Annotated in this window: 57 protein-coding genes and 1 pseudogene (2 of these 58 running past the window's edge); 36 read left to right on the forward strand and 22 right to left on the reverse strand. The window is 35.3% G+C overall.

Going from position 1 to position 57,671, the window contains the following annotated elements; translation table 11 throughout:
• The 15 genes from cyoE to tsaB all read left to right on the forward strand — a co-directional run.
• Window positions 1-327, forward strand: partial view of a heme o synthase gene (cyoE, locus tag ACTF54_RS05595; protein WP_347196811.1) — the end only. The gene continues 567 nt to the left of window position 1, outside the view; only the last 327 of its 894 coding nucleotides appear in the window; its start codon lies off the left edge, out of view; its stop codon occupies window positions 325-327.
• 2 nt (window positions 328-329) lie between these two features.
• The gene (locus ACTF54_RS05600) at window positions 330-920 is read left to right on the forward strand and encodes a cytochrome c oxidase subunit 3 (protein ID WP_438968911.1); all 591 of its coding nucleotides are present in this window, start codon (window positions 330-332) and stop codon (window positions 918-920) included.
• Between the two features lie 36 nt (window positions 921-956).
• The gene (locus ACTF54_RS05605; RefSeq protein WP_347196809.1) at window positions 957-1,961 is read left to right on the forward strand and encodes a cytochrome c oxidase subunit 3; all 1,005 of its coding nucleotides are present in this window, start codon (window positions 957-959) and stop codon (window positions 1,959-1,961) included.
• A 17-nt stretch (window positions 1,962-1,978) separates the two neighbouring features.
• The gene (locus ACTF54_RS05610) at window positions 1,979-2,386 is read left to right on the forward strand and encodes a cytochrome C oxidase subunit IV family protein (RefSeq protein WP_347196808.1); all 408 of its coding nucleotides are present in this window, start codon (window positions 1,979-1,981) and stop codon (window positions 2,384-2,386) included.
• An 80-nt stretch (window positions 2,387-2,466) separates the two neighbouring features.
• Window positions 2,467-3,168, forward strand: coding sequence for a membrane or secreted protein (locus tag ACTF54_RS05615; RefSeq protein WP_347196807.1), 702 nt, complete (start codon window positions 2,467-2,469; stop codon window positions 3,166-3,168).
• Window positions 3,158-3,868, forward strand: coding sequence for an SCO family protein (locus tag ACTF54_RS05620; RefSeq protein ID WP_347196806.1), 711 nt, complete (start codon window positions 3,158-3,160; stop codon window positions 3,866-3,868). The genes ACTF54_RS05615 and ACTF54_RS05620 overlap by 11 nt, the downstream gene beginning before the upstream one ends.
• A gap of 2 nt (window positions 3,869-3,870) precedes the next feature.
• Window positions 3,871-4,392: a DUF420 domain-containing protein gene (locus ACTF54_RS05625; RefSeq protein ID WP_347196805.1), complete on the forward strand. Its 522-nt coding sequence runs from the start codon at window positions 3,871-3,873 to the stop codon at window positions 4,390-4,392.
• A gap of 9 nt (window positions 4,393-4,401) precedes the next feature.
• Window positions 4,402-4,629 (forward strand): hypothetical protein, encoded by a 228-nt coding sequence (locus ACTF54_RS05630; protein WP_347196804.1) that lies wholly within the window; start codon window positions 4,402-4,404, stop codon window positions 4,627-4,629.
• Between the two features lie 148 nt (window positions 4,630-4,777).
• Entirely contained in the window at window positions 4,778-5,479 is a 702-nt protein-coding gene (locus ACTF54_RS05635) for an ABC transporter ATP-binding protein (RefSeq protein WP_347196803.1), read from the forward strand.
• On the forward strand, window positions 5,472-6,719 hold the full coding sequence (locus ACTF54_RS05640) for an ABC transporter permease (protein WP_438968912.1): 1,248 nt from the start codon (window positions 5,472-5,474) through the stop codon (window positions 6,717-6,719). Before ACTF54_RS05635 ends, ACTF54_RS05640 begins: the two co-directional genes overlap by 8 nt.
• Before the next feature lies 1 nt (window position 6,720).
• Window positions 6,721-7,980 carry an ABC transporter permease gene (locus ACTF54_RS05645; RefSeq protein ID WP_347196801.1) on the forward strand — a complete coding sequence of 420 codons (1,260 nt, stop codon included), beginning with the start codon at window positions 6,721-6,723 and terminating at the stop codon, window positions 7,978-7,980.
• A 16-nt stretch (window positions 7,981-7,996) separates the two neighbouring features.
• The gene (locus ACTF54_RS05650; RefSeq protein WP_347196800.1) at window positions 7,997-9,166 is read left to right on the forward strand and encodes an efflux RND transporter periplasmic adaptor subunit; all 1,170 of its coding nucleotides are present in this window, start codon (window positions 7,997-7,999) and stop codon (window positions 9,164-9,166) included.
• A 54-nt stretch (window positions 9,167-9,220) separates the two neighbouring features.
• Entirely contained in the window at window positions 9,221-10,672 is a 1,452-nt protein-coding gene (locus ACTF54_RS05655) for a TolC family protein (RefSeq protein ID WP_347196799.1), read from the forward strand.
• A gap of 4 nt (window positions 10,673-10,676) precedes the next feature.
• Window positions 10,677-11,954: an efflux RND transporter periplasmic adaptor subunit gene (locus ACTF54_RS05660; protein ID WP_438968913.1), complete on the forward strand. Its 1,278-nt coding sequence runs from the start codon at window positions 10,677-10,679 to the stop codon at window positions 11,952-11,954.
• Between the two features lie 8 nt (window positions 11,955-11,962).
• Complete coding sequence (tsaB, locus tag ACTF54_RS05665; protein ID WP_347196797.1) at window positions 11,963-12,643, forward strand: tRNA (adenosine(37)-N6)-threonylcarbamoyltransferase complex dimerization subunit type 1 TsaB; 681 nt, start codon at window positions 11,963-11,965, stop codon at window positions 12,641-12,643.
• 2 nt (window positions 12,644-12,645) lie between these two features.
• Here tsaB and ACTF54_RS05670 read toward each other — a convergent pair whose 3' ends face one another.
• Together ACTF54_RS05670 and ACTF54_RS05675 are read right to left on the reverse strand one after the other, a co-directional pair.
• Window positions 12,646-12,849, reverse strand: a complete 204-nt coding sequence (locus ACTF54_RS05670; protein WP_347196813.1) for a dodecin family protein — start codon at window positions 12,847-12,849, stop codon at window positions 12,646-12,648.
• A gap of 33 nt (window positions 12,850-12,882) precedes the next feature.
• Entirely contained in the window at window positions 12,883-13,794 is a 912-nt protein-coding gene (locus ACTF54_RS05675; RefSeq protein WP_438968914.1) for a NifU family protein, read from the reverse strand.
• Window positions 13,795-14,139: 345 nt separating this feature from the next.
• Here ACTF54_RS05675 and ACTF54_RS05680 point away from each other — a divergent pair, with 345 nt between their 5' ends.
• Window positions 14,140-15,141 carry a PorP/SprF family type IX secretion system membrane protein gene (locus tag ACTF54_RS05680; protein WP_347196795.1) on the forward strand — a complete coding sequence of 334 codons (1,002 nt, stop codon included), beginning with the start codon at window positions 14,140-14,142 and terminating at the stop codon, window positions 15,139-15,141.
• A gap of 146 nt (window positions 15,142-15,287) precedes the next feature.
• Window positions 15,288-15,827, forward strand: coding sequence for an RNA methyltransferase (locus ACTF54_RS05685; protein ID WP_347196794.1), 540 nt, complete (start codon window positions 15,288-15,290; stop codon window positions 15,825-15,827).
• Between the two features lie 30 nt (window positions 15,828-15,857).
• On the opposite strand, the gene ACTF54_RS05690 is transcribed toward ACTF54_RS05685, so the two are convergent.
• The 5 genes from ACTF54_RS05690 to ACTF54_RS05710 all read right to left on the reverse strand — a co-directional run bounded on the left by ACTF54_RS05690 (window position 15,858) and on the right by ACTF54_RS05710 (window position 22,473).
• Window positions 15,858-17,636: a MutS-related protein gene (locus tag ACTF54_RS05690; RefSeq protein ID WP_438968915.1), complete on the reverse strand. Its 1,779-nt coding sequence runs from the start codon at window positions 17,634-17,636 to the stop codon at window positions 15,858-15,860.
• 66 nt (window positions 17,637-17,702) lie between these two features.
• Complete coding sequence (locus ACTF54_RS05695) at window positions 17,703-18,071, reverse strand: MmcQ/YjbR family DNA-binding protein (RefSeq protein WP_347196792.1); 369 nt, start codon at window positions 18,069-18,071, stop codon at window positions 17,703-17,705.
• The gene (locus tag ACTF54_RS05700) at window positions 18,071-18,691 is read right to left on the reverse strand and encodes a DUF4230 domain-containing protein (RefSeq protein ID WP_438968916.1); all 621 of its coding nucleotides are present in this window, start codon (window positions 18,689-18,691) and stop codon (window positions 18,071-18,073) included. Before ACTF54_RS05700 ends, ACTF54_RS05695 begins: the two co-directional genes overlap by 1 nt.
• Window positions 18,692-18,700: 9 nt before the next feature.
• Complete coding sequence (locus ACTF54_RS05705; protein WP_438968917.1) at window positions 18,701-19,519, reverse strand: cyclase family protein; 819 nt, start codon at window positions 19,517-19,519, stop codon at window positions 18,701-18,703.
• An 80-nt stretch (window positions 19,520-19,599) separates the two neighbouring features.
• The gene (locus tag ACTF54_RS05710) at window positions 19,600-22,473 is read right to left on the reverse strand and encodes a WD40/YVTN/BNR-like repeat-containing protein (protein WP_347196789.1); all 2,874 of its coding nucleotides are present in this window, start codon (window positions 22,471-22,473) and stop codon (window positions 19,600-19,602) included.
• Window positions 22,474-22,601: 128 nt separating this feature from the next.
• Here ACTF54_RS05710 and ACTF54_RS05715 point away from each other — a divergent pair, with 128 nt between their 5' ends.
• From ACTF54_RS05715 to ACTF54_RS05735, 5 genes are all read left to right on the forward strand, one after another.
• Window positions 22,602-23,396, forward strand: a complete 795-nt coding sequence (locus ACTF54_RS05715; protein ID WP_347196788.1) for a DUF6503 family protein — start codon at window positions 22,602-22,604, stop codon at window positions 23,394-23,396.
• A gap of 105 nt (window positions 23,397-23,501) precedes the next feature.
• Window positions 23,502-23,603, forward strand: a complete 102-nt coding sequence (locus ACTF54_RS05720) for a GGIII-like transmembrane region-containing protein (protein ID WP_438968918.1) — start codon at window positions 23,502-23,504, stop codon at window positions 23,601-23,603.
• A gap of 176 nt (window positions 23,604-23,779) precedes the next feature.
• Window positions 23,780-23,974, forward strand: a complete 195-nt coding sequence (locus ACTF54_RS05725) for a hypothetical protein (RefSeq protein ID WP_438968919.1) — start codon at window positions 23,780-23,782, stop codon at window positions 23,972-23,974.
• 127 nt (window positions 23,975-24,101) lie between these two features.
• Complete coding sequence (locus ACTF54_RS05730; protein WP_347196787.1) at window positions 24,102-25,394, forward strand: aminopeptidase P family protein; 1,293 nt, start codon at window positions 24,102-24,104, stop codon at window positions 25,392-25,394.
• Between the two features lie 103 nt (window positions 25,395-25,497).
• Window positions 25,498-26,274, forward strand: a complete 777-nt coding sequence (locus ACTF54_RS05735) for a nitrilase family protein (protein ID WP_347196786.1) — start codon at window positions 25,498-25,500, stop codon at window positions 26,272-26,274.
• Here ACTF54_RS05735 and ACTF54_RS05740 read toward each other — a convergent pair.
• From ACTF54_RS05740 to ACTF54_RS05780, 9 genes are all read right to left on the reverse strand, one after another.
• Window positions 26,261-27,865, reverse strand: coding sequence for an Ig-like domain-containing protein (locus ACTF54_RS05740; protein ID WP_347196785.1), 1,605 nt, complete (start codon window positions 27,863-27,865; stop codon window positions 26,261-26,263). The genes ACTF54_RS05735 and ACTF54_RS05740 overlap by 14 nt on opposite strands.
• 101 nt (window positions 27,866-27,966) lie before the next feature.
• Complete coding sequence (clpX, locus tag ACTF54_RS05745) at window positions 27,967-29,202, reverse strand: ATP-dependent Clp protease ATP-binding subunit ClpX (protein WP_438968920.1); 1,236 nt, start codon at window positions 29,200-29,202, stop codon at window positions 27,967-27,969.
• A 157-nt stretch (window positions 29,203-29,359) separates the two neighbouring features.
• Entirely contained in the window at window positions 29,360-30,034 is a 675-nt protein-coding gene (locus ACTF54_RS05750; RefSeq protein ID WP_347196783.1) for a ClpP family protease, read from the reverse strand.
• Between the two features lie 92 nt (window positions 30,035-30,126).
• Window positions 30,127-31,458 (reverse strand): trigger factor, encoded by a 1,332-nt coding sequence (gene tig / locus ACTF54_RS05755; RefSeq protein WP_438968921.1) that lies wholly within the window; start codon window positions 31,456-31,458, stop codon window positions 30,127-30,129.
• Between the two features lie 151 nt (window positions 31,459-31,609).
• The gene (locus ACTF54_RS05760) at window positions 31,610-31,957 is read right to left on the reverse strand and encodes a phage holin family protein (RefSeq protein WP_438968922.1); all 348 of its coding nucleotides are present in this window, start codon (window positions 31,955-31,957) and stop codon (window positions 31,610-31,612) included.
• 82 nt (window positions 31,958-32,039) lie between these two features.
• A complete protein-coding gene (locus tag ACTF54_RS05765; protein ID WP_347196780.1) occupies window positions 32,040-33,722 on the reverse strand; it encodes an SGNH/GDSL hydrolase family protein in 1,683 nt (560 codons plus the stop codon).
• An 11-nt stretch (window positions 33,723-33,733) separates the two neighbouring features.
• Complete coding sequence (locus tag ACTF54_RS05770) at window positions 33,734-34,990, reverse strand: OmpP1/FadL family transporter (protein WP_347196779.1); 1,257 nt, start codon at window positions 34,988-34,990, stop codon at window positions 33,734-33,736.
• Between the two features lie 103 nt (window positions 34,991-35,093).
• Window positions 35,094-35,855 (reverse strand): alpha/beta fold hydrolase, encoded by a 762-nt coding sequence (locus ACTF54_RS05775; RefSeq protein ID WP_347196778.1) that lies wholly within the window; start codon window positions 35,853-35,855, stop codon window positions 35,094-35,096.
• Window positions 35,855-36,568, reverse strand: a complete 714-nt coding sequence (locus ACTF54_RS05780; protein WP_347196777.1) for a pyridoxine 5'-phosphate synthase — start codon at window positions 36,566-36,568, stop codon at window positions 35,855-35,857. Before ACTF54_RS05780 ends, ACTF54_RS05775 begins: the two co-directional genes overlap by 1 nt.
• Window positions 36,569-36,652: 84 nt before the next feature.
• On the opposite strand from ACTF54_RS05780, the gene ACTF54_RS05785 reads away from it, so the two are divergent.
• The 8 genes and pseudogenes from ACTF54_RS05785 to ACTF54_RS05820 form a co-directional block, all read left to right on the forward strand.
• On the forward strand, window positions 36,653-37,309 hold the full coding sequence (locus ACTF54_RS05785; RefSeq protein WP_438968923.1) for a CBS domain-containing protein: 657 nt from the start codon (window positions 36,653-36,655) through the stop codon (window positions 37,307-37,309).
• Window positions 37,310-38,185: an NAD kinase gene (locus ACTF54_RS05790; RefSeq protein WP_438968924.1), complete on the forward strand. Its 876-nt coding sequence runs from the start codon at window positions 37,310-37,312 to the stop codon at window positions 38,183-38,185.
• Between the two features lie 101 nt (window positions 38,186-38,286).
• Window positions 38,287-38,973, forward strand: coding sequence for a DUF6089 family protein (locus ACTF54_RS05795; protein ID WP_347196774.1), 687 nt, complete (start codon window positions 38,287-38,289; stop codon window positions 38,971-38,973).
• 2 nt (window positions 38,974-38,975) lie between these two features.
• Window positions 38,976-39,710, forward strand: coding sequence for an isoprenyl transferase (locus ACTF54_RS05800; protein WP_347196773.1), 735 nt, complete (start codon window positions 38,976-38,978; stop codon window positions 39,708-39,710).
• Between the two features lies 1 nt (window position 39,711).
• The gene (gene bamA, locus ACTF54_RS05805) at window positions 39,712-42,291 is read left to right on the forward strand and encodes an outer membrane protein assembly factor BamA (RefSeq protein ID WP_438968925.1); all 2,580 of its coding nucleotides are present in this window, start codon (window positions 39,712-39,714) and stop codon (window positions 42,289-42,291) included.
• Window positions 42,292-42,326: 35 nt separating this feature from the next.
• Entirely contained in the window at window positions 42,327-43,223 is an 897-nt protein-coding gene (locus tag ACTF54_RS05810) for an OmpH family outer membrane protein (RefSeq protein WP_438968926.1), read from the forward strand.
• A 75-nt stretch (window positions 43,224-43,298) separates the two neighbouring features.
• Window positions 43,299-43,820, forward strand: coding sequence for an OmpH family outer membrane protein (locus ACTF54_RS05815; RefSeq protein ID WP_347196770.1), 522 nt, complete (start codon window positions 43,299-43,301; stop codon window positions 43,818-43,820).
• A gap of 244 nt (window positions 43,821-44,064) precedes the next feature.
• A pseudogene (locus ACTF54_RS05820) lies at window positions 44,065-45,200 on the forward strand (IS256 family transposase); the annotation flags it as partial.
• Between the two features lie 218 nt (window positions 45,201-45,418).
• On the opposite strand, the gene ACTF54_RS05825 reads toward ACTF54_RS05820, so the two are convergent.
• Complete coding sequence (locus ACTF54_RS05825; RefSeq protein WP_347196769.1) at window positions 45,419-46,009, reverse strand: carboxymuconolactone decarboxylase family protein; 591 nt, start codon at window positions 46,007-46,009, stop codon at window positions 45,419-45,421.
• Window positions 46,010-46,130: 121 nt separating this feature from the next.
• Between ACTF54_RS05825 and recJ the strand changes: the two genes are divergently transcribed.
• Window positions 46,131-47,828 (forward strand): single-stranded-DNA-specific exonuclease RecJ, encoded by a 1,698-nt coding sequence (recJ, locus tag ACTF54_RS05830; protein WP_438968927.1) that lies wholly within the window; start codon window positions 46,131-46,133, stop codon window positions 47,826-47,828.
• 3 nt (window positions 47,829-47,831) lie between these two features.
• On the opposite strand, the gene ACTF54_RS05835 is transcribed toward recJ, so the two are convergent.
• Together ACTF54_RS05835 and ACTF54_RS05840 are read right to left on the reverse strand one after the other, a co-directional pair.
• Window positions 47,832-48,191, reverse strand: a complete 360-nt coding sequence (locus tag ACTF54_RS05835; protein ID WP_347196767.1) for a hypothetical protein — start codon at window positions 48,189-48,191, stop codon at window positions 47,832-47,834.
• Between the two features lie 137 nt (window positions 48,192-48,328).
• Window positions 48,329-49,081 (reverse strand): UDP-2,3-diacylglucosamine diphosphatase, encoded by a 753-nt coding sequence (locus tag ACTF54_RS05840; RefSeq protein WP_347196766.1) that lies wholly within the window; start codon window positions 49,079-49,081, stop codon window positions 48,329-48,331.
• A gap of 200 nt (window positions 49,082-49,281) precedes the next feature.
• Between ACTF54_RS05840 and ACTF54_RS05845 the strand changes: the two genes are divergently transcribed.
• From ACTF54_RS05845 to ACTF54_RS05860, 4 genes are all read left to right on the forward strand, one after another.
• A complete protein-coding gene (locus ACTF54_RS05845; RefSeq protein ID WP_347196765.1) occupies window positions 49,282-50,418 on the forward strand; it encodes an ATP-binding protein in 1,137 nt (378 codons plus the stop codon).
• Window positions 50,419-50,421: 3 nt separating this feature from the next.
• Entirely contained in the window at window positions 50,422-51,165 is a 744-nt protein-coding gene (locus ACTF54_RS05850) for a metallophosphoesterase family protein (RefSeq protein WP_347196764.1), read from the forward strand.
• Between the two features lie 119 nt (window positions 51,166-51,284).
• Window positions 51,285-52,436 (forward strand): SPFH domain-containing protein, encoded by a 1,152-nt coding sequence (locus ACTF54_RS05855; protein WP_347203171.1) that lies wholly within the window; start codon window positions 51,285-51,287, stop codon window positions 52,434-52,436.
• Window positions 52,437-52,529: 93 nt separating this feature from the next.
• A complete protein-coding gene (locus ACTF54_RS05860) occupies window positions 52,530-53,627 on the forward strand; it encodes a DNA helicase PriA (RefSeq protein ID WP_347196762.1) in 1,098 nt (365 codons plus the stop codon).
• 52 nt (window positions 53,628-53,679) lie between these two features.
• Here the strand turns inward: ACTF54_RS05860 and ACTF54_RS05865 are convergent, their stop codons facing one another.
• Both ACTF54_RS05865 and ACTF54_RS05870 read right to left on the reverse strand, forming a co-directional pair.
• Window positions 53,680-54,126, reverse strand: a complete 447-nt coding sequence (locus ACTF54_RS05865) for a thioredoxin family protein (RefSeq protein WP_347196761.1) — start codon at window positions 54,124-54,126, stop codon at window positions 53,680-53,682.
• 33 nt (window positions 54,127-54,159) lie between these two features.
• The gene (locus tag ACTF54_RS05870) at window positions 54,160-56,514 is read right to left on the reverse strand and encodes a TonB-dependent receptor (protein WP_438968928.1); all 2,355 of its coding nucleotides are present in this window, start codon (window positions 56,512-56,514) and stop codon (window positions 54,160-54,162) included.
• Between the two features lie 98 nt (window positions 56,515-56,612).
• Here ACTF54_RS05870 and ACTF54_RS05875 point away from each other — a divergent pair, with 98 nt between their 5' ends.
• Window positions 56,613-57,269 carry a metal-dependent transcriptional regulator gene (locus ACTF54_RS05875; protein ID WP_438968929.1) on the forward strand — a complete coding sequence of 219 codons (657 nt, stop codon included), beginning with the start codon at window positions 56,613-56,615 and terminating at the stop codon, window positions 57,267-57,269.
• Window positions 57,270-57,378: 109 nt separating this feature from the next.
• On the opposite strand, the gene hemF is transcribed toward ACTF54_RS05875, so the two are convergent.
• Window positions 57,379-57,671, reverse strand: the final stretch of a protein-coding gene (hemF, locus tag ACTF54_RS05880) for an oxygen-dependent coproporphyrinogen oxidase (RefSeq protein WP_438968930.1). It continues 613 nt past the right edge of the window; the window shows 293 of its 906 coding nt (coding positions 614-906); its start codon lies beyond the right edge, outside the window; it ends in the stop codon at window positions 57,379-57,381.

The raw sequence follows: 57,671 nt of genomic DNA on the forward strand, positions 1-57,671 counted from the left end.
TGGATGCTAGAAGACGACTATAAAGCCGGTGGTTTTAAGATGCTTCCTACAGGATCTGCAGATAAAGGAACAGCAGTTCAAATTATTTTATATACCATATGGACCGTAATGGTATCATTGATTCCAGTTTTTGGCATTACTGGAGAGCTTTATATGACCGTATGGAGTGCTGTTATTGTTGGGTTGCTAGGAGTTTGGTTTTTATATTATGCGGTAAAATTGTACCAAGAACGTAGTAACGCCATCGCAAAGAAGTTAATGTTGGTAAGTGTGAGTTACATTACGCTTATTCAAATCATCTACGTGGTAGATAAATTTTTAAGATAGAAATGATAGATATAACGCAATTACCTGTTAAAGAAAAAATAGCTAGATCAAAAAAGCAAATGATGTGGTTTGCCATTATGAGTTTATTGATGATGTTTGCTGGACTGACTAGCGCCTACATTATCAGTAGCAGTCGTAGAGATTGGGTAGAGGTAGAACTTCCATCAGAGTTTTTTTACAGTACTGGCGTGATAGTACTGAGCTCGCTAACTTTATTTTTAGCTAAAAAAAGTTTAAAGAATAATAATTTATCTGGAGCATCTTTAATGACAGCTATCACCTTTTTATTAGGGACTATTTTTGTTGTTATGCAGTTTTATGGATTTAATTCATTAACAGATGCTGGTATTTTCTTTACAGGAAAAGGTAGTAGTGTGGCTGGATCTTTTATTTATATCATAGTAATGGCGCATCTTGCTCATATTGTAGCAGGTCTTATATCGCTGACTATCATCACATTTAAAGCGGTGACGAAAAGATATTCTAGAAATAACATGCTAGGTTTTGAGTTAGGAGCTATTTTCTGGCACTTTGTAGATGTGTTATGGATTTTTCTTCTTCTGTTTTTAGCATTTGGAAAGTACATTTTTTAACTTATTTTTGCAACAACTTACAACTAATCTAATGTTATGGATACAACAGTAGCTTCTACTGGTACCGAAGGCCAAAAATGGGGTGGTGGAGATAGCAAACCTCTAAACGCCAGTTACGGAAAAATGATGATGTGGTTTTTCATCCTGTCGGACGCACTGACTTTCACAGGTTTTCTTGCCGCATACGGTTTCTCGAGATTTAAATTTATTGAAGAATGGCCTATTGCAGATGAGGTTTTTAATCACTTTCCATTTATGCATGGAACTGATGCTCCTATGTTTTATGTTGCATTAATGACTTTTATTCTTATCGGTTCTTCTGTTACCATGGTACTTGCTGTAGATGCAGGTCATAGGATGGATAGAAAGAAAGTAGCTTTCTATATGTTATTAACAGTAATCGGTGGATTTGTGTTTGTAGGTTCACAAGCATGGGAATGGAAAAATTTCATCAATGGTGAATATGGCGCAGTAAAAACTAAAGGTGGTAAAATACTTCAATTTCTCGATGTAGAAACAGGTAAAAGAGTCGCATTAGAGGATTTTGCGCAAGTAGGACCTAGAGACGTTGCTCCTTATGGAAATAATGAAGGCATCTGGTTTCAATCATCTGGTGAGTATAATGCTTCTTTCACATTAGAAGAGGTGATGACAGGTTTTGAAGCAAATCCTAATGTAACTATCAGAACACAACAGTTAATTCTTAATGAAGAAACTGGTGCAAGTGAAAAATTAGTTCTTTCAAGAGAAGATGCACTAGTGAAATTAAAGAAAGATGCTGTAGGTGTTGTAGAAGGAGCAAACCTTACTGAGAATGAATATGGAGCACCGCTTTTTGCAGACTTCTTTTTCTTTATCACAGGTTTTCATGGATTTCATGTATTTTCTGGGGTAATGTTCAATCTGCTTATTTTCTTTAATGTGCTATTAGGAACTTATGAGAGAAGAGGTAGTTATGAAATGGTAGAGAAAGTTGGTCTTTACTGGCACTTTGTAGATTTAGTTTGGGTATTTGTATTTACATTCTTCTACCTAGTATAATTTTTTAAGATATTAAAATGGCAGATCACGCAGCACATAGCGACGGACACGCAGAGCATAAATTAGAGATCTTTAGAGGTCTTGTAAAATTTAAATCAAACACGCAAAAAATTTGGGGTGTATTGATATTCCTATCGATACTTACTATTATAGAAGTAGTTCTAGGATACATCAAACCAGATTTTTTAAATGGAACTTTTCTAGCTCTTAAATATTTGAACTGGATATTCATTATCCTTACATTGGTAAAAGCTTATTACATCACTTGGGATTTTATGCACATGAGAGATGAGACAAGTGGCTTAAGAAGAGCAGTGGTCTGGACTGGTGTATTTCTTGTTATCTATCTAATAGCTATTTTATTAGTAGAAGGAGATTACATCTATGAAGTTTACAAGAGTGCAGCTGTAAGTAGAGACTTCTAATGACGACTTTATAAACATATAAAAAGGACGGTTTTACCGTCCTTTTTTATACCTCATTTTGAAAATAATTATATAAGATTATGTCCAACTTTCCTAAGGCCCAAGGAATTAAACAAACTAGTAGAGTAGCGATAGTTAGCGTACTGCTTATTCTATTTGCCTTGCCATTACTTACGTATTTATTTTTTCTAAATGGAGAGCATCACTTTAAAACACTACCAATCGTTACAGAGAACGTTCTGGAATTAGATGCGTTTAAAACAATTGAAGGTGAACAGATTAGTCTCAAGGATAGTGTTTCGATTATTAATTTTCTAGGAAACAATCCTTACAACCGCATCGGTTATGTATCTAACATAAATGAGAAAATTTACAAAGATTTTCATGAGTTTGATGGTTATCAAATGATCAGTATTCTACCTGCCGAAGGTGTTAAAGATATAGAGGAAATAAAATCTCAGATGTCAGAAACAACAGACCTAAGCGATTGGCATTTTGTTGTTGCAGATGAAGAAGAGATTAAAAACTTTTTCAACTCTTTTAAATCTAACCTTACATTGAATAAGGACCTCTCTTCAGAACATGCCTTTATTGTAGATAAACAGTTATCGCTCAGAGGAAGAACTGATGATGAAGAACTAGGTGTTGTATATGGATATGACACATATTTAATTGCAAATTTGAACAAAAGAATGATGGATGACATGAGAGTTCTTCTAGCAGAATATAGGTTTGCTTTCAAAAAAAATAGAGACGAAAAAATTCAGATGAATGAGCAATAAGAAAGACACTCCTTATTACGTAGGTCTTGGTATCGTTATAATCATATTTGGCTACTTTGCAGTAACAAATGTTATTGATTACGTACAGAAAAACAAAGTCACAGATAGTAATAGGTCAGAAGATCGCATTCCTGTCGCAGATAAATTTTTGAAGAAATTCAATAAAGTCCCTGATTTTGAATTTATCAATCAAGACGGAGATACAATAACTAACAGAGACTTATTAGGTAAGGTTTATGTGATCGATTTCTTTTTCACTACGTGTCCTACCATCTGTACTCCTATGAGTATGAATATGTCAAAAGTCAGTCAGGCCTTAGAAGATCAAAAAGATTTTAGAGCCGTATCCATTACCATAGATCCTGATAATGATCAGCCTGAAGTATTAAAGCAATATGCTCAAAAGTACGATGCTAATGATAATTGGTATTTTTTAACAGGTGATAAAGAAGCTACCTACAGATTAAGTAGAGAAGGCTTCAATGCTTATGTTGCCGAAAGTGAAAATCAAGATATACGCTTTGAACACAGTGGTAATTTTGCATTAGTAGATAGAGATGGTTACATAAGATCGCGTAAAGTAAGAATAGACGATCAAAATGAAAATTGGATTTACCATTATAATGGCGTCCAAGAAAACGATATTCCTGCGCAGATTAAAGAGATTATTGAAGATGCAGAAACACTTTTAAATAAGTAAATATGTTAGAAAAAAGAGGTCCAGCGATTATTATAGCTATTTCTATATTAGTTCCTTTAGTAGTAGTAGTTTTAATTTTTATGCCAGAGAGATACAATTTTTTAGGAGTTGACGCTGGTTTATTGCCATTATTTCATGCGGTGCTTAACGGTATGACCGCCTTGTTGTTAGTTACTGGTGTTACTTTAATTAAAAAGCAAAATCGTATCGCACATCGATATGTGATGACTACAGCTTTTGTTTTGAGCGCTATATTTTTGGTCAGTTATGTGATTTCTAAGATAAGTAACGAGCCTGTTTCTTATCCTGTAGACGCTCCATTTAGGTATTTGTATCTATTTATTTTAGTAAGCCATATCGTCCTTTGTGCTATAATATTGCCGTTAGTGTTGTACACGATGTATTTTGCTTGGACTAAAAAATTTGAAAAACATAAGAAGATTGCCTCTTGGACTTTTCCTATTTGGTTATATGTTGCAATAAGTGGTGTTCTTGTGTATGTTTTTATGCAACCTTACTACTAAAATATTGTTATGAGAAAGCTACTAGTTTTATTAATTGTTTTCAGTTTTCCCGCTTTCGCGAAAGCGCAATGCGCCATGTGCCGTGCCGTTATAGAAAGTTCTGGAGATACCGCAGCTGCTGAAGGTTTAAATAATGGAATTACTTATTTAATGGCATTTCCATATCTTCTTGTGGGAGCAATTATCTACATGATTTACCGCAATACTCAGAAAAAATCTGAAGATATAGAGGTGTAGCCTTCAACCTATTAAAACTCTTTAACACCCATTAAACACAGATGGGTGTGAATTAACATATTATTATAAGGAATTAGTGTAACAAGTACTGAAATTTACGGTCTTGTTAAAATAGATCTGCCCAAGGCAAATCTGATAAACACTAACCATGATTGAAATCACTGATTTACATAAATCTTATAAGACTGGAAACACCTCTTTACACGTATTAAAGGGTATTGATTTTTCAGTTAAAGAAGGCGAACTAGTTTCCATAATGGGTTCTTCTGGTTCTGGTAAATCAACGCTTCTTAATATTTTAGGAATGTTAGATGAAGCTGATAGTGGTTCCTACACATTAGATAACACACCGATAAAGAACCTTAATGAGAAAATTGCAGCTCAATATCGCAATAAATTCCTAGGTTTTATTTTCCAGTCTTTTAATTTGATTAGTTACAAAAACGCTATTGATAATGTTGCATTGCCATTATATTATCAAAAAGTTAATCGTAAGGAAAGAGATGAAAAAGCAATGTATTACTTAGAAAAAGTAGGACTTGCTGATTGGGCAGATCATTTGCCTAATCAACTTTCTGGTGGACAAAAACAACGAGTTGCTATAGCAAGAGCATTAGCTAGTAACCCTAAAGTCCTTCTAGCAGATGAACCTACAGGAGCATTGGATACAAAAACTTCTTATGAGGTAATGGATTTGATTCAAGGAATTAATGAAGAAGGCCGCACTATACTTATTGTTACTCACGAGCCGGATATCGCTCAAATGACTAAGCGCATTGTCAATCTTAAAGATGGTAGAATTATAGATGACACCCTTGTAGATCAAGTAAAAGCTATACCTCATGTTTAATTTAGAGAGCTGGCAAGAAATATTTGATACTATTCGTAAGAATAAGCTACGCACATTTCTAACGAGTTTATCTGTAGCATCTGGTATTTTTATTTTGGTTATTCTTCTAGGTGTTTCCTCAGGAATAGCAAATGGCGTGAAGGAAGAGTTTTCTAGTGATGCTACAAACCGTATTCAAATAAGAACTAGAATCACTACTAAAGAATTTAAAGGGCTCAATCCAGGTCGCAGACTTCAGTTAACTAATAAGGATTATGAGAATCTCAATAGAAAATATGAGGACCAGCTAGAATATAAAACTAGTCTCTATAGTACTTGGGGTGGGCAAGTAAATTATAAAGATAAACAAGGTAGTTATAGAGTAGAAGGTGTGTATCCTGATCAACAATTTATTGAAAATGCAACGCTGTCTGATGGAAGGTTTATCAGTTTATCTGATAATGAAGAATCTCGTAAAGTGGCCATCCTAGGATATCAAATGAAGCAAGATTTATTTCCTGAAACTGATCCAATTGGTAAAATTATCCTTGTCAATAACAATATTAACTTTACTGTTGTAGGCGTTTATACAGATCCAGGTGGGACAAGAGAAGAATCTAGAATGTTTATACCTATAAAAACGGCTCAAAAGGTTTTTAATCAAGGAGAGAATATTAATAGTATTGCTTATACGGTTAATATGGGTAAGAATTTTAATGAAACTGCACAGCTAAGTGCCCAAATGACGCAGTCTATTGAACAAGATTTAAGAACAAGGTTTACGGTTGCTCCTGATGATAGAGTTGCCATAAGAGTCCGAGACACGTTAGAACAAGCAAAACCATTTTTTGATTTGATCGATACCTTAAAAGCGGTTTTTTGGTTTATTGGTTTGGGTACAATTATCGCTGGTATCGTAGGTGTAGGAAATATCATGCTTATTGTAGTTAAGGAACGAACAAAAGAAATAGGAATTAGAAAAGCATTAGGAGCATTACCGAGTGAAATAATTTTGATGATTCTTCAAGAATCTATTTTCATTACCAGTCTTGCTGGACTTATAGGTTTATTTCTAGGTGTTGGTCTTTTAGAACTAGCGGCGCCATATATTGAAAATGATTTTATAAATAATCCCACAGTAGATTTTACCACTTCCATTACAACAGTAATAATCCTTGTTGTTGCTGGTGCAATAGCGGGATTCATTCCGGCTAGGAGAGCAGCAAATATTAAACCTATAGATGCACTAAGAGACGAATAATATGTTTAGTAGAGATAGATGGAATGAAATTTTAGAAGCGCTCAATTCAAATAGAATGAGAACCTTATTAACCGCTTTTGGTGTGTTTTGGGGTATTTTTATTTTAGTCACTTTATTAGCACTTACTAATGGATTAAGAACAGGTGTTAGTGTTCAATTTGCTAATCGAGCCACAAATACAATGTATATATGGGGACAAAGTACTTCTATACCGTACAAAGGCTTGAATAAAGGACGTAGAATACAATTTAAACTGGCAGATGTTGAAGCATTGAAGCGCAAACTTCCAGCTCTTCAATACGTGTCTCCTAGGCAACAATTAGGTGGTTATCGTGGTTCAAATAATGTTACACGCAATGAAAAAACCGGCGCATTTCAAGTTAATGGTGATTATCCAGAGTTTATCAATCAACAGTATATGGATATTTTGAAAGGAAGATGGCTTAGCTATTCTGACATTCAACAAGAAATGAAAAGTGCTGTGATCGGTATTGATGTAGTAAAAGCTCTTTACGATATAGGAGAAGAGCCTATAGGTACTTATATCACACTTCAAGGAGTGAATTTTAAAGTCGTTGGTGTTTTTGATAATCCTAATACTAATGGTGATAGCGAGGAAGAAGCAAACACGATTTTTATTCCATTTACGACTTTTGGAAAGGCATTTAACTCTGCAGATGAGGTAAGGTGGATGACACTCACAGCTTATGATGGCACGAGTATAACTTCCATCAAACAACAAGTAATTGATATAATGAAAGAGCAGCACAGTGTTCACCCTACAGATCAAAGGGCTATCGGGAACAATGATGTTGCAGAAGAATTTGCCAAATTTAATGGGCTATTTGATATCCTAGCTTTTGTAGGATATTTTGTAGGTGCGTTGGTTCTTCTATCAGGAGGAATTGGAATTTCAAACATCATGCTCATAGTGGTAAAAGAGCGAACTAATGAAATAGGAGTGCGTCGTGCATTAGGAGCAACACCATGGAATATAAAAGCCCAAATTCTTCAAGAATCTATCGTATTAACATTAATCTCTGGATTGGCAGGGATTGCTTTTGCAGCAGGGTTGATATGGCTTATGAATTATTTATTAGACCAAAGTGGTCCTGTAGATAATTTTGCAAATCCATCCGTAAATATTGTAGTAGTAGTAATAGCCTTAATCATATTAACTATAGCAGGATTATTAGCTGGATTCATACCAGCATCACGAGCAACTACTATGAAACCAGTAGATGCATTAAGAACAGAATAACAACTAAGCAACAATAATGAAACGTACAGGAACCGTAATCACATTAATTATAATTCTCTTGCTTGCAAGTGCAGGAATTTACTATATCTGGCAAAAAGATAGAGAAGACCCTATTACTTACACAACAGAACAACCTACTAAAGAAACCATCATAAAAGAGACGGTAGCCACTGGTAGTATTGTCCCTAAAGAAGAGGTAAATATTAAGCCTAACATATCAGGCGTTATCGATAAAATCCATGTAGAGGCTGGAGATTTTGTTAACGCTGGAGACCTTATTGCAGATATCAAAGTAGTTCCTAATGTGTCTTCATTAACAAATGCCAAAAATAGTATTGCTGGAGCGCGTACCACTGTAGAAACTGCAAAATTAGCTCGTGATAATCAAAAAGCCATTTATGATAGGCAAAAAGTGCTTTTTGAAAAAGGGGTTATCTCAGAAAATGAATTTGACCTTGCTCAAAACGCATATAACAATGCACAACAACGTTACAAACAAGAGCAAGTAAATCTTACCGGTGCACAACAAAATTATGATATCATCAGAACAGGTACTACCGCAGGTTTAGGTAACCTAGCGCAAACATCAATACGCGCTACGGTTTCTGGAATGGTCTTAGATGTTCCTGTGAAAGAAGGAAATCAAGTTATTGAAGCAAACAACTTTAATGAAGGGACTTCTATAGCAATGATCGCAGACGTCAATAAAATGATTTTTGAAGGTAAAGTAGACGAAAGTGAAGTAGGCAAAATCAAAGAAGGATTAGATTTAGTCATAACAGTTGGAGCCTTTGATAATAAAAAATTTGACGCTGTTTTAGATTATGTAGCACCTAAAGGAATTGCAGAAAATGGTGCAATTCAATTTGCTATCAAAGGAACACTTAAAACATCTGATGATGCTACTTTTATAAGAGCAGGATTAAGCGCAAACGCAAGTATTATATTAGATAGAAGAGATAGTGTGTTGAGTATCAAAGAAGCACTAGTTCAATACGATCCTAAAACACAAAAACCGTTTATAGAAATTTCTTTAGGCGATCAACAGTTTGAACGTCGTGACATAGAGTTGGGACTGAGTAATGGAATAAATGTTGAAGTGATTTCAGGTGTGTCAGAAGGTGATGAAATCAAAGTTTGGAACGCTTTAAAAATACCTGCTGGTAGAGGTAATTTTGGCGGATAATTTATTTTCTGTAACAAATCACATATTAAATCTACATATAGACATTATCATATTATGAAGAAGCTATTAATTTACAGTGTTGTTATTTTGAGTTTCGCTTTCGCGAAAGCACAGTCACAAAAAACATGGACACTACAAGAATGCGTACAGTATGCATTAGACAATAATATTTCTATCCAACAAAGTGAATTAGATCTTAAAGCAGTAGACGCTGAAAAATTAAGTGCTTTAGGAAATATGTTACCTACCTTATCTGCAAATTCAAGTTTAGCTGAAAACACTGGTTTGAGTTTTAACCCATTAACTAATAACGCTCAAACTACTACCTTCTTGTCAGCAACTGGTAGAGTAAATGTTGGCTACACTGTTTTTAACGGCTTAAGAAACTTTAGAAATCTGCAACGCGCAGAAATTTCTAAAATTGCTGGAGAATACAGATTGGACAAAATGAAAGATGATATTGCACTCGCAGTTGCAAACAATTATCTTCAAATTTTAACAAATAAAGCAAATCTAGAAACGTTTATCGGTCAGAACCAGGTAACTAAGGAGCAGGTAAATCAAACACAAGCATTAGTAGATGCTGGTCAATTACCTAAAGGAGATCTCTTAGAAATTAAAGCCACAGATGCGGCAGAACAGCAGCAAATCATCCAGGCAGAAAATGCAGTGACTATAAGCAAGGTAAGCCTGGCACAACTGCTACTTATAAAAGACTACGCTACTTTTGATATTGCAGCAGATGATTATGAAGTTGTAGACACCGGCATATCAGAAAGACCTATCTCTGAAATTATTAACTCGGCCGAAGAAAATAGATCAGAAGTCAAAATAGCAGAACAAAATGTTGAACTTGCAATTAAGGATCTTCAAATAGCAAAAGGAGCTTATTACCCAACGTTAAGTGCTTTCTTTGGTTATGATACTCGATATACAGACGCTACTTCATTCGGTCAGCGCTTAGCAGACCCTAACAACCCAACTATCACTGAACAAATAGGGGTTGTTCAAGGGACAGGACAAGCTGTTGTTAGTGAAGTTTTGAATACAGAAAGTTTTGTAATAGCTGCAGATCCTTTTGTAAACCAATTGTATCAAAACGATGGTATTTCCTACGGATTTCAATTGAACATTCCTATCTTCAATGGATTTAGTGCTCGTAGTAATGTAGAACGCAGTAAAATTAACCTGGAAAGAAGTGAATTGCAATTGAAACAATCACAACTAGACCTAGAGAGTACTGTTTATCAGGCTTATGTTGATGTGAAAGGTGCTCGTAAATCATATGATGCTGCAAAGAAGTCATTGGAGTCTCAAGAATTAGCTTACGAATATGCTAGGGAACGCTATAATGTTGGACTTACTAATGCATTTGATTTTAGTCAGAGCAAATTGAGATATGACAACACTAAGATATCCTTGAATCAAGCAAAATATGATTACATATTTAGGTTGAAGGTTCTTGAATTATTTTTTGGTATTGATCCAAAAGACTTAAAACTATAATACCATGAAAAAAACTATTATTATCCTAGTAATTATAATTGCCTTAGCAATTTTGGGCTTTTTTGGCTACAAAATGGTTGCTGGTAATGGAGAAGAAGGGATAGCCGTAGAAGTGATGGAAGTTACCAACATAGACGTTACTGAAACGGTAAGTGCGACAGGAAAGATCAAACCAGAGGTAGAAGTAAGTATTTCTCCAGAAGTTCCTGGAGAAATTATAGAGTTGCCTATTAGAGAAGGTCAGGCAGTTAAGAAAGGTGATCTTCTTGCTAAAATCAATCCTGATTTGTTGCAATCTAGTGTGAGTAGATCACAAGCGGGACTTGCTAATACCAAAGCTGGATTTGAACAAGCAAAAGCAACCCTTGTAGAGGCCAAAGCAAATTATGAACGTTCTTCTAAGCTTTTTGAAAAAGGAGTGATTTCTAGAGCAGAGTTTGACACATCTACAGCTGCGTATCAAAGAGCAAAAGCTGCAGAACGATCTGCTTATTATTCTGTACAGAGTGCTGGAGCAACGGTAAATGAAGCAAGTGATAACCTAGGTCGTACGAGCATATTTGCGCCTATGACAGGAACTATTTCTTTGTTAGCAGTGGAATTAGGGGAACGAGTTGTAGGTACGCAACAAATGGCTGGTACAGAATTATTGCGTGTTGCAGATCTTTCTCAAATGGAAGTTGAAGTTGATGTTAATGAAAATGATATTGTTAAAATTGAAGTAGGTGACAAAGCAATTGTGGAAGTTGATGCCTATTTAAAGAGAAAGTTTGAAGGAGAAGTAACTGAAATAGCAAACACTGCAACAGGAACTTTAAGTGCAGATCAGGTAACAAATTTTAAAGTGAAAGTTAGAATTGTACCAGAAAGTTATAAAGAGTTAGTTGAAGGTAAAAGCGAAAATTATAGTCCATTTAAACCTGGTATGACGGCAACAGTGGATATTATTACTAGAGAAAAGAAAGATGCGATTGCGATTCCTATAAGCTCTATTGTGATCAAAAATGATACTACAGAAAGCTCAAAAGTATCAAAAGATCTTTCTTTAGTGGATGAGAAGTTTGAATGCGTATATCTGGAAGAGAATGGTAAGGCTAAACTTAGAGTAGTAACTACAGGTATTCAAGACGATAAAAATATTGTTGTACTTACCGGATTAGAGAAAGGCGATAAGGTGATTACTGGTCCATATAGAACGGTTACAAAAACTTTAAAATCTGGAAAACTTGTTTCTTCTAAGAACGATTCAAAGAAAAACGAGGAAGTTCTAGAAGAGAAATAAGAGTAACTATGTCTTTAATCTTATGTGTTGAAACGACTTCTACAAATTGCTCTGTTGCTCTTGCATTAGAAAATGGTGGTTTTGTTAATCAGTTTGGTATTACAGACTGTCTGGACTTATTAGAAGACAATAGCGATGGTTACAGCCATGGTGAACGTTTACATGTTTATATCAAAGAAATCCTTTCTCGCAATAGCCTTTCCGTAAAGGACCTAGATGCCATTGCTGTTAGTGAAGGTCCTGGTTCTTATACTGGTTTGCGTATTGGTGTCGCTTCAGTTAAAGGATTGTGTTATGCTCTTGATATACCTATGATATCTATTAGTACCTTACAATCTTTGAGTAAGCAAAATAGTTCAGCAGATACAACGATTGCCATGTTAGACGCTCGTAGAATGGAAGTTTATGCAGCTGTTTTTGAAAAAGGTGATCAATTACAAGAAGTTACTGCAGTGGTGTTGGATGAGAGTAGTTTTTCTCGCTTTCGCGAAAGCGGAACGACTACATTCATTGGTACAGGAGTACAAAAATTTAAAGATCTGATTTCTGAAGATCAGCACAATTACATTAATTCTAATCCTACAGCGCTTACAATGTGTCATCTGGCTCTTGAAAAACACAAAATAAGCGACACTGTAGATGTCGCTTATTTTGAACCTTTTTACCTTAAGGAGTTTAAGGCAGGATAGAATTAATTCACTTCAAATGTGATTTTCATATTTACGCGGTATTCAGATACTTTACCATCTTTTACTTGTGCGCTTTGCTCGTTTACATAAACTGACCTGATATTCTTTACACTTTTTGAAGCATGTTCAACCGCTTTGTTTGTAGCTTCTTCCCAGCTATTTTCACTATTTGCTAATACTTCAATTACCTTTAAAATTGCCCTAATAATACATTTTTAGTTTGAAAAAATATACAACTATTAACCGTTCAAGGCAACAACTCGATCTATTTTACCAGGGATCATATCTTTAAGCATGGTTTCTATTCCATTACGTAAAGTCATTGTTGAAGATGGACAACCGCTACAAGCGCCTTGGAGAATAACACGTACTTCTCCTGTGCCTTCTTCATATCCTTCAAAAACGATATTTCCACCATCACTAGCGACTGCAGGTTTAATATATTCATCTAATATCTCTACAATTTTTTTAGAAATATCATCTAAGTTTTCAAATTTTGGCAAGTCTACAGTCTCTCCTTTTTCTTTAACTATAGCAGCACTTTCATGTTTAGTCTCGCCTATAGATTTACCACTTTCTAAAGTTTCTCTAATAAAAGATCTTACTTCATGAGTAACTTCATCCCATGAGATGACATCGTGTTTTTGAATAGATATGTAGTTTTCATCTACATAAAGTTCCTTAATAAATGGGAATTTATATAAATCGCGAGCTAGTGTATCTACCTCGGTATCATTGATGCTTTTAAACTCTTTACTGTTTACCGTAAGCTTTTTATTTGCAACAAACTTCATTGCATTGGGATTAGGAGTAGCTTCTGCATATACAGTTACGGGAACCTTCTTTTTTTCATCATCTGTTTTTACAAGAGCTTCTCCACTATTTAAATACGCTTCTATTTGTTCTGAAACTTCTGTTTGCACATCTTCCCATGATACGATGTCATAACGTTCTATGGCAATAAAGTTTTGAGCGATATAAACCGTCTTAACAAAAGGTAGGTAAAACAATTGTTGCGCAAGAGGTGATGGTTTTGCCTCATCAATATTCTTAAACTCGTAACTGTGATTCTTAACTAGGAAATGATTGCTTTCAAATTTAATGATTGCTTCATTGCTAGTAGGAATTATATTTATTTGATGCTTTTCCATAGTTGTATAAATGAGTTGCAAAGATAAGCCAGGACTAAAGAACTAGTGGTTATTCGGACTATCGATAAAAACTATAAACGTTATTTTATAATCGATAATGGTACTAAATAAGAGATAACAGCACGATTAATGGTATTACAGCTCAACATAATTCGTATTAATCATTGTGCTACTTCAAAAATTTATATATTTGAAACTTTTCGCACCTAAGTTAGTGATGATTAATTTTTTGATTTTTCAAATGTTCATAAACACATTTGTTTGATTTTTTGAATATCAATAAAATAGTACAACGGATAAAACATTTTTATCGCTTATTGCGTTAAGAGTTACATAAAACTAAACATGAAGAAACTATTCATTTTACTAGCTGTCGTTTTTAGTGGCCAGCTAGCCATCGCACAAGAAGGTGTTCCAGTTTATTTAGATTATTTAACTGATAACTATTATTTACTTCACCCTTCCATGGCAGGTGCAGCAGCTTGTGGTAAAGTAAGAGGAACAGTTAGACAACAATGGTTTGATCAGGAAGACGCCCCAAATTTACAGACATTAAGTTTCAATACAGGAGTAGGAGAAAATAGTGGTGTAGGTGCGATTTTATTCAATGATAAAAATGGATACCACTCTCAAACTGGTGCATATCTTTCTTATGCATACCATCTTCAAGTAGGTGGTGGTTTTGAAGATTTAAATCGTCTTTCTTTTGGTATCAGTGCAGGTATGGTTCAAAGCAGATTGGACGAATCTGATTTTGATCTTACTGATTTTGATCCAATTATTACAGGTGTTCTTAGAAGTGATAGTTATTTTAATGTAGATATAGGTATGTCTTACTTCTACAAAGAATTCTATGCTCACTTTACTGTAAAGAATGCCATCTTTCAAAATCGCGAGATTTTTTCTGAAGGTTTTGAAAGTGCTAACCAGCGACGTTACATCGCTACTTTAGGTTATTTATTTGCACCACGTAACAGTGACTGGCAATTTGAACCTTCTTTTTTATATCAGCGTACAGATCGTACCGCAGAGCAATTTATGGATATCAATGCAAAAGCTTACTATGATCTTAATGATGATAGTGTTTTGTATATGGGACTTTCTTATCGTCAAAGTTTTGATGGTGCAGAGTTTTTAGATGGTGATAGTGTACAAGAACAAAACTTATCACTTCTTTCTCCTATTTTTGGAATTAAGTATAAAGAATTCACTTTTGGTTATAATTACAGTTATCAATTTGGTGATATACGATTTGCAAACGGTGGCTTTCACCAGATCACCTTAGGAATAGATTTCTTATGTAAAAAGGACAGATGGAGTTGTAATTGTCCTGCAGTGAATTTATAAACTCTAGGTAAAAGATAAAAAAAGGACAACTAACAAAGTTGTCCTTTTTTATTGCTGTTATTTTGTCTCGCTTTCGCGAAAGCGATATGAAACTTTATATATTATTTAAATCAATCAACACTAAGGGATTTTACTAATTAATCATCATGAGAAAATTACTGAACGAAGAACTAGATCGTTTAACTACAAAAGACTTTAAAGAAAGTCAAAAGACACCTTTAACTATAGTTTTAGATAATGTACGCAGTTTAAATAACATAGGTTCCGTTTTTAGAAGTGCAGATGCATATAGAGTAGAAAAAATATATCTTTGTGGGATAACAGCCCAACCACCACATAAAGACATTAGAAAAACAGCATTAGGAGCCACAGAAACCATAGAATGGGAATATGTGGAAGATACAATTGATGTAATTCATAAACTTAATGACGCTGGCTATACAACCTGCGCTATCGAACAAGCAGAACGATCTCAAAACCTTTTCAATTTTAGTCTTCAAAAAGGCCAAAAAACGGCAATCGTTTTAGGTAATGAAGTTAAAGGCGTCCAGCAAGAAGTTGTAGATGCCTGCAAAGAGGTAATTGAATTAGATCAATATGGCACGAAGCACAGTTTAAATATATCAGTTTGTGCAGGTATAGTGATTTATGATGTATTCAATAAGATCAGTCTGTTGCGTAATTGATAATCAATTAGGTACAGTATAAATTATTACCTACTGATCGACAATCCCCATTTTCCTTAATAAGAAACTAGCGTTCATATTAGTGGCAATGCCATCTTTAAATTTATAATCAAAAGTTAGTTCATCATTTGTGATGTCTGCATCAAAGAAATAGTTAGAAATACTATCGTATTCGTTTGCTACCTCTGTAAGACTTAAATCGTGAGTGGCGATAATTCCTGTTGCGTGTTTTCTGGACAGTTTTTCAATCAATTTGCGAGAGCCATTTGCTTTGTCTTGGCTATTAGTTCCTTTAAGAATTTCATCAAGAACTATAAAATACCGATCGGTTTCTATTTTATCTACGATGTATTTTAGTCGTTTCAATTCACTAAAGAAATAGGATTCATCATCTGTTAATGAGTCGCTAGTCCTCATGCTTGTGATCAGTTTTATAGGGCTATACATTACATTTTGCGCGCTAACAGGTAATCCAGCGTTAGAAAGAACAATCTTCATCGACACGGTTCTTAGAAAGGTGCTTTTACCAGCCATATTTGCGCCAGTAATAATGAAGAATTCGCCAGACAAAATTTTAATATCATTACCTATAGATTTGCTAGGGTCCAGTAAAGGATGGTGTGCATCAATAGCTTTTAATTGAAAATCGCCTTCAAGAATAGTAGGATAGTTATATGTAGGGTTGTTGTATGCATAGTTACCTAACGAGCTCATTGCATCAACTTCTGCCACTGCTTTTAACCAGTTCTCGATATGTGATGCGTTTTCTTGAAGCCATTTTTCAATGGTATGTACTTGCTTAAGGTCCCAAAGCCCTAGACCATTTGCAAGCACTCCAAAAAGCATATTATTTCTTTGATCTAGTCTGCCTATTGCTTTAGCAAGATTATGAAACCGATCTGAGGCAGGAGCGCCATTTGTGGTGATTTGTGATTTCAATTGAACAAGTAAATTACTTGTAAAAGTTTCTTTTTCAATAGCAAAAATCAACTGACTGTACTGGCTAAAGAATAACTCTAGACTGCTTATGTTACTAGAAAAAGTTGTGATTTGCTTGATGTATTTTCCAGTAATTCCTAAACCTATAAAAAACACAGCTGCCGGAATGTAACCAGTTACTAGATCATAGAAGTACAATGTAAAGGTTGCTATACTCAATGAAAGCCATAACCAGCATAACCATGAAAAAGCTTTGGGAACAAACGATTCATAGCTCTTTACCCATTTGAGCATCGTATTGGGATCTTTTTCATTATCTAATAAAGTAGCTGCAGCCCAAAACTCTTGTCTGAAATCTACCTTTTCTGCTAGTTCTTTAACGGCTGCTTGCTTTTCTTTAATATTAGAAATATTGTTACTGTTCAGTTTTCGAGCAAGAGAGATTACACCATCTTTTGTAACACTTCTATTTAAATACTGAAATAAAGAACCTACTCCAAAAAGATCAATATCGCGACTGTATTCATGCTCGTCTTCAAGAAATTCTTTACCAGTAGGAAAGCCATGAAAATCTCGATCTAGAATCTGGAGCTCTTTTCCATTAATATCTCTCATCCCGATTTGAAAATCGCGTTTGCGTTTTAAATTCTCATGTCTGGAAACTAGAAAAAGAAAGAAACCAAAAATCAAAAATGCGGCTAAAACAGCATACTGCCAGTAATCAAATAAGAAGTAAACAATCACACAACCACCTATAAAAATTAGAAAACGGAAGGTACTGGATAGTCGCAATTGATTTTGAAGTCTATTGCTAGAATCTGTAAATTGAGCAATACGCTCGTTGTAAAAATCTTGAAGTTGTGATTGCAATATGTTTATTTTTTATCCTAACTAGTGGGAAATAATAACTTTATTTAGAATAAAGCTACATCAAAACTAGAGGTTTTTTAGAGTCTCTTTATCTTTTTTAGTCAATTTAGAAACGACAAGATCATAACTATGATTGATCCAATGTTGTACTTCTTTAGAAGGCATATCCCGATCTGTATAAATCGTATTCCAGTGTTTTTTATTAGAATGAAAACCACCTATCACGGTTCCATCGTATTTTTCACGCAGTCTGATGGCTTGTTCGGGATCACATTTTAAATTTATAGTTTTCTCTCCGCGTTCCCATTTCTCAAGACCAGCCAGGCAAAATATCTTATTCATCACTTTAAAAACCAGCGTTACCTCATCAAAAGGAAATTCTTCTGTCACTCCTTTCTTAGAAAGACAATAGTCTCTTAGCTCGTCTATTTCCATTACGAGTCTATTTTCTTATTATCAGCAGGTTGATCCAGGACCAAAGCATTGTAATCCAGCTTCCATCCTATAGTCGCAGCAAGTCCTTCCATCATTTTAATTGCCATGATGGCTTCTTTTTTGGCTTGTTCCATAAGACCACTTTCTGGAACCTTGTCAATAATATATTGTTTGGCATTACGTGTTACTTCGGTAAGGTCGTCACTTGTAAAATAATTAGTCCAACCTTCAGATTTATCATAATAACTGAAGTCTGTTTCTATACTTAAAATTTGAGGCTGCGGGAAGTTTCTAAGCGTGATCGTTTTGGCATCTGGATCGCTATCCATTTCTATTTTAGTAAGATCAAAGCCTATATGCGCTTTTGCCTTGATCAATATAATGGCTTTCTTTTTTCCTAAGAGAAAGTTGGCAATTTTATCTTTTACATTTTGATAGTGGTAAATTTCAGAAAAATCACCTTCGACCGTAATGAACTTACATACAGAGCGTATTTTCTCCATCAACACAACGCTTTGTTCTTGTCTATTTTCTCTTTTACCACCTTTAAAGAAGTACTTGAAAATAAAAAACGAGGCAATGGCTCCTAAAGCTAGTCCAAGAAAAAATAATACATCCATATTTCAAATTTACAATATCTCGTAGAGAATAGGACGTGATGGCGCAGCATCATTTTCAATAGGCGCTACTTGAAGATCTAGCATATACAAACCATCTTTTACTACCGCAGGCACATAAATAAATTCGGTAATGGTTGCATCCAGCCGTTGCTCTCCATCAAAATTCCAAAAAGCTTTATGTGCCAGCAACGCGCCATTATCTTTCTCTTTATCTACACTGGGAAGATCTATTAAAATGTGTTTGATTCCGCTTTCGCGAAAGCGTAACATCAAGCCAGCATCTACATATGGTGGATTTGTATTAGAATATCTTTTTTGTTTCTTACTCTCAGGATTAGGCATCGTACGTAAAATAACAGCTGTTACACCAGCTTTTAAGTTAGCCGTTACAGATTCATTAATGACTAAATCACCCTTCATTTCTTGTGGCGTAACACTCATCAATTGCGCTTTAAAGAAAGTGCCATCCAGTGCATCGTTAACACTATGAAAGTCTTCCGTAATATGACCTATACATTCTGTGTGCGTCCCATGACTATGCGGATTAAAATTCACGTCATTAAAATTAGTTGAACCGCCCAATTTTACATTCCCAACATAACCGTCTACTTCCACATGTTTAATCACAGGCTGGTCGATATACCACGCGCCCACACCAGCATTATTTTGAACAGCAATACTGATATCATGAGGTTTTGAAAGATCAATAGAAACTTGCTCGTTTTCTAGTTGGATGGTTGTTTTCATAAAGGATAATTCTTCTTGTTGTGATTGTTTTTCACCACAACTCAGTATCAAAAGTGCAAGAACTAAAAAGTAGTGTTTCATATTTATTCTTAGGTTAACAGGACTTTTTGATAAGGGCAGAATTAATTCTGCCCTTATGAAATAAAGAAGTTCAAAAAATGTTACTCCACTACCAACTCCTGCGATGCGGTTCCACCACTTCCTGTTAATTTAACTGTATAAGTTCCTTTAGGTAAGTAGTACTTATCATTGTCAGCTTTCTTAGGTCGGTTTTCTTTGTCAAAGCGTTTTACAGCATACGATCCTACAGATCCATCATAAGTGTAAAAGTTTAACCCAATACTTGCCGTCATTCCATTTTCATAAATGGTTTTTCCTTCTTCATTAAGTACTTCTACTTTAACTTTTCCAGCCATAGGTGTGTAATACGTCAGTTGGACTTCAGGCTCTGGTCCTTTACTCCACATAAAACCTTGTGATCCATATCTAGACGAAGCTCTCATTTTGTCAACCTTTGCCATTTTAAAAGAAGTTCCTGATGAACCGGTGACAAATTCATTTCTATCTTGACCTAACAACTCTAACGCATCCAGATTTGCTGTGTAAATAGAACGACCATGCGTTCCTATCAATAGATCATTTGCCTCTGGCTGTATTTTCATGTCATGAACAGCAACCGGCGGCATGCCATTGTTTAGGAGATCCCAAGTACTTCCTGAATCGGTACTGATATAGCTAGCATTATCTGTTCCTAAGAAAAGTATGTTTCCTTTTTTAGGATGCTCGATAATTACATTTGCCGGCGAGGTAGGAATACTGCTTGCTATATTGCTCCACGTTTTACCATAGTCGTCACTTTTATATACATAAGTAGCGAAGTCATCAAATCGATAACCATTAAGCGTTACATAAACACGTTCCTTTTTATGAGCACTTGCCACTACACGACTTACCCAAAGGTTTGCTGGCCAGTTGCCTTTTATCTCATTCCATGATGCTCCACCATCTTTTGTAATTTGGACTAATCCATCATCAGATCCTGTATAAATCAAACCAAATTGAAATGGAGATTCACTAATAGAAGTAAGCGTTCCATAAGCTACGTTTCCTTCTTTACCACCTTGAGTAAGATCTGGAGAAATGGCTGTCCAGTCGTCTCCTTGATTCATAGATCTGTGCAGTTTATTGCCTCCTAAATAAAGGATGTCCTGATTGTGAGAACTCAATAATATAGGAGTTTGCCAATTGAAACGGTAAGGAGATTCTCCTAATTCATGTTTGGGCTGGATATAAGTGCTTTTTCCGGTGCCACGATCAATTCTGTAATAATTACCAAATTGATATCCTGTATAAACGATATCGCTATTTCTAGAATCTATTTGTATTTGCATTCCATCACCACCCATAATGGATTCCCACGGATACTGTCCTTGTTGATGCCATGATCGATCTTCTCTAGCATTGTGTGCGCCTACCCAAACACCATTATCTTGCAAGCCACCATAAACGTTATATGGTTTTTCCATATCATAATTGATCGCATAAAATTGCCCTACACTAGGCGAGTTGTTTTTGATCCAAGTATCTCCATCATCATAAGAGATGTTCAATCCACCATCGTTTCCATTAATAATATGACCGCGTTTTTTTGGATTGATCCAAAGTGCGTGATGGTCTGCATGGACATTTTCTTTTGAGATGCTTTTCCAATTTTTACCACCATCATCAGATTTGATAATTGGTACACCCATAACGTAAACATGATTTACATCGCTAGGATCAACTCTAACTTGAGCAAAGTAGTAACCGTAGCTGTAGAAAACATTATCTATCTGTCCATCGTGTGTTTTTTTCCATGTTTTTCCACCGTTATTAGAACGGTACAATTCTGCTCCTTTAACTGGTGTATCAAATAATTGCGTATTTGCATTTTCAAGATATTTTGCAACATCCATTGGGGTTGCGTCACCAGCGCGAACCATGTTTTTTACATTTTGCGCTCGGTATTTTTCTTGAAAGCCGTTTTGTTTAAGAAACGTATTGAGTTTTTTATCTTCTAATGCTAAAAACGCTTCTTTGGACATCTTCTGAAAATCATCCTTAGAAAGGTTTTTATTTTCATCTTTTGATGAATCATCTTCTTTTTTAGGTCTCCTAAATTGAGAATCGTGAACAGCATAAACGGTATTTGCATCGTAAACGGCAAGACCTATTCGTCCTACACCACTACCGACAGGAAAGCCACTGGATTTTGTAGTTACTTTAGTCCAACTTTGTCCTGCGTCGGTGCTTTTATAAATGGCACTGGCATCGCCGTCACCATCAAAATTCCACGCTTTACGATCTTTTTCCCAACTCGCCGCATACATTACATTAAAATCTTCTGGTGCTGCAGCGAGATCTATAAACCCAGCTATATTTGTTGCAAAAAGTGTTTTTTTCCAGCTTGCACCACCATCTTTTGTAGTGTAAATTCCTCTAGAATCACTTTGAGAATATAAAGGTCCTGTTACGGCTACCGCTACATGATCTGCGTTTTTAGGATCGATTAAAATACGACCTATATGATGGGAATCGGTTAACATAGGTTTACTCCATGTCTTACCCCAATCGGTAGATTTTAATAATCCGATCCCAGCATAGCTACTACGACTAGAATTATTTTCTCCAGTTCCAGCCCAAATAGTTTTGGATTCCCAGTCTACCGCAATATCACCTAGATTAATGGTGCTTGCGTTATCCATAATAGGTGTGAAACTGGTACCGTTGTTATTAGAATGCCATAATCCACCACTTGCATAAGCAACAAGCATTTCTGTTGGGTCGTTAGGGTTAACATCTACATCTACCACACGACCAGACATCACCGTTGGGCCTATGTTTTTAAACTCTAACTTTTTGAATGGCGATGATTGTGCCATTTGTTCCATTTGTGAAAGCCCATTTTGAACTTCCATAGTTGGAGTTGCCTTTGGGTTTTGGGCAAAAGAAATGAGAAATGAACTGATTAATAGAAAAGATAATATCTGTTTCATAATGCGTTTTTTATTGGACTTTAAAGATAAGGACTTTGAAGACGAATATAGAAATGAAAAGCGCTTTGAAATGCCAACTTTATTATATCTGTAACAAAATCGTGATACTGTTTATTTACTTTTCATTTATGAAAAAAATAATGCTAGCCTTAATTGTAATGACGCTATTGACGTCTTGCAAAACCGAAGAAAAAGAACAATTTTCTACAGACACTAATAAAGCTCTAGAAAAAGTAAACGTAGATCTCACCAAATATCCAGAATCGTTGAGAGAGGTTTTTGCTGCTCATGGTGGTCTTCAAAACTGGTCGGCAATGAGAAGCATGACTTATGTTATGGATGATCAAGAAACTATAACTGATCTTCAAACTAGAGATATAGTAGTAAAAGCACCGACGCATACCATAGGTTCTAAAGATGGAAAAGTATGGATCGCACAGGACAGCACTCATTTTCCAGAAGCAAGAGCTCGTTTTTACCACAACCTCATGTTTTACTTCTATGCGATGCCCTTTTTACTTGCTGACGATGGAATAGTTTATAGTGATGCAGCGTCGTTAGAAAAAGATGGTCTGATATATCCAGGAATAAAAATAGGTTATGAAGCAAACATAGGTGATGCGCCAGACGATAATTACATACTGTATTACCATCCTAAAACAAAGAAAATGGAATGGCTTGCGTATACCGTTACATACGGTAAGGAAGGTAAATCAGATCAATACAGTTATATCAAATACAACAAATGGCAAGAGGTAAACGGTTTGCTACTTCCTGAAGAGTTGACTTGGTATACTGTAGAAGAAGGAAAGCCTGTAGACGCAAGAGACGAGCCTAGAGTTTTTACTAGAGTAGATGTCGATCGGGCAGGACTGGATACAATTACTTTTGCAATACCAGATAATGGTGTTTATGTGGATTAAAGTTTTAAACGACTTACATAATTGAAAAGAGACAGGCAAAAGACTGTCTCTTTTTTAATTGATAGAAATACTTTAAATTAGTAATTCAATCTAAACCTATATATTATGGAAGCTGCTAGGTATTTTATCATCGGTGTGGTATTGCTTATTGTATTACTATTAGTGGTTACGTTTATGAAGAATCGCAAGAAAAAGAAAAGTCATTAATGATTGCGCTTAAAATCGTTTACCTGGCTAATATTATAGTCGCTGGTTGAATCAGTATTACGGCTTTGTTTTTTCCTCGGACAGCTTTGCATTCTGTTTTTCAAAATATGTTTCAATATTCAGAATCATTCAGATTGGTCGGTGCGCTGTGGTTTGCTATATTTTTACTATCAATTATGGGGCTACTGTTTCCTGTAAAAATGAGTCCTGTGTTAATGTTACAATTGATTTATAAAGGCAGCTGGCTACTGGTTGCAGCATTACCTGCAATTTTAAACAAGCAATCGTATCCTTCTGGAATGGCTACTTTTTTCTTGATTTGGGTTTTAGTCCTTCGTTTCGTGATTCCTTGGAAACAATTTTTCAATTAGGAGTGTTAATCAATTCTACATTCCTTTGCCATCTTATTGCCTATTGTTACCTTGCTATCGTTTTGTAATTCTGCTTTCGCGAAAGCGGAATTCCTAACAGATTCCTAACTATTTTACAGATTTTACAATGAAATATCATCCTATAAATGCACAACTTTTTATTAAGAACCGTAAGAACTTTATGGCAAAAATGAAGCCATCCAGTCTTGCTGTTTTTAATTCTAATGATGTGTTTACAACTGGTGCAGATAGCACGTTACCTTTTTCTCAAAACAGGGATTTATTTTACCTGAGTGGTGCAGATCAAGAACACACGATTCTAGTTCTTTTTCCAGAATGTCCAGATCCTGCACATAGAGAAGTTCTTTTTGTAACAGAAACTAATGCGCATATCGCAGTTTGGGAAGGAGAAAAACTAACCAAAGAAAAAGCGACAGAAGTTACCGGTATTAAAACCGTTTACTGGTTAAGCGACTTTGATAAGAAGTTTTTTGAAATGATGACGCAATGCGAAACGATCTATTTTAACACTAATGAACATTACCGCCAGTCAGTAGAATTAGAGTCTCGTGAAGATCGCTTTATTAAGAAAACAAAAGAACAATTTCCTGCTCATAATTATGCAAAGTCGGCGCCGATTCTTCAAAGATTGCGATCCGTAAAAGATCAAATTGAAATTGATTTAATTCAAAAGGCTTGTGATATTACAAATGCAGGTTTCCGCCGTGTATTGAATTTCTTAAAACCTGGTGTAATGGAATATGAGGTAGAGGCAGAGTTTCTACACGAGTTTATAAGAAGACGTAGTGATGGATTTGCCTACACTCCAATTATCGCGAGTGGTAATAATGCAAATGTTCTACATTATATAGAGAATAATCAAGAGTGCAAAAGCGGTGACTTAATGCTAATTGATGCAGGAGCAAAGTATGCAAATTATGCCAGCGATATGTCTCGTACGATTCCTGTTAATGGACGTTATACAGAAAGACAAAAGCAGGTATACAACGCAGTTTTAAGAGTAAAGAATGGTGCGACTAAGATGCTTGTTCCTGGTACATTGTGGAAAGAATATCATGTACAGGTAGGGAAATTAATGACTAAAGAATTATTAGAGCTAGGCTTGCTTGATAAAGCTGATGTTCAAAATGAAGATCCTAACTGGCCTGCTTATAAAAAATATTTCATGCATGGTACTTCCCATCATATGGGATTAGATACTCACGATTATGGGATTCTTTGGGAACCTATGCAAGCTGGTAATGTGTTTACTGTAGAGCCTGGAATTTATATCCCAGAAGAAGGTTTTGGTATTCGATTAGAAGATGATGTTGTGATTAATAATAGTGGTACTCCTTTTAATCTAATGAGAGATATTCCTATTGAAGCAGAGGAAATTGAGGAAATTATGAATGCTTAATTCAGTTCTAAGTCACAGTCGTAGTATTGTGTAAATTATGATTAAGTAAGGTTTTAGCATTATAAACTATTATTGCGATGGTAATTAATGTCACTCAAAGATTATGAATAAAAGCACTTTAAAAGTTTCCTTGATACAAACTGATTTAGTTTGGGAAAACCCTAAAGAAAACCTAGATCGATTTTCAAAAAAGCTAGAATCACTTTACTGTGGTACTGATCTCGTTATTTTACCGGAAATGTTTACTACTGGTTTTTCTATGAAACCTAAGGGTTTAGCTTGTGATTCAGGAATAATAGATTATTTGAAAGGTCATGCTGCAAAAGGGAATTTTGCCATTTATGGTAGTGTTATGTTTCAAAAAGGAGATACGTATGTGAATCGCGGTTTTTTTATGCGACCAGATGGTTCTTCTACTATTTATGATAAAACGCATACGTTTACGCTTGCAGGTGAGCATGAAGTGTATCAAAGAGGTGAAGAACCAGCAATTGCTGAATATTTAGGGTGGAGATTTAATTTGCAGATATGTTATGATCTACGTTTTCCAGTTTTTGCAAGAAACACTCAAGATTATGATGTAATTATTTATGTTGCTAACTGGCCAGTGCCGCGTGTTAATGCTTGGGACGCATTGTTAAAAGCTCGTGCAATAGAAAACATGTGTTATTCTATAGGTGTTAATAGAGTAGGTACTGATGGGACAGGAATGGACTATAATGGTCATTCTCAAGTTTATAATGTGCTAGGTCATGAATTATTAATTCATCCTTGGGAGAAAGAAGGAATTGAAACAGTAGAAATACACAAATCTGAAATAGAGAAATACCGTTCTAAATTACGATTTCTAGAAGATAGAGATGATTTTACTTTAAATTGAGTGTGTACCTTCTGTCCCAGTTTGCTTGCAGTTGTATAAGTTCTGGATTATAAACTACTTCTTCTGGTTGTAAACCTTTCAAGAAATTTCCTGGATCGTATTTACCATTTCCATTTGTGTCATAAACAACCCTTATGTAGTAATCTCCAGGATTTAGATAAAAAATATCATAGGTGCCATTTTCATTAACTGATAGCTCTGCTTCAATAGTCAAGTCTTTTTTAGTGACTTGAATGATAACAGGAAAAGAACTACCTCCTGAAAGTGTTATACTAAAATTACCGTAAGCATTTTCTTTTTTAGTAGTGTAGTTATACGATAGTGTATCTGTGTTCATTTCTCCGTAAAAATCTGTAAATGTGCCAGGTAACATGGTGAGATTGTACTTTTGCTCTTCTTTCTTTTCAAAATCTAAATAAGCTTTGTTTTTAAGACTGTCCAGCCTTGTAGTAAAGGAAATCTCTACACTGTCCTTATCAATGAGCTTCATTAAAGTCATATCGATTTTTTCAATAGGAGTAGATGCGGTGAAACTTGCTGCATTGCGTAATGAGAATTCGCTTCCTTTTTTAATAACCAAACTATCTTTATCAAGTTCTTTCAAACGAACATTGAATTCTTCTACTTTACCTTCTAAAGTAGTTGTAAATATGGCAGAATCTTGCTCAATTTTAGGTCTGTACCAGTATTGTAAAGTATCTTTTTTTTCTAATTGCGTTAGACGACTTTGTTGAATTAGAGATTTTTTTTGAATAGGTTCTATAATTAAGTCTTCTATATTACCGGTATAACCTACGTAAAGTCTTGATTCTGCTTGCTGTGTGATTCTTTTTATGCTAGGATCTAGTTCTTGCTGGTACATTCTTAATTCGTGCACCTTATCGCTAGGAACGCTAACAGTGCCAGAAACAAATCCTATTTTATCTCTTTTAGGATCAAATTTTAAATCGCTATTTTTCTCTTTAAGAGCTACCATTTTGTATGTTCCTTCTTTCAGGTTTTCCATCGTGAAGGTGGTTAAACTGTCTAGCGTATTCAATACATATCGTGGTGATTCTTTGTAAATCACGCTGTCGGTGTAAGTTTCATTAACTTCATAAAGCAGTACGCTTACAAATTCTTCTGCTTTATAATTAAGTGCATCTGTTATTTTACCTTTTAAAGTTAAAGAGTCGATTACGTTACCTGTACTGAAAACATATTTATAAAAGGGATATGGATTTTCTTCATTATTGTCCACAATACTTTCTCCAAAGTTGAGCACATAAGTCGTGTTGTCTTGAAGAGTGTCGGTAATTTCTATGGTAATTTTTTTTGAAGCACTACCTTGAGGTGATATAATCGGTCTAGTCTTTAAAGGTGGTGATATGACTAGCTGTTTTTGTAAATCTTTTAATTTTACAAACTCATCAAACTCGATCTCAATAACCTGATTTTTAAAGTTTCTAGAATAGTTATCTGGAAAGGCTCTTAAAATTACTGGAGGTTGTTCATCTAGTGGTCCACCAGTAGGACGACCTCGTTTAGCACATTGTATGAATGTCAATGCGATTAGTATTACTAGAAATATATTTGAGAGGTGTTTTTTCACTGTGCTATTTAACGTATGCAATTTAAGATGATTGTTCACAAAAAAGAAATATCCTTTGCATTATAAAAACGCAAAGGATATTTCTAAAATTGTATAAGAATTTAACTCACCGCTTTTAATTTCTGTATCGCACTTTTATTGAGTTTTGAATCGGCATATTCTTTAGTGACTACTAGTTTTTTGTCACTACTACCTGGCATGTCAAACATGGCATCAGTAAGGATTGCTTCACAAAGAGATCGTAATCCACGAGCACCTAATTTGTATTCAATCGCCTTTTCTACAATGTAAGTAAGTGCTTCATCTGTAATGGAAAACTCGATATCATCCATTTCAAAAAGCTTCAGATATTGTTTGATAATAGCGTTTTTAGGTTCTGTAAGAATCGCTCTTAATGTTTTAGCATCTAGTGGATTCATATAGGTAAGAACTGGTAAACGACCTATAATCTCTGGTATCATCCCAAAATCTTTGATATCTTTAGGAATAATGTACTGTAATAAATTGTCTTTTTCTACCACACCATCGTTAGACATACTTGCGTTAAAACCTACTGCTTGCATATTCAATCTCTTGCGGATTACTTTTTCTATACCGTCAAAAGCACCACCAGCAATGAATAGAATATTCTCTGTATCAACTTCAATAAATTTTTGGTCTGGATGTTTACGACCACCTTTAGGCGGTACATTAACAACTGTTCCTTCTAGTAATTTCAATAAACCTTGTTGCACGCCTTCTCCAGAAACATCTCTTGTAATCGATGGATTATCGCTCTTGCGAGCAATTTTATCTATCTCATCAATAAAAACGATTCCGGTTTGAGCTTTATCTAGATCATAATCTGCTGCCTGAAGTAACCTAGTTAATATACTTTCTACATCTTCACCTACATAACCAGCTTCAGTTAGTACGGTTGCGTCTACAATGGCAAGTGGTACGTTCAACATTTTTGCAATCGTTTTTGCAATAAGTGTTTTACCGGTTCCTGTCTGTCCTACCATCATAATATTGGACTTCTGTATTTCTACATCGTCATCAGTATCTTTTTGTAACAATCTTTTGTAGTGATTGTAAACAGCTACAGACATTACTTTTTTAGTAAATTCTTGACCGATAATGTACTCGTCAAGAAATGCTTTAATGGCTTTAGGTTTTCTCAGTTCTAACTCTGCGTTAGTAACACCTGGCTTTTCTACTGCGGTATCTTCTAAAACGATTCCATGAGCTTGCTCAATACAACGGTCACAGATATGCGCGTCTAATCCTGCAATAAGCAAATTGGTTTCTGCTTTATTGCGCCCACAAAAGCTACATTCTAATTGTTCTTTACTCATATTTTTATTTTTGACACGATATCCTGTGTCCTTTAAGTGAGACTGTTTTATAATTTTATAGGAATAGTTCTCATTACTTCTATTGGATTAAAGAAGATGTTGATGATACCGCTTTCGCGAAAGCGAAATAAGCACAAACATTTTAACCTAATTTACCTTAGTCTCTCCTTAAAACTTCATCAATCATACCGTATTCCTTAGCCTCATCAGCCTTCATCCAGTAGTCACGATCAGAGTCTGTATACACCTTGTCGTATGACTGCTTAGAATGTTTTGCAATAATAGTGTACAATTCTTCTCTAAGTTTTACAACCTCACGAGCAGTAACAGCAATATCACTAGCCTGACCTTGAACACCACTTGAAACTTGATGAATCATCACACGACTGTGTGGAAGCGCACTTCTTTTACCTTCGGCTCCAGCACAAAGTAAGACTGCGCCCATACTTGCTGCCATACCAGTACAAATAGTTGCCACGTCTGGCTTTATGAATTGCATCGTGTCATAAATACCTAAACCAGCATAAACACTACCTCCAGGAGAGTTGATATAGATCTGGATGTCTTTATTAGCATCTGCACTTTCTAAGAAAAGCAATTGTGCTTGTATGATGTTTGCTACTTGATCGTTTACTCCTTGACCCATAAAAATAATACGGTCCATCATTAAACGTGAAAATACGTCCATGGCAACCACATTCATCTGGCGCTCTTCTATAATGTTAGGAGTAAGATTAGTTGGGTACATTCTACCCATTATTTTATCGTAATACATAGGATTAACTCCTTGATCTTTTACGGCAAATTTTTCAAATTCTTTAGATATATCCATGTTGTAATAATACTAGGTGTAAGATAAAAAAGGCGTTAACTATTTGATAAAAGTCAACGCCTAAAGATATGAATTATTGATAGGTTTGAACTTTATTGTGGCTTGTAAGCTTCTTCAATAAATTGTTCGTATGTCAATTCTTTTTTCTTAAGCTTTGCGTTCTCTTTGAAAAACTTCAACATTTTTTCATTTTGAAGTTGCTCACTCATGCGTTTTACTTCATCTTGATTGCTCATGATACGTGCTACAACTTGATCTACTTCTTCATCAGTAGCATCCATGTGACCGTATTGTGCCATTTGCTGACGTATCATGGTGCGAGAATAATCTTGAAGATCTTCAAACTTTAGTTGTAGTTCTTCATTATTCTTTACAATATTAGATTCAATCAATTGGTATCTTAAACCTTTTTCAGAACGGTTATACTCTTCTGCAGCTTCTTCTTCTGTAAATTGATTCTCACCATTATTTGCGATCCATCTTTTAAGGAAGTCTGCTGGTAGATCAAATTTAGTATTTTCAATTAGAGACTCTGTAATGTCAGTCAATAATTTTTGATCTGTTTGCTGTGCAAATTGCTTTGCAGCATCTTCACGCAGTTTTTCTCTTAATTCGTCTTCACTTTTTACAGTATCTGGACCGAAAAGTTTATCGTAGAATTCTTGATTCAATTCTGCTTTTTCTCTTTCATTCACCTCAGTGATTTCAAAAGTTACATCCACTTTAAGTCCATCAGCTTTTGCAGAATCTAACTTTAAGAAAGTAGCAAGATCTTGATCATTTTCAAAAAGACCTTTTGTCTTCAATTCTAAAGTGTCTCCTACTTTTGCATCGATAAACTTCTTAAGGTTAGTTTTTCCTTTGATTTTTGATGTAGAGAAAGTCGCGTCTGCATTGATTTCTTCTTCATCGTTTCTGAAAACACCAGTTACTTCATTACCTTCTGCAACTTCTTTCTTTGCGATTAATTTTCCGTAGTTTTCACGTATGCGATCGATCTGATTGTTGATAGTTTTATCATCAGTTTTGATCTCGTACTGTGTAATGGCTTTCTTACCTTTTACGTCTACTTCAAATTCTGGTGCAAGTCCTACTTCAAATTCAAAAGTAAACTCTTCATTTTCCCAATTAATGTTGTCCTGACTCTTAGGAAGTGGATTTCCTAGAAGGTTCAAATTTTCACTAGTGATATATTTATTAAGCTCTGCTTGAATCAATTTATTGATCTCTTCCACTAATACTGGTACACGGTACTTTTTATTTATAAGGCTTACAGGTATGTGTCCTTTTCTAAAACCTGGAATATTTGCTGTTTTGCGATAATTTGCAAGAACATTTTCTACTTGATGATGGTAATCTGCTTTTTCAACTTCTAATGTAATTGTTGCGTTAAGCGCGTCTGAGTCAGTACGTTTTATGTTCATTTAAAGACTTTTATATGCTGTTAAATTTGGGGTGCAAAATTAGCGTTTATTTACTTGCTATCAAAGCGTTTAATATCGCTTTGGGAATTAGGTAGTTCAGCTCTTAGAACTACTTATCTGTTTCTTATGCAGCTGTTTGTTGAAGATTCAATTAATTATTCTCTTTATCTAACATTTTAAATAAAATGGAACGTGCTAAAGCTAGAAGTAATGAAAACATAAATGGCCAAAAGAAACCTTCTACTTCAAATCCACCTACTAACCAATCAGCTAGATAAATAATAATTACATTAATGACGAGTAGGAATAACCCTAAGCTTACAATGGTAACAGGTAGTGTAAGTATGACAAGAATAGGTTTTACAATAAAGTTTAAAAAAGATAAGGAAAGTGCCACCAGAATAGCACTTAGATAACCTGTTGTTTCAATACCTGGAAGTATCTCTGATAAGCCCATGACTAGAGCTGCGGTGATAAGTAGTTTAACAATAAATTTCATAAGGGTATTTTTTGTAAAAATAAAAAATCTGCTGTTGATCAAATCAACAGCAGATTATATTTAATTCAAGTAATAAAAAGAGTTACTGAACTTGATCACTTAATTGGATCGTAGAATATGCGCCTATGTCTACTTTTGGCAAGGTAGAACCATATTTAGCATTTATAGCATCGATTATTGTGTTTGCAGTAAATGCATAACCTCTAGCTGTAGGATGTACTCCATCTAAAGAGAATCCACCACCAGTTGCATAAGTAGAAGTTAAAACACCACCGTTAAAAGCAACACCTGTAGAGGCTACTTGAGCAAGTGCAGCACGTGCGTCCACAAAGGCAAGATCGTTTGCTAGAGCAAGTCCTTCTATAGTCGCGTTATATGCAGTTTGTGCAGTTGTTACCGCAGCTTGTTCATCTTCATCTAGTACAAACTGATCACCTAAAGGAAAAGTGACACCATTTGCAGTAAGAGCACCAGCTAATTCTACTGGTAATCCAGCACCTGTTAAGGTTCCAAAGAGTTGCTGATTGTTCCCGCCTAGTAATGGCGCCGCTGTAAAAGTTATTAGATCACTTGGTGTTGCTTGACGGATTTGACCAAATTGAGGAGCCAAAATTTGCGCTAATCCAGTAGCTTGAGCAGCAGTCAGTGTCAAATTGAAAGAGGCACCAATACCTTGAACTAATGGAACTAATGCATTAACAAAATTTGGGTTTTGTGATAAATCAGCTAAGTCCAAATCTCTAACGACAAGTCCACTAGCACCAGTTGTAGAAAAAGAAATTTGACGACCTGGCTGACCGAAGGCTGTAAATATTTGATTCAGGCCGCCGTAAACCTGATTAAGTAATGGTATTTGTGGACCGAAAGTTGGGTCTGCTGGGCTAAGAGCTTGTGATGGCACAGTTGTAAAGAAAGGTATCGAAGTAACATCTGGTATGTTAACTAAAACTCCTTTCGCTCCGTTTGCAGTAAGTCCGGCAACGAGTTGTTGGTACACTCCAGCAAATACATTGTTGTTAGTAATATCACTAGAACTATAACTCGATGGTGTTATATTGTTGGTCACGTTGTGGTCCAATGCTTGAGTTGTTTCTCCAGTCAAAGGGTTAGTAAAAGTCCCACCATTAGTTGCGTAGCCTAAAATGTCATTGTTTCCTATCCATAGAGTGAAGAATGTTCCATTTGCTGCCGCAGCATCTGCTATTATAGTAGACGATTCAGAGCTTGAAAATCTAGCATAGTATGGATTTGCAGTTCCTGTTGCAACACCAGATAGTGCGCCGTAACCTGGAGCTGCAAGATGAAATACTTTTGCCCCTGGCACACCAAAGTTATTTAATGGTCCAGTTACCTTGTTAGTAATGTCAGTTGTAGGAGCTGCGCCAGTAAATACTGCAGGTCCAGCAGGATTACCCATTCCGTCTGATGCAAGCACAAAGCGGTTAGGTAATATTTGAAAACCAGCTGCTAGTAATCCACCAGTATTATCATTTACTAGCGGTTGGTTAAATTCACCACCACCAGCAAATTGCATCTGACCTGCGATTATATTGGGAAATGAATTTTGTTGACCGCTCAAATAAAGTGCTCCATCTGCATAACCAGCGGTTAGAGAGTTACCTACAGTTACGTATTTTGAAAAATCTGCTTCTCCAGATGTGTACGTGCCGCCATCTTCAATAGGATTGTCAAAGTCTTCATCACAACTTACTATTGCTGCACTGGCAATAAAAAGGGCGATTAATTTTATATTTAAGTTTTTCATGATTTTATTTTTTACATGCTATAAGTTATACCTAGACCAGCAATAAAAGCTGATGACTTGTAAGTTCCTTCAAAAGGAGCTGGAACAGGAGAACCTGTATCAAAGTAAAAGTCATAAGATTCTGTTACTTCTCTAAACTTTAAGAAAAGGAAAGAGGTGTCAATAGATAATTTAGGTGTTGCTTGAAAAGAAAGTCCAAAAGTATAACCATCAGAATCATTACGTGGAGTTTCTGGGGCAAAAAATCCAGACTGTACTGGAGACTCATCAAAGTAATATCCAGCTCTTACTGTTAACTTATCAGTCGCTGCATATTGTGCACCAAATCTGTAAGTAGAAGCATCTTTATAGTTTCTAGGATTAATAGAGGTTGCACCGTTACCAAATTCAAGATCTAAACTATTGTACTCACTCCATAGAGCTCTATTGTAATCAAAAGCTAGTAATAACTTATCGTTAAACATCTTATAACTTACACCAAGCGTAAGTTCTGCCGGTAGTGGTAAAGTTGCAGTAAAACTGGTCTCACCGTTTGCTGGTGTTAGTGTACTATTTGGGAAGTTAGAGAATGTTGCTGTTCCTTCTGTACTGTCTATGTTAATTAAAGAGCGATAATTAAAACCCAATGAAAAGCGATCTGTCGGTGTAAACATTAGACCTGCTGTCCATCCCCATGAAGTAACACCAGAATCTTCAATGCCTATATTAGATCTATTTCCTTCTTCATCTGTAAGAGTTCTACTTGCGTTTCTATTAAATGATACGCCACCTATTGCTAGGATAGGACCACCACCTATACTTACACTATCAAATAATTGATAAGATAAAGTAGGTTGAATAAAAATAGCGCTTAATTCAATCTCATTTACTAGGTGAGAACCAGACCAGTCTGTAGGCCAGGTTACATTACTACCATATGGTGTGTAAACTCCTAATCCTACTGAAAAATCTTCAGTAACTTTATAAGTAGCATAAAGATAAAGAGGCGTACCTGTTGGGCTATCGGTTTCAGATGTAGTACCGAATTCTTGGTTTTGAAATTTTACATCAGAAAATACACCGAATCCACCAGCACTGATGTTTAGTTTATTTTCTAAATGAACTATACCAGCTGGGTTAAAGAATAGGATGTCAGCACTATTAACGACGGCAACACCTGTGTGTCCCATTGCTAACTGTTTGTTACTTTGTGTACTAACACGATATCCACCTGCAAAAGCAAATGTAGATATCAAACAAAGTACAACAAAAACTTTTATTTTGTTCATAATCAAAGGTTTGTAGTATATATTGAATTTATATGTGTCAAATTTAATATTTAATTAATATTACGCAAGCGTTTTCGTTGTTATTATGCTTGCATAATAACTTTTATTTTAAGAATTCCATAACAAATGTGAAGAATTCTTGCGGTTTCTCTGCATGCAACCAATGTCCAGCATCACTGATGGTTTTTAATTCCGCTTTCGCGAAAGCGTGATCAATTAACATTTTATCGCTGTCCAAAATATAACCAGATCTTCCACCTCTTATAAATAAAGCAGGAGTTTTAATAGTGTTAGACAAAGGTTGATGAATGCCTACTTTATTTTGAGCAGCTCCTAAAACTTCTAAATTAAACCGCCATCCGTACCTGTTTTTATCTACTCTATAGAGACTCTTTAATAAAAACTGACGCGTGCCAAAGTCGGGAATGACTTTTCCTAGCATTTCATCGGCATCACTGCGTGATTTAATAAGATCAAAATTTAAACTTCTTAATCCATTAATGATATCACTATGATGTGGCGCATATTCTTTAGGAGCAATGTCTGTAATAATTATCTTATTCAAGTAACTTTCATGTAGTTCAGCAAATTTCATTGCTACTTTCCCACCCATACTATGACCTAAAAGGATGATGTCTTGAAGGTTGTGTTTATCGCAATAATCCTTGACATCTTGTGCCATGATTTCATAGTTAAAATCATTGCTATGCAAGCTGCGACCATGATTGCGCTGATCAATTAGATGCACTTGATAGCCGTTTTCACTCCACTGACGACCTAGTGTTTTCCAGTTGTCTGCCATTCCTAAAAATCCATGAAGGATTAAAAACGGTTGTCCTTCTCCTAAAATAATTGAATGTAACATTATGCAAGTCTCGCTTTATACATGTTTACTACATTTTCAAGTCCTAGATAAAGACTTTCTGCAATTAAAGCATGTCCAATGGATACCTCTATTAAATCAGGTAATTGTTCATTAAAAAACTTGATATTCTCTAATGAAAGATCGTGTCCAGCGTTAATGCCAATACCTAACTCTGTAGCCTTATTTGCAGCTTTAATATATGGGGCGATAGCTTTTTCTTTATCTTGTAGATAGAGCCGTGCAAAATCTTCAGTGTATAACTCAATACGGTCGACACCGGTTTGTGCTGCGCCTTCAATCATACTTACCACTGGATCAACAAAAATACTAGTACGTATTCCTTGATCTTTGAAATGCTTTACTATATCTGTAAGAAAATTTTTGTGTTTAATGGTATCCCATCCTGCATTTGAAGTGAGCGCATCTGGTCCATCTGGAACTAAAGTTACTTGTGCTGGTTGTACTTCATCAACTAAATTGATAAAACTCTCAATAGGGTTTCCTTCAATATTAAGTTCTGTTTGCACCACTTTTTTTAAGTCTCTTGCATCTTGATATTTAATATGACGCTCATCTGGTCTAGGATGAATAGTGATCCCTTGTGCACCAAACCTTTCTAGATCTAACGCTACTTTAACTAGATTAGGCACATCGCCGCCTCTAGAGTTGCGTAACGTTGCTATTTTATTGACATTTACACTTAAAATTGCCATAGTTCTTTTTATTTCCAAAAATACGAAGGATTACAACAGACCCATAAGTGAAGAATTGATTAATTTGCAATAAACTTTGTTCTCATGAATATAGATCAATATATTATTAATGATGTAAAGCCTTTAGATAAGCATTCACAAATGTCTAAAGCGCAAGCTATATTCTCTCAATTGACCTATTCTCATCTTCCTATAGTACAGGAAGGCGTCTATTTAGGTTGCTTGTCAGAAAATGATGCGCATTGTTTTGAATCTAATCAGACTCTAGAAGAAGTTAAATACTCTTTTACTGCTTTTCATGTAAAAGAAGATACTCACTGGCTTGATATTTTAGAGGCGTTTGCTCAACACCAGTGCAATATCATGCCAGTTTTAAATCAGGATAATGATTACTTAGGATATTTAGAACTCAAAGATATAATGGAGTTTTTCAACGATACTCCATTTATGTATGAATCAGGTGCTGTTGTGGTTGTGCAAAAAGGATCAACAGATTATAGTTTTAGTGAAATTGCACAAATAGTAGAGTCTAATGATTCTAAAGTATTTGGTTGTTTTGTAAGTTCTTACAAGGATCACATGTCTGAAATTACCCTTAAATTAAGTCCTCAAAACCTTAATCGTGTGCTTCAGACTTTCAGAAGATATAGTTATGAAATAGTAAGCGCGGCAGAAGAGGATTCTTTTCTTGATACTCTTAAAGAGCGTTCAGATTATTTGAACAAATACCTAAATATCTAGATGAAAAAAGTTGCTATATATGGTCGCTACCTGCACGATGATACGGTTTCTACATGTGAGGAATTAATAAGGTTGCTAAAGCAAAAAAACTGTGAAGTTCTTGTAGAATCAGATTTCCATACTTTACTGATAGGTAATGATATTGCTCAAGATCTTCAGTCTTTTGAAATGTTAGACGAGTCTTATGATATATTAATAAGTATAGGAGGTGATGGTACCGTTCTTAGAGCTGTTGCTTATATAGGTAATGTAGATATTCCTGTTATTGGGATCAATACAGGAAGGTTAGGCTTTTTAGCTATGCTGCATAAAGACCATCTCGTTAACGCTGTAGAAGCTTTATACAGAGGCTCTTACTCGTTAAGTAAACGTACACTCATAACCTTGACATCTTCTCATGAAGAAAACCATCCTGAGCCTCATAATTTTGCACTTAATGAAGTTACAGTAAGTAGGATGAATACTACTAGTATGATTCAAATTGAAACCAAACTAAATCAAGAATTATTGACGGTTTATTGGGCAGATGGCTTAATTATATCAACGCCTACGGGATCAACCGGTTATAGTTTAAGCTGTGGAGGTCCTGTAATTTCACCAGATACAGATGCTTTTGTTATTACTCCTATCGCGCCTCATAATTTAAATGCAAGACCTTTAGTAATTCCTGATAACACAGAAATTACGATAAAAGTAAGTGGTAGAGAAGACCAGTTTTTAGCATCGTTAGATAATCGTATTGCCTCCTTTCCTAATGAAGCAGTTTTAACACTTAGAAAGTCCAACTTTACCATTGACTTGATAGAACTAAAAGATCAAAGTTTCATCAAAACTTTAAGAGAAAAACTTTTGTGGGGAGAAGATAAACGCAATTAAGCAATAAAATTACCCATTCCATGTTTTCAATATTAGAATCCAGCATGTAAACCTCATGCTGGGTAAAGAGAATTGTTATATTTGCACGTTTTAAAAAATCCATGCGGTCATTATTTATTTTTATTATTTTTTTCAGTTTCGCTTTCGCGAAAGCGCAAACCTATGAAGTTGGTCTTTTTGCAGGGACATCAAATGTAATAGGTGATGTAGGAAGCACACAGTATATCCAGATTTCTGATGGTGCTATAGGAGCAATGTTCAAATGGAATCGCAGTTCTAGACACAGTTTTAGAGCGAGCATCATATCTGCAAACATGATAGGAGATGATAACGATAGTGACGATATCTCTCGAGATTTACGTGGATTAAAATATAATTACTCTCTTTTAGAAGCAAGTGTAGGAATTGAGTATACATTTTGGGATTGGGAATTATATTCTGGTAAGCCTCAGCTCGTCCCTTATTTATATACCGGTTTAACCGCCTTTCAATACAGTTCGTTTGCACTAAATAACACAAATGAGTTGGAAGAGTATGATAAATCAATCGATATTGCGATCCCAATTGTATTAGGAGTAAAGACTAACATCACGCCTAAACTGATTCTCGCTGCAGAGATAGGCGCTCGATATACCTTTACCGATAATTTAGATGGAAGTAATCCAGATGGCGATATGGATTTTGACAGTTTGAAATTTGGTAATATCAATAACAATGACTGGTATGTATTTAGTGGTGTGACACTTACATATACCTTTGGTCGTAAACCTTGTTATTGTAACTTTTAATTATGGTATTAGAACTACTCGATCCAACTAAAATTCCTAAGCACATAGCAATTATCATGGATGGTAATGGCAGGTGGGCAAAGAAACAAGGTTTGATGAGAGTGCGAGGTCATGAAAAAGGTGCAAAAGCAATCCGTCAAACGGTTGAGGTTTGTGGAGAATTAGGAGTAGAGAATATTACTCTTTATGCTTTTAGCACAGAGAATTGGAATAGACCTAAGCTAGAAGTCGATACTTTAATGAAACTACTGGTTTCCAGTCTTAAGAAAGAACTCTCTACGCTACAAGAAAATAACGTTTCTCTTAAAGCAATAGGTCGATTAGATTTATTACCTGAAAAAGCACAAAAAGAACTATCAGAAGTCATAGAGCTTACAAAGGATAATGGTAAAATGAACCTTACTCTAGCATTAAGTTATGGGTCTAGAGAAGAGCTAATTTCAGTTGTTAAAAGTGTGTCCAGTCAGGTTAAAGAAGGTACGTTAGATATAGATCAAATTGATACTGATGTCATCAGTAAACATCTATATACTAGCTATATGCCTGATGTGGATTTATTGATACGTACCAGTGGAGAACAACGCATTAGCAATTTCCTTTTATGGCAAATCGCTTATGCCGAATTATATTTTACAAAAGTGCTGTGGCCAGATTTCAGAAAAGAACATCTGGTAGAAGCGATACATAATTATCAAGATAGAGAAAGAAGGTTTGGTAAAACAAGTGAACAATTATAGAATGACAAAAAAGTTAGCAAACTTGCTACTATTTGTATTGTGCTTATCATTAAGTACGGCAATATATGCTCAAGAAAAAAGAAGCGACCTTGCAATAGGAGATGCTACCAAATATAAACTAGGTGAGATTACCGTTACAGGAAGTCAAACCTATAATGAAAATACCGTAATAGCATTTACTGGACTGCGCAAAGGAGAAGAGGTATTTGTTCCTGGAGAAAGAATTAGTCAGGTAGTGAAGAAAATGTGGGACCTAAAGTTATTTAGCGACATTAGAATATTTGCTACAGATATCATAGGAGACCCTAACGATGATATTATCGATACAATAAATCTAGAAATTAACATCATTGAGGTTCCTAACCTTAACGATGTTACTATAGAAGGGTTACGTAAAGGTCAGATTAAGGATCTTAAAGAAGAATTACAACTTACTAGAGGTCGTAAAGCTACTGAGAATCTGGTCACCACTACGAGATCATTTATTGAAGATAAGTATAGGAAAAAAGGATTTCTTTATGCAGATGCAAAGGTAAAGACGCGCACGATTCCAGATACCACTGGAAAGAATATCGTGAATATGAAAATTGATATTGATAAGGGTAAAAAGGTTAAAATTTCCACTATAACGTTCGATGGTAATGAAAAACTTAGTGATAAACAATTAAGAGGCGCTATGTCTAACACTAAGGAAAAAGTATTTTACAGGCTTTTCAAAAGATCTAAATATATAGAAGAAGATTTTCAGCAAGATTTAGTTTCTATTGTAGATAAATATAAAGAAAGTGGATATCGCGATGCCCGTGTAATTTCTGACACCTTAACAAAAATAAGCGACAAAACAATTGCATTAAACATTAAGGTAGAAGAAGGAAAGAAATATTATTTTGGAGACATTAAGTTTGTAGGAAATACTGTCTACACAGATGATCAGTTAAAACGATTAATCAAAGTAGAAAAAGGAGATGTCTATAATGGTGTTGCATTTGATGAACGAATAAGCAATCCACAAGATCCAGATTCTGACGATTTAACTAACCTATATCAAAATAGCGGTTATCTTTTTTCAAACGTAAACGCTGTAGAAACTCGAGTAGAGAATGATACGATAGATTTTGAAATTAGAATTGTAGAAGGAAAAGAAGCATATTTCAATAATGTAACGGTAAGTGGTAATACTAGAACAAATGACCACGTGATTTATAGAGCAATAAGAACGTCACCAGGTGAAAAGTATTCTCGTCAGAAGATTATTAACTCTATACGTGAAGTAGGTCAATTGGGATTCTTTGATGCACAAAAGATTAATCCACAATTAAAGAATGTAAATCAGGAAGAAGGAACAGTAGATGTAGATTATGAACTTGTTGAAGCAGGTGCTAGTCAGATAGAATTACAAGGTGGATACGGTGGTGGTGGATTTGTAGGAACCTTAGGATTGCGATTTAACAACTTCTCTCTACGCAATTTATTCAATGGTGAAGCCTATCAGCCAGTTCCTATGGGAGATGGACAAACTCTTGCAGTAAGAGCACAAGCTAGTACTATTTTTAGAACCTATAGTTTAAACTTTACAGAACCTTGGTTAGGTGGTAAAAAACCAGTTTCTTTTAACGTGTCCTTTTCACATAGTGAACAATTCCGTGTGAATCAGCAAAACTTTAGAGAAGTTGATAGAAATCAACGTTTTCTTATTACCGGTGGAACTATAGGAATCGCAAAAAGATTGGAATGGCCAGATCAATATTTTCAGTTTTCTCAGGCGATCTCTTTTCAGCATTATAATTTAAAAAACTTTCAAAGTCAATTGTTCAATTTCCCTAATGGTTTTTCCAATAACTTAGCATATACTATAGGTTTAAGTCGTAATAACGTAGGTGTTAATCCTATTTTTCCTACTTATGGATCCTCTTTTTCACTTACTGCAAAAATGACCTTGCCGTATTCCTTATGGAATGGAGTTGATTATGAAAATATCGAAGACAATCCAGAATTTCAAACTAACGGTATTGCAGATCCAGGAAAAATCGATCAAGAACGTTTTAAATTCTTAGAATTTTATAAAGTTAAATTTGAAGGAACTTGGTATACACAGCTTTATGAAAAATTAATTTTACAAACTAAAACAGAATTTGGTTTCTTAGGTGCATATAATAACGATAGAGGACTCGTTCCTTTTGAGCGATTTTTTGTAGGAGGAGATGGATTAGGAGCGTTTTCTCTAGATGGTCGTGACATTATTAGAATGCGTGGTTATGATAACAGTGCTTTAACAACTAGTAATGATGGTGATACCGTTTATAATAAATATTCTTTAGAATTGCGTTACCCTATTTCCTTAGAGCAAGCCGCGTCTATCTATGTGCTTACATTTGCAGAAGCAGCAGGTTCTTACGATCGCTTTAGAAATTACAATCCATTTGAAGTTCAGCGATCTGCTGGAGCGGGATTACGTATATTTATGCCAGCATTTGGTCTTCTAGGTGTTGACTTTGGTTATGGATTTGATGCAGTTCCTAATGCTCCAACACAAGATCCTAGCGGTTGGAACGTTCACTTTATAATAGGCCAGCAGTTTTAATCATGGCATGATTATTTCAATAAACAAATAGACTTATGAAAAATAAGATTTTAGTTATCGGTATCGTTTCCTTTTTTAGTTTCGCTTTCGCGAAAGCGCAAAGAGGTATTAAAGTAGGCTATGTGAATATGGAGTACATTCTAGAGAGTGTGCCAGAGTATCAAGAAGCTTCCAGGCAATTAGACCAGAAAATGCAAAAATGGAAGCAAGAGATTGATCAAATGGGAAATGAAATTTCTCAAATGAAAGCATCTCTTCAAAATGAAAAAGTATTGCTTACTAAAGAGCTAATTGAAGAGAAAGAAGAGGACATTGCACTAAAGCAACAAGAACTTTCAGAATATCAACAAAAACGTTTTGGTCCACAAGGAGATTTTCTATTACAAAAACAGCAGTTAATACAGCCAGTACAGGATCAAGTTTTTAATGAAATTCAGAAAATAGGAAATCAAAAGAAATACGATTTATTAGTTGATAGTTCTGAAGCAGCACTTTTGTACAGCGCAGATCGCCATGATTTAAGTGATCAAGTACTTAGAGCGATAGGTAGAACAGGAAAAAGAAAAGCGGCAGAAGATAAACGATCCAACCAGGAAATGGAGAAGGACGAGCCTTATTTATCAGTAATAGAGGCAGAGAAGAAAGAAGAAAAAGAGCAAGCTAAAGAGGATAGGAAAGAAAAGATTCAAATGGCAATCTCTGAACGCGATGCTGCTCGTAATGAACAAAAGAGACTGCGAGACTCTGCAAGAGCTGCAAAAGCTGCCGCTTATAAAGCGCGTAGAGATAAGATGATGGCAGACCGTCAACGTAAAAGAGATAGTATAAAAGCGGTAAGAGAGGAAGCCAGAGCAAAGAAACAAGCAGAAATCGAGGCTAGAAAAGCTGAGAGAGAAAAAGATAACAAGAAAACATCACCTAGTGGAGAATAATATAGGAACTCCTTATATTTGCAACCGCTTGTATAGAGCTGTATAAACAAAAAATTGATAACAATTAATATAAAAATGAAACAAGTAAAAACCTTAATAGCAGCAGTTGCATTGATCTTTGCAGGTATTAACCTAGGTCATGCACAGGCGCAACCTACTAAAATATGTCACGTAGCTTCTCAAGAGCTAGTAGAATCTATGCCTAGCGCAATCGCGGCAGATAAGCAGTTGAGAAATCTTGCAAAAACTTATGAAACTAAGTTAAGTGCAATGGATAAAGAATTGAAGACGAGATATCAAACTGCTCAAGAAGCGGCACCACAAAGAACTCAGGAAGAAAATGAAAGAGTTCTTGCAGAGCTTGCTGAAGGACAGAAAAAATTAGAAGAGTATTACCAAAATTCTCAAAAAGCAATGGGTCAAAAAAGAACAGATCTTTTAAAGCCTTTATATAAGCAGGTAAGAGAGTCTATTTTTAAAGTAGCTCGTGCAAAAGGGTTTGATTATGTTCTAGATTCTACAACAGGTACTGGTATCATCATGGCAGACGGTTATGATCTTACTAATGATGTAAAAGCAGATCTAGGTATTAAATAATTGAACTAGTATCAAGCAAAAAAGCCGCTAAAACAAAGTTTTAGCGGCTTTTTTTATTTTAAAGACCTTTCTGCCTATTGTTGAGCATCTTATATGCGTTAAAAATATCCTGTAATTGTATAGTCCTAAATAACGGATACAGATTATTAAATGCGGTAGTATCTCACTAACTATGTGAGTAGTTAAAGTAGGCTTGGGTGATAACCTAAGCCTTTTTTATTTTTACACAGACATGAACAAATAAGATTTATTCAAGGACGATTTTTTAAATCAGCTCAAAACGTGAGATGAACTCACTGATTTTTTAAAGTAAGTTCAAAAGCGAGGTATTGAAAAAATGCTAAAAGGCTAGCTTGATGCTCACTTAGACTATTCAAACACATGAAAAAAAGTCCAACTTACAATAAACGTAACGGATACAGCAGTAAAAAGCTCAGAACCAGCTTTGGCGAGTCGGAGATTAAGGTGCGTAGAGACCGTGATGCCTTATTCATTCCCATGCTTGTTCCCAAACGCACCAGTATGGTAGATGGTATCGAAAATGTGATTATATCTTTGTATGGCAAAGGAATGAGCAATAGCGATATCAAGGAGCAGATAAGAGAGGTATACAACTTTGATATATCGACAACTACCATATCTCGTATTATTGACCGTATCAACAATAAAATTGTCGCATGGCAAAATAGACCATTAGAGCCAGTTTATTTAATTGTCTGGATGGATGGAATCGTTTTTAAGGTGCGTGAGAAGTCTAAGATGATTAATAAAGCCGTTTATATCGCCGTAGGACTTGGTAGAGACGGTAAAAAAGAAGTCTTATGTCCTGTGGTTAGGTAAAATTGAGTCTGCTGCCTTTTGGATGAGGGTACTTACTGATATGAGAGCTCGTGGTGTAGAAGATCTTTTAGTCACAGCTACAGATAATCTCAACGGCTATACAGAAACCATTAAAAACGTATTCCCAGAGTCTAAAACTCAAATTTGCGTGGTTCATCAAATTAGAAATGCTTGCAGGTATGTGGTATGAAAGTATAAAAAAGCCTTTATCGCAGATATGAAACAAATCTACAACGCGCCTACAAAACAAGCCGCAAAAGCTGCTCTAAAAAGCTTTGCAGATAAATGGGAAGACAAGTACTCTTACGCTGTGAACAGATGCTACGACAACTGGAAAAACCTTGTCGTTCTCTTTGAGTTCCCTTTAGAAGTCAGAAAATACACTAAAAACAAATTATCATTCCCAACTGATGATGTCGTTATGAAATCTGTATATTTGGCAGTAAGGGAAGCGACCAAAAATGGTCTATGCCCATGAGAAACTGGAGTATTGTACTCTATCATTTGCTGACCATTTATAAAAAAAGGATTCAACTATAAGTTAATTTAAAGTCAAACCCAAGCTGTTTTAACTTACACACTTTACGGGATAGTGTGATTATAATATTTGTCACGTCTTGCGCAGTCGAGACTGTTTATATATTTAATAGTTTTCGACTACGCTCAAACTAGCCTATCAACTCTTCATTTCTTATTCCATTGATTAAAAAGTAATTCCCATTTTTCTTAGATCGAATTCACGTTTAATTATAAAACTGTTACACGTGCTTCCCTACCTCAAAACCATGTTTACCTAAATGTTGATTTCCGCTTTGAATTGCATCGCCTTCTAAGGTGGTTCCCATAGAGTCGTTCCAGCGGTTTAAGTAACCAAAAAGCGATATCACACCTAGCATTTCTACTATCTCTCCTTCATTCCAGTGCTCATGTAAACGTTTTTGAATCGATGTATCGACAGCGTTAGGAACCTGACTTGCAGCTAATGAAAAATCGAGGGCAGCACGTTCAGCTTCATTAAAAGCAGGATGTGTGCGGTATTCCCAAATGTTGTCCAGTTGTTCTTGTTCTGCCCCATAACGCTCTGCGGCTCTGATCGCATGTGCTTGACAATAACGGCAGCCTGTCGCGTTGCTAGAAACCCAAGCCATCATTCTTTTTAAGGCACTGGTCACGCGACCTTCGTTTGCCATAACCGCTTTGTTTAAATTGATAAAAGCTTTTGATATCGCTGGACGTCGCTGCATGGTAAGTACAGAATTAGGACAAAAGCCTAATGTTTCATTGAAAAAAGCTGCAAGTTCTGCTGTTTCTGGATCGTGGCTAGCGTCTAATGGTGTTACTAATGGCATATTTTGGGTTTAAAAATGGATGATTTAAATTTAGACTTTAAAAGTAACAGATTTATCATGGATATAAGGTTAGCTTTTCGATTCTTGCACACAGACTGATTTTACATCTTATCTTTACACCATGCGCTGGACATTAAAACCTTTACCAGATTCTCAAAAACAAGAACAACTTTCTCAAGAGCTGGGAATTGATCCTTTTCTTGCTGGATTATTAGTGCAACGTGGCGTGGACGCTTTCGCGAAAGCGAGATCATTTTTCAGACCCAACCTAGAGGAATTGCACGATCCGTTCCTTATGAAGGACATGGATCTAGCTGTAAAACGTATTCAAAAAGCGGTAGGGAATAACGAGAATATCCTCGTTTATGGAGATTATGATGTAGATGGTACGACCAGTGTAGCGCTTATGTCTACCTTCTTAGAAAGTTTTTATGATCGTGTTTCTACTTATATTCCTGATCGTTATGATGAAGGTTACGGAGTAAGTTTTAAAGGAATTGATTTTGCAGCAGACAATGATTTTTCATTAATTATCGCATTAGATTGCGGTGTGAAAGCAGTGGATAAAGTCGCTTATGCAAATGAAAAAGGAATCGATTTTGTCATTTGTGATCATCACCGACCTGGTAAAGAATTGCCAGATGCCATAGCGGTTCTCGATCCTAAACGCGACGATTGTTCTTATCCTTATGATGAATTGTGCGGCTGCGGTGTAGGTTTTAAATTATGTCAAGCATTAACAATAGCAAACGATTGGGAATTTGAAATATTGATTCCATATTTAGATTTAGTCGCGACTGCAATAGGCGCAGATATTGTCCCAATGACTGGAGAGAATAGAATTCTAGCCTATCACGGTTTAAACGTAATAAATACCTGTCCACGAGCTGGATTTGAGGCAATTATTTCTAATTTGAATAAAACAAAACTTACCATTACAGATGTTGTTTTTATTATCGCGCCACGTATTAACGCAGCTGGAAGAATGAAACACGGACTGCATGCAGTAGAATTATTGACTGAAACAGATCTGGAAAAGGCTAAAGAGTTTGCCGCTTCTATAGAGAATTATAATTCTGACAGGCGAGAACTGGATCGATCTATCACAGAAGAAGCGCTGGAACAAATCATTTCTAATAAAGAAGAGGATAATTTTACCAGTGTTGTTTTTGATCCCAACTGGCATAAAGGTGTGATAGGAATCGTAGCTTCTAGATTGACTGAAACCTATTACAGACCGACGCTAGTATTTTGTAAGTCTGGTGATAAACTTGCCGCTAGCGCTAGAAGTGTACGCGGTTATGATGTTTATAATGCGCTAGAACAGTGTGCAGATTTTATAGAACAATTCGGTGGTCATAAATATGCCGCAGGATTAACTTTACTTCCCGAAAATTATAAAAAATTCAAAGCTCGTTTTGAAGAAGTGGTTTGTGCAACTATTGAGAACAAACACCTGACACCAGAGATTCATATCGACTCTAAATTACCGTTAGAGCATATTACTCCTAAGTTTTATCGCATACTTCAACAAATGGCGCCTTTTGGCCCAGGAAATATGACGCCTATTTTTATGACAGAAAATGTAGTGGATACAGGTTATGGAAAATGTGTCGGTAAAAATGAAGACCACCTTAAAATAAAGGTGGCTTCAACAACATCTAATAAAAATGCTTTTAACGCTATAGGATTTAATCTAGGAAGTAAGTCTGATCAGATTACCGATGGTAAAAAGTTTCATATTGCCTATTCTATAGATGAAAATGAATGGCAGGGCAATGTAACTCTTCAATTAAGATTGAGAGATATAATATCTTAATTATTATAGTACAGAAGGTAACTCTTCTACTTTACCTATAAAAGTAAGCAGCTTTGATTCATTATATAATTTTTCCCATTTTGTATTATTGATATCAGAAAATGAAGGAACGCTATGGATTACTTGTGATTTAAACTTATCAATATCACCTTTACTCTGTCTAGCCGCTTTACGCAACTGCTTTTTGTTTTCATTAAATATGGGTTGATCTTTTAAATCTGCCTTTTGAACTAAAACAGTAATTTCTTCTAGAGAATTTGTAAGAGTTTTTTGAGTATCGTTATTTTCTTGACCATAAGTAATAACAGAAAATAACACAAATAAAGCGCTTAAAATGGTAGTGTTTATATTAGAATTTTTCATCATGCCTATTTTTAAAGTTTCACTTTTAATTACAGTACAAAGATGAGATAGATTTGAAGTAAAACCCTTAAATATAATTCTATTAAAATGTTATATTATTCCTTTTATTAAAAAACAGGTCACTTTTAAATGTTTGATTAAAACTGTTCAAGTTTAAAATTAACACCATCAAAAACACCATAGCGATATTGAGTAATCCAGTCGCCTAAATTGATATATGTGGCGTTTTCACCTACTTGAATTTCCATCGGCAGATGTCTATGTCCAAAAATAAAATAATCAAAATGTTCTGTTTCTAATTTGCGTTTTGCATATTGCGCGAGCCATTCATTTTCTTCGCCTAAAAACTTAGCATCTTCTTCACCAGAGATCAATTTATTTTTTACAGATAAATGTCTAGCAATTCCAATACCTAAGTCTGGATGCAGCCATTTAAAACACCATTGAAAAAATGGACTGGTAAAGACCTTCTTCATGCGTTTGTACCCTTTATCTCCAGGACCTAAACCATCGCCATGTCCTATCAGGAACTTCTTACTGTTAAATTCAAAAGTTTGAGGTTTGTGATATACAGGAATTCCTAACTCTTCTTCAAAATAACCAAACATCCATAAATCATGGTTCCCTACAAAAAAATAAATAGGAATACCACTGTCTGCTATTTCAGCAAGTTTTCCTAAAACTCGTACTTGATTTTTAGGAACAACAGTTTTATATTCAAACCAGAAATCAAATAAATCTCCTAATAAAAAAATAGCCGCCGCATCTTCTTTGACAAGATCTAACCAAGCTAGAAATTTCTTTTCACGTGGTTTGCTCAATTCTTGAGTAGGTGCACCTAGATGGTTATCACTAGAGAAGTATATTTTTTTTCCTTCGGGAATTTGCATGGCCACAAAGATAGTAGGAATTTAAATTTAAACTCAAACTTAAGTTTAAATCTAATGGATTGATAGATAACGGACTTTATAAAAGTGCGCACATCGGTAAAGTGAGTTGTTGTTTTAGATCTAAAAGTTTATAATACTTGGTTTTACCTTTTAAATTTAAATTTGGATTTAAGTTTAGATTTTAACTTTACCTTTCAATCATGATCAATAAACGACTTCTTGTTAAGAATTTACTCGCTCATAATGACGAGAATAGTTTTTATGATAAGAAATTAAAAATTGACTTGAGTAGTAAAGAAGGTAAAGCAAAATTTCTCAAGCATATCTGTGCGCTTTCTAATTCAAATCCTAGAAATAATAGTTATATAGTAATAGGTATTGATGATCAAACTAATAGGATAGAAGGAGTAGATTTTTTTGATGATTCAAAATTGCAAAATCTAGTTAATGCCTATTTAACTAATGCACCTATTATACAGTATGAAAATATACTTTTTCCACATTTGCCTACAGGCAAGGTTGTCGGACTAGTAACTATACGCGCGCAAAACGAGCTAACAACGTTGCGCAAAAATATCTGGAAATATTATGGCGGTAGCGTTTTTTTTAGAAATGGTAGTATATCCATGCCTAAAACTTTTGATATAGAGGTAAGAGATATTAATTCTAAAATAGTTGAACAACTCGAGAAAAAAGCCAGCAACAATATAGAACACACATTAGATAGTGTTGTAGAATTCCTAGCTCGTAAAAATCAAGGTTTAGAAACTCATTATAAAGTCTTTAAGGAACAATTTGTAATATGCTGGTCTGGTAAGCTTAAAATTAAAAGCGGTAAAAGTTATTATTCTCGTGTCGATATTGAAATGGTGAACGAGCAAGTGCGACTGTTTTACAGCACACTGGATGAGGTGCAAATTAGCTTTGATGAAGATAGTTTTAGCATTTTAGAGTTTGTAGAATTAGGTATAGGGAAACAGCAAAAACACCATCTGTTAGAGCGACAAACTTTGCGTTTTTTTCCTAACGGAACCTACAAATTAGAAAATAAAATATTGTTTAACCCACCGTATTATGATCGTAAATTGTTGCACCACATCTATAATACTAATTTAGCTCTTTTAAACAAGATAACAAATGGTATCTTATTGAATGATCAGGAAATGAAAGCTTTAAATGAATTACCAGAAACGATGTTGATATGTCAATTCAATAATGTGGGCGAGGCCATTGATAAAATGAATGCGCATAAAGGTTTACTCAAATCTTATCCAGAAGTATACAAATCATATAAAGAAGCCTTGCGTGTATTGCGCAAAGTAAAATACCATTCATAGTTCATGAGGACCATTTGCATAGGAGACATTCACGGCGGTTATAGAGCGCTCGTTCAATTAATAGAAAGAATAGATGTAAAAGATGATGACCAGTTGATCTTTTTAGGAGATTATGTGGACGGCTGGTCAGAAAGCTATGAAGTCATTGATTTCTTGATCTCGCTTTCGCGAAAGCGGAAACAAAACAATCAAACAATTCCCATTTATTTAAGAGGAAATCACGACGAACTTGTTGTGATGAATTTAAAAGCAGAAAAACCGCATCCTATGTGGTTAAAACATGGAGGCGAGAGCACCATTCAAAGTTATAAAAACAGGAACCAAAAAGATATTCAACGTCATTTTGATTTTCTTCAGAATGATTTACTGAATTATTACGAATTAAATGATAATGGCTTCTTCCATGCAGGTTTTCAAAATTTAAAAGGTCCAAAATATGAGCATAATGAAAACGCTACTTATTGGGACCGTACTCTTTGGGAAATGGCCTTATGTGTTGATCCTAATCTATCTATAGATAACGATCGGTATCCTAATCGTTTAAATATCTACAAAGAAATTTTTATAGGTCATACACCTACACATCGTTGGGATAAATATGAGCCTATGAATGCAGCAAATGTTTGGAATATGGATACTGCTGCAGCTTACACAGGTCCTTTAACAGCCATGTGCGTAGAAACAAAGGAAGTGTGGCAAAGTGATCCAGTACACACTTTTTATCCGGATGAGAATGGTAGGAATTAAGTGTAACAATTCTTTGTAAATACTTACCTATAATAGGAGATGAATCACACTTTTGATTTTGCAAAAGCGACATTCTTGTAAAATTACTACCTTAGAAAACTAATATTAAACCAACTACCATGAGCTTATTTGATAGAATTAAAGAAAAGTTAAGTCACGAATTCATCGATATAGTCGAGTGGCTAGATTACACAGATGATACTATTGCACATAGGTTTGAACGTTACCAAAATGAAATTAAAAACGGCGCAAAACTGGTCGTACGTGAAGGACAACTGGCTGTTTTTATAAATGAAGGACAACTGGCAGATGTTTTTAAACCAGGAACCTATGACTTAACCACTCAAAACTTACCGATACTTTCTACTTTAAAAGGCTGGAAATACGGTTTTAACTCACCTTTTAAAGCCGAAGTTTACTTTGTCAATACGACACTTTTTACAGATGAAAAATGGGGAACTAAAAACCCAATAACCTTAAGTGACGATCGCTTTGGACTGGTAGAAATTAGAGCATTTGGAACCTATGCATTTAAAATAGCCGATGCTGGTAAATTTATCATCGACATTGTAGGAACTGATAATAATTTTACCAATTTTGAGATCAATGAGCACCTTAAAAGTCTAATCGCAACAAGATTTACAGATACGGTAGGAGAAGCAAATCTGCCGATTGAATTATATGCAGCAAATACTTCTGAACTTTCTGAAACGTGTCAAGAAGTAATGAAGCCAGAGTTTTCCAGCGTAGGAATCTCATTAGAAAAGTTTTATATCGAGAACGTTTCTATGCCTGAAGATCTTAAAAAAGAGATTTTCGAATACAGCCGTTTGGATAAAATTGATTTAGATAAATTAACCAAATTTAAAACGGCAAAAGCTATTGAAGCGGCAGCACAAAATGAAGGTGGAACTGCTGGTGCAGGAATGGGAATGGGAATGGGATTTGTTCTCGCGCAACAAATGGGCGGCATGATGTCACCTCAAATGGGTGGACAGCATCAACAAATGCCACAGCAACAATATCAGCAACAGCAATCACCGACAATGCCGCCACCTATGCCACAAGCTGCTCAGTATTTTTATGCACTAAATGGTGCGCAAGCTGGACCAGTAGGTTATGATCAATTAAGATCACTATATGCTAGTAGAACTATCAATAAAGATACCTTAGTCTGGAAAGCCGGAATGGATGGTTGGAAAGCATTGAATCAAGTAGAAGAATTAAAAGGCTTTTTAGGAGGTAACACGCCGCCACCATTGCCTATGTAGATCCAATGCTTTTGGTGCTATTTTGTTATACTAGCTTTTCATGTAAAAAGCTTTAACGCTTATATTCTAAACCTACTTATATTTATTTTTAAATTGGACGTACAACCTCCCATTAATTCTGAGCGTAAAAAATCCTGTGTCAATTGCGGTGCAGAGTTGACTTATGAACCTGGAACAGATTTAATCACCTGCGATTATTGTGGACATAAAGAAGTAATAGAAGAGGCTGAAGAGCAATTTCAAGAATTAGAATTAGAAAAATACATGCAACAAATGGGTGCGCAATCGCATTCTATGGAAATAAGCATGTTACATTGTAAAAATTGTGGTGCAAATCAGCATATAGAAGAAAGTTATAAATCGCTTCATTGTGTTTACTGTACGATGCCGCTCATTATAGAAGATGCCTATCAAGACGATTGGATTCTTCCCGGCGCTGTTCTGCCTTTTGCCTTCAAGCCAGATCATGCACATCAGATTTTTAAAAAATGGGTTGCTGGGTTGTGGTGGGCACCTAATAATTTACAACGTGCCAGTTTAAGTGCTGAAAACACAAAAGGACTTTATATTCCTTATTGGACTTTTGACGCTCAATTAGTTGCTCAATATACTGGTCAAAGAGGTGAGTATTACTATGTAACCGTAACTACTGGTTCTGGCAAAAATAAACGCACTAGACAAGAACGCCGCACAAGATGGTATCCTGCTCAAGGAGAAGTTTCTGGATTTGTGGATGATACGTTAGTAAAAGCATCCCAACAAAAAGGAGGGCAAATACCATCTCAAGTTGCCTCATGGGATCTAAAAGACTTAAAAACTTTTGACACTAGATTCCTTGCTGGTTATGTAACAGAAAAATATACGATTCCTTTAAAAGACGGACATTTAGACGCAAAAGATAAAGCAAAAGATATCGCTTCTAACTGGGCTAGAAGAGATATAGGTGGCGATACGCAGCGCTTAAACAGTATAGAAATGCAATTAAGTGAAGAGACTTTTAAGCATATTTTACTGCCAGTCTATATCAGCTCTTATAAATTTGACGGCAAACGTTATCATTTTTATGTAAACGGGCAAACAGGTAAAATTCATGGAACCAGACCGTATTCTTTTTGGAAAATATTCTTAGCAATTCTTACGGTGTTGCTTATGATAGGTGCCATTGTTTATTTTGTGAATTTGAATCAATAGGATCTTCATTACGCTTTCGCGAAAGCGGAATTATTTTACACACAATATAATATTATAAAAACTCTAGGAGTTCCTTAGACGTATAATATTCAAAATGCCGATCTTTTAATGTAAAATCCTTATTCAGTACAACTGTTGCTGGAAGTGAGAATGAAAACCCTTCTCGAGAAGCTAGTAATAAGGGTATTTCGTGAATTCCATTGCGCATGGTAAGTGCTTGTTTGTTGATAAAATCTACTCCTTCAAAAGTAATAGTGTCCGTGGTTTCTACATCCATTTCTACCGCATAGTAGTCTGCATTAATTTTACTGATAACGGCTGGATTGGTAAAAATTTCTCGTTCTATTTTCTTACAGTAGTCACACCATTCTGCATGAAAAAAGATGAAAACTGGTTTGGGCTCTTCTAATAAAGCATTTTCTAATTGTGACCAGCTTTTCCAGTTGATAGCTTTTTTTTGCTGAGCTCCAGATAAAGGGATTTCAACTAATAAAAGCATTATAAGATAACAATATTTCATTAGTATGGTATATTAAAAATCGCCAAATTTCAAGCCTATAAAGAATGTTCTTGGACGGTTAGGACCATAAATATAATCAGAATCTCGAGTTGCGCCGCTGTCAAAGTCGTCTTGATAGCTATTAAACATGTTTTGAACGCCACCGCTTAATTCTACATGAAAATTTTCTATAGGGTCAAAGTGATAGGTTAGTTTTGTCGTCATATCCAGAAATGCGTCGGTATCTACTAAGTCCAGAAAACCTGAGTCGCTTATCACTCGTGGTGCTATCATAGAGCCAGTATAACTTCCTGTTATGTCAAACTGCCAGGCTTTAGAAGCTGTCCAGTTAGCGTTTAGAAAGCCATATACGTTGGGTGTCCTAACAAATTCATCTATAATTATATCCTGTTCTCCAGGTGTACTACCATCTGCCTCAAAAAATACTTGGTCTTCATCGTATATGGAACGTTGTATAGTTGCTCCAGCTTGAAATGAAAAATCTGAACTTGGCGATATGCTCAATTCAAAGTTTGCACCTGCCACATAAGCACCAGATCCGTTTCTTGTTTCTTCAAGAATAGAGCCATTGGATAAAGATGCGCCCGTACTAACAATAGTAAATGGGTTCTCTAAGGTGGTGTAAAAACCTTCTACCAAGAAATTAGTCTGTGTTTTATTAAAGTCTTTTGTGTAATTAAAAGATGCTGTAAAGGCGTTTGAAAATTCGCTTTCCAGATTATCGGACAAGATCACGAAACGTTGTTCACCACCTACCGATGAAATGTGTAAATCTTCATTAAAAGCTTGTGGTGCTCTATATCCGCGGGCGTATCCACCTCTAAATTGTAACGCATCATTAATGTTATACAAAACTGTCAATCTAGGATTAAGTACGGTTTCACTAACACTATATAATCGCTCAATATTTTGTATTTTATATAGACCATCTACATTAACGTGGTCCATACGCGCACCGACTAAGGCCGTAAATTTATCAGAAGGCTTCCATTCATATTGCGCATAAAGACCTATGCTATTCACCTCCTGATCCACGAGTTTATTGTAGCCTGGTATGACATCATTGGTATCATTCAATTGGTATTCTATACCTGTTGTGATAACATCTCTTTTAAAATTGTGAGTGTATTTTGTTCCAGCAACCAGAGCGAGGTCTGTGGTTCTTCCCAAAGCATTATTAGCAAGAAGTGAATCTGCTCGCGTTCTTCTACCACCTAAACCTCCATAATAGCTATCGCGATCTGTATGTTGAACTGACATATAAGCAGTAGCCGAATTCTCGCGCGCATCGTCAAAAATTTCATAATCTACACCTGTAAATACAGTGTTATGATCTAGCTCTTCTGTAATATCGGTAAATTGAGGAGCAAGGTCTAGACGGTCACCACCACGACGGTATTCACGTATTCCTGTAAAGTCAAAGCCGACGCGGCTGTTGTCATTAGGCTTGATAAAAGCCTTTGTACCTAGGGAATTGTTGGTCAGTTTTGTAATTTCAGTAAAGCCATCATCATTTGCATCAAAAGCATCTCGATCACGGAAAATACCATAAACCGTAACGCCGCTCATTAGGTCTTCACTTACTATGGATGCGTTGAGGTTTACATTTCGATCCAATGTTTCCCCATTTATAAAACTAAAGTTAGAGCCAATTTCCCATGTATTATTAACTGGTTGCTTTGTAATAACATTAATGGTTCCTGCGATCGCGTTGGAACCAAAAAGTGCAGATCCACCGCTACGCACTACCTCAACACGATCAATAATACTAACAGGAATTTGTTCTAGTCCATAAACACTATTAAGTGCGCTAAAAACCGGTCGGCTATTGACTAGAATCTGCGTGTATTGACCTTCCAGGCCGTTTAGTCGCACTTGCGTAAAACCGCAGTTTTGACAATTGGTTTCGACACGCACTCCAGGCTGGTAGTTCAAACCATCTGCAATGGAAATGGATTGCGTAGCGGCAAAAAGTTTAGGACTTAAAACATTTACAATCACTGGTGCCTTTTTTTTACTAATTCGGTTTCTGGTGGCACTTACTACAATTCCCTCAAGACCTAAGGCGTCCTCTACCAAAGCAAAGTTAAGCTGTTGATTTATTCCTTCAATAATTGTTATCGTTTTAGACTGCGATCGAAATCCTTGTGATTGAACAGTTATCGTTTGTATTCCTGCAGGAATCTTCAATTTATACTTTCCGTTTTCGTCTGCGCTAGTTCCTATGCTAGTGTTTTTAATAAATATGGATGCAAAGGAAACTGGTATTTCGGTACTGGTCACTGTTCCTGAGATAGTCGTCTCTTTTGTTTGAGCTATAACAGCTGTTAGGGTAAAGAACAGGATTAAGGTAAATATCTTTTTCATTGAATGCAAACTTAAATTAGTTATACAAAAATAAAATGTTAGGTAAATCTAACATAATTATTTTGTATTTATTTATATTTTTGTTTCAAAACAGTTTTATGGCTTCAGATATTAAAGAAAACTATATTAAAGCATTGTTCTATTTACATCAAAAGAATGAAGATATTTCATTATCTGATTTAGGAGAAGAATTAAAAGTTAGTAAGCCATCTGCAAGCGATATGATTCATAAATTGCAAAAGGAAGAAATTGTAATTTCAAGGAAATACAAACCTATAAGGATAACAGAAAAAGGTAAACAACAAGCTGCTCTAATAATTAGGAAGCATCGATTATCTGAAATCTTTTTAGCGCAGATAATGAAATTTGGATGGGAAGAAGTCCATGAAATTGCTGAAGAATTAGAACATATTAAAATGGATAAGTTCTTTGATAGGATGGATGAGTTAATGGGATTCCCTACAACTGATCCACATGGTTCTCCAATTCCTGATAAGAATGGAAATTTTAATAAGCCTAATTATAATCAACTTTCTCAAGCAACTTTAAAATCTACCGTTATTGTAAAAGCTTTGCGAGATAGCTCTGTAGAGTTTTTATTGTTTTTGAATAATAAAGAAATCCAGCTTAACACAAAAATCACTATCACTCATGTTGAAAGCTTTGATAAAAGCCTTACTGTGTCTTATGATAATTATACTGATGTTGTTTTAAGTAAAACAATTTGTGATCGTATTTTAATTGAAGAAATTTAATTTCTTTTTCTTCTTTATCTACATGGATAATTTTTAAGTTACTGTAATTTTTGACGATAGACAGACTACAGTAAAAACTTAATCTTAGAGATTTTTTAAAATTCTAATTTCAAACCCAATCTACAGGAGCCTTTAAAACAGTAAGAAGTTTTTCTTCTTCACTTCCAGCTTCTGGTTGGTGATCATAAATCCATTGTACATGTGGCGGTAGACTCATTAAAATACTTTCTATACGACCGTTTGTTTTTAAGCCAAATAGAGTCCCTTTATCATGCACTAAATTAAATTCGACATAACGACCACGGCGTATTTCTTGCCACTCTCGATGCTTATCAGAATAAGGGGTGTCTTTTCTTTTTTCAACAATAGGTACATATGCTTCTAGAAAATGACTCGCCATAT

It is taken from the genome of Nonlabens sp. (assembly GCF_965657255.1).
Classification (GTDB): Bacteria; Bacteroidota; Bacteroidia; order Flavobacteriales; family Flavobacteriaceae; genus Nonlabens.

Bases quoted from the DNA above. Each gene is read 5' to 3' on its own strand.
- ACTF54_RS05870 (WP_438968928.1), bottom strand. From the start codon at position 56,514: ATGAAAAAGATATTTACCTTAATCCTGTTCTTTACCCTAACAGCTGTT.
- ACTF54_RS05785 (WP_438968923.1), top strand. From the start codon at position 36,653: ATGAATATAGATCAATATATTATTAATGATGTAAAGCCTTTAGATAAG.
- ACTF54_RS05620 (WP_347196806.1), top strand. From the start codon at position 3,158: ATGAGCAATAAGAAAGACACTCCTTATTACGTAGGTCTTGGTATCGTT.
- ACTF54_RS05685 (WP_347196794.1), top strand. From the start codon at position 15,288: ATGAGAAAATTACTGAACGAAGAACTAGATCGTTTAACTACAAAAGAC.
- ACTF54_RS05775 (WP_347196778.1), bottom strand. From the start codon at position 35,855: ATGTTACATTCAATTATTTTAGGAGAAGGACAACCGTTTTTAATCCTT.
- ACTF54_RS05855 (WP_347203171.1), top strand. From the start codon at position 51,285: ATGAGCTTATTTGATAGAATTAAAGAAAAGTTAAGTCACGAATTCATC.
- ACTF54_RS05640 (WP_438968912.1), top strand. From the start codon at position 5,472: ATGTTTAATTTAGAGAGCTGGCAAGAAATATTTGATACTATTCGTAAG.
- tig (WP_438968921.1), bottom strand. From the start codon at position 31,458: ATGAACATAAAACGTACTGACTCAGACGCGCTTAACGCAACAATTACA.
- bamA (WP_438968925.1), top strand. From the start codon at position 39,712: ATGACAAAAAAGTTAGCAAACTTGCTACTATTTGTATTGTGCTTATCA.
- ACTF54_RS05610 (WP_347196808.1), top strand. From the start codon at position 1,979: ATGGCAGATCACGCAGCACATAGCGACGGACACGCAGAGCATAAATTA.
- ACTF54_RS05810 (WP_438968926.1), top strand. From the start codon at position 42,327: ATGAAAAATAAGATTTTAGTTATCGGTATCGTTTCCTTTTTTAGTTTC.
- recJ (WP_438968927.1), top strand. From the start codon at position 46,131: ATGCGCTGGACATTAAAACCTTTACCAGATTCTCAAAAACAAGAACAA.
- ACTF54_RS05850 (WP_347196764.1), top strand. From the start codon at position 50,422: ATGAGGACCATTTGCATAGGAGACATTCACGGCGGTTATAGAGCGCTC.
- ACTF54_RS05865 (WP_347196761.1), bottom strand. From the start codon at position 54,126: ATGCTTTTATTAGTTGAAATCCCTTTATCTGGAGCTCAGCAAAAAAAA.
- ACTF54_RS05840 (WP_347196766.1), bottom strand. From the start codon at position 49,081: ATGCAAATTCCCGAAGGAAAAAAAATATACTTCTCTAGTGATAACCAT.
- ACTF54_RS05650 (WP_347196800.1), top strand. From the start codon at position 7,997: ATGAAACGTACAGGAACCGTAATCACATTAATTATAATTCTCTTGCTT.
- ACTF54_RS05605 (WP_347196809.1), top strand. From the start codon at position 957: ATGGATACAACAGTAGCTTCTACTGGTACCGAAGGCCAAAAATGGGGT.
- clpX (WP_438968920.1), bottom strand. From the start codon at position 29,202: ATGAGTAAAGAACAATTAGAATGTAGCTTTTGTGGGCGCAATAAAGCA.
- ACTF54_RS05655 (WP_347196799.1), top strand. From the start codon at position 9,221: ATGAAGAAGCTATTAATTTACAGTGTTGTTATTTTGAGTTTCGCTTTC.
- ACTF54_RS05645 (WP_347196801.1), top strand. From the start codon at position 6,721: ATGTTTAGTAGAGATAGATGGAATGAAATTTTAGAAGCGCTCAATTCA.
- ACTF54_RS05720 (WP_438968918.1), top strand. From the start codon at position 23,502: ATGGAAGCTGCTAGGTATTTTATCATCGGTGTGGTATTGCTTATTGTA.
- ACTF54_RS05625 (WP_347196805.1), top strand. From the start codon at position 3,871: ATGTTAGAAAAAAGAGGTCCAGCGATTATTATAGCTATTTCTATATTA.
- ACTF54_RS05825 (WP_347196769.1), bottom strand. From the start codon at position 46,009: ATGCCATTAGTAACACCATTAGACGCTAGCCACGATCCAGAAACAGCA.
- ACTF54_RS05635 (WP_347196803.1), top strand. From the start codon at position 4,778: ATGATTGAAATCACTGATTTACATAAATCTTATAAGACTGGAAACACC.
- ACTF54_RS05875 (WP_438968929.1), top strand. From the start codon at position 56,613: ATGGCTTCAGATATTAAAGAAAACTATATTAAAGCATTGTTCTATTTA.
- ACTF54_RS05710 (WP_347196789.1), bottom strand. From the start codon at position 22,473: ATGAAACAGATATTATCTTTTCTATTAATCAGTTCATTTCTCATTTCT.
- ACTF54_RS05750 (WP_347196783.1), bottom strand. From the start codon at position 30,034: ATGGATATATCTAAAGAATTTGAAAAATTTGCCGTAAAAGATCAAGGA.
- ACTF54_RS05680 (WP_347196795.1), top strand. From the start codon at position 14,140: ATGAAGAAACTATTCATTTTACTAGCTGTCGTTTTTAGTGGCCAGCTA.
- ACTF54_RS05800 (WP_347196773.1), top strand. From the start codon at position 38,976: ATGGTATTAGAACTACTCGATCCAACTAAAATTCCTAAGCACATAGCA.
- ACTF54_RS05735 (WP_347196786.1), top strand. From the start codon at position 25,498: ATGAATAAAAGCACTTTAAAAGTTTCCTTGATACAAACTGATTTAGTT.
- ACTF54_RS05600 (WP_438968911.1), top strand. From the start codon at position 330: ATGATAGATATAACGCAATTACCTGTTAAAGAAAAAATAGCTAGATCA.
- ACTF54_RS05715 (WP_347196788.1), top strand. From the start codon at position 22,602: ATGAAAAAAATAATGCTAGCCTTAATTGTAATGACGCTATTGACGTCT.
- ACTF54_RS05770 (WP_347196779.1), bottom strand. From the start codon at position 34,990: ATGAACAAAATAAAAGTTTTTGTTGTACTTTGTTTGATATCTACATTT.
- ACTF54_RS05790 (WP_438968924.1), top strand. From the start codon at position 37,310: ATGAAAAAAGTTGCTATATATGGTCGCTACCTGCACGATGATACGGTT.
- ACTF54_RS05795 (WP_347196774.1), top strand. From the start codon at position 38,287: ATGCGGTCATTATTTATTTTTATTATTTTTTTCAGTTTCGCTTTCGCG.
- ACTF54_RS05705 (WP_438968917.1), bottom strand. From the start codon at position 19,519: ATGAAACACTACTTTTTAGTTCTTGCACTTTTGATACTGAGTTGTGGT.
- ACTF54_RS05615 (WP_347196807.1), top strand. From the start codon at position 2,467: ATGTCCAACTTTCCTAAGGCCCAAGGAATTAAACAAACTAGTAGAGTA.
- ACTF54_RS05675 (WP_438968914.1), bottom strand. From the start codon at position 13,794: ATGGAAAAGCATCAAATAAATATAATTCCTACTAGCAATGAAGCAATC.
- ACTF54_RS05630 (WP_347196804.1), top strand. From the start codon at position 4,402: ATGAGAAAGCTACTAGTTTTATTAATTGTTTTCAGTTTTCCCGCTTTC.
- ACTF54_RS05725 (WP_438968919.1), top strand. From the start codon at position 23,780: ATGGGGCTACTGTTTCCTGTAAAAATGAGTCCTGTGTTAATGTTACAA.
- tsaB (WP_347196797.1), top strand. From the start codon at position 11,963: ATGTCTTTAATCTTATGTGTTGAAACGACTTCTACAAATTGCTCTGTT.
- ACTF54_RS05765 (WP_347196780.1), bottom strand. From the start codon at position 33,722: ATGAAAAACTTAAATATAAAATTAATCGCCCTTTTTATTGCCAGTGCA.
- ACTF54_RS05695 (WP_347196792.1), bottom strand. From the start codon at position 18,071: ATGGAAATAGACGAGCTAAGAGACTATTGTCTTTCTAAGAAAGGAGTG.
- ACTF54_RS05780 (WP_347196777.1), bottom strand. From the start codon at position 36,568: ATGGCAATTTTAAGTGTAAATGTCAATAAAATAGCAACGTTACGCAAC.
- ACTF54_RS05845 (WP_347196765.1), top strand. From the start codon at position 49,282: ATGATCAATAAACGACTTCTTGTTAAGAATTTACTCGCTCATAATGAC.
- ACTF54_RS05835 (WP_347196767.1), bottom strand. From the start codon at position 48,191: ATGAAAAATTCTAATATAAACACTACCATTTTAAGCGCTTTATTTGTG.
- ACTF54_RS05760 (WP_438968922.1), bottom strand. From the start codon at position 31,957: ATGAAATTTATTGTTAAACTACTTATCACCGCAGCTCTAGTCATGGGC.
- ACTF54_RS05700 (WP_438968916.1), bottom strand. From the start codon at position 18,691: ATGGATGTATTATTTTTTCTTGGACTAGCTTTAGGAGCCATTGCCTCG.
- ACTF54_RS05815 (WP_347196770.1), top strand. From the start codon at position 43,299: ATGAAACAAGTAAAAACCTTAATAGCAGCAGTTGCATTGATCTTTGCA.
- ACTF54_RS05660 (WP_438968913.1), top strand. From the start codon at position 10,677: ATGAAAAAAACTATTATTATCCTAGTAATTATAATTGCCTTAGCAATT.
- ACTF54_RS05730 (WP_347196787.1), top strand. From the start codon at position 24,102: ATGAAATATCATCCTATAAATGCACAACTTTTTATTAAGAACCGTAAG.